At 69.2% G+C, this 56753-nt stretch carries 50 protein-coding genes and 3 pseudogenes (1 of these 53 running past the window's edge); 19 read left to right on the top strand and 34 right to left on the bottom strand.

The genetic code is table 11. The annotated features are described in order from the left end of the window. Nucleotides 1–527, top strand: partial view of a hypothetical protein gene (locus FJ091_16395; protein ID MBM4384932.1) — the 3' portion only. 406 nt of this gene lie to the left of the window's left edge; only the last 527 of its 933 coding nucleotides appear in the window; its start codon lies beyond the left edge, outside the window; its stop codon occupies nt 525–527. A gap of 116 nt (nt 528–643) precedes the next feature. Here FJ091_16395 and FJ091_16390 read toward each other — a convergent pair whose 3' ends face one another. Both FJ091_16390 and FJ091_16385 read right to left on the bottom strand, forming a co-directional pair. Continuing rightward, a complete protein-coding gene (locus FJ091_16390; protein MBM4384931.1) occupies nt 644–1471 on the bottom strand; it encodes a thioesterase family protein in 828 nt (275 codons plus the stop codon). Then, entirely contained in the window at nt 1468–2658 is a 1191-nt protein-coding gene (locus FJ091_16385) for a cytochrome P450 (GenBank protein MBM4384930.1), read from the bottom strand. The genes FJ091_16390 and FJ091_16385 overlap by 4 nt, the downstream gene beginning before the upstream one ends. Nucleotides 2659–2820: 162 nt before the next feature. On the opposite strand from FJ091_16385, the gene FJ091_16380 reads away from it, so the two are divergent. Then, nucleotides 2821–3723: an SDR family NAD(P)-dependent oxidoreductase gene (locus FJ091_16380; GenBank protein MBM4384929.1), complete on the top strand. Its 903-nt coding sequence runs from the start codon at nt 2821–2823 to the stop codon at nt 3721–3723. 6 nt (nt 3724–3729) lie between these two features. Here the strand turns inward: FJ091_16380 and FJ091_16375 are convergent, their stop codons facing one another. The 8 genes from FJ091_16375 to FJ091_16340 form a co-directional block, all read right to left on the bottom strand. Then, a complete protein-coding gene (locus FJ091_16375) occupies nt 3730–4905 on the bottom strand; it encodes an amidohydrolase (GenBank protein ID MBM4384928.1) in 1176 nt (391 codons plus the stop codon). Nucleotides 4906–4915: 10 nt separating this feature from the next. Then, a complete protein-coding gene (locus FJ091_16370; protein ID MBM4384927.1) occupies nt 4916–5698 on the bottom strand; it encodes an amidohydrolase in 783 nt (260 codons plus the stop codon). Nucleotides 5699–5789: 91 nt separating this feature from the next. After that, entirely contained in the window at nt 5790–6029 is a 240-nt protein-coding gene (locus tag FJ091_16365; protein MBM4384926.1) for a hypothetical protein, read from the bottom strand. Between the two features lie 183 nt (nt 6030–6212). After that, complete coding sequence (locus FJ091_16360; protein MBM4384925.1) at nt 6213–7388, bottom strand: acyl-CoA dehydrogenase family protein; 1176 nt, start codon at nt 7386–7388, stop codon at nt 6213–6215. Between the two features lie 4 nt (nt 7389–7392). After that, on the bottom strand, nt 7393–8139 hold the full coding sequence (locus FJ091_16355) for an enoyl-CoA hydratase/isomerase family protein (protein MBM4384924.1): 747 nt from the start codon (nt 8137–8139) through the stop codon (nt 7393–7395). After that, a complete protein-coding gene (locus tag FJ091_16350) occupies nt 8139–8942 on the bottom strand; it encodes an enoyl-CoA hydratase/isomerase family protein (protein ID MBM4384923.1) in 804 nt (267 codons plus the stop codon). Before FJ091_16350 ends, FJ091_16355 begins: the two co-directional genes overlap by 1 nt. Before the next feature lie 3 nt (nt 8943–8945). Next, nucleotides 8946–10103 carry an acetyl-CoA acetyltransferase gene (locus FJ091_16345; GenBank protein ID MBM4384922.1) on the bottom strand — a complete coding sequence of 386 codons (1158 nt, stop codon included), beginning with the start codon at nt 10101–10103 and terminating at the stop codon, nt 8946–8948. Nucleotide 10104: 1 nt separating this feature from the next. Next, entirely contained in the window at nt 10105–11520 is a 1416-nt protein-coding gene (locus FJ091_16340) for a hydroxymethylglutaryl-CoA synthase family protein (protein MBM4384921.1), read from the bottom strand. A gap of 171 nt (nt 11521–11691) precedes the next feature. Here FJ091_16340 and FJ091_16335 point away from each other — a divergent pair, with 171 nt between their 5' ends. Continuing rightward, a complete protein-coding gene (locus FJ091_16335) occupies nt 11692–12561 on the top strand; it encodes an SDR family oxidoreductase (protein ID MBM4384920.1) in 870 nt (289 codons plus the stop codon). A gap of 70 nt (nt 12562–12631) precedes the next feature. On the opposite strand, the gene FJ091_16330 is transcribed toward FJ091_16335, so the two are convergent. The 5 genes and pseudogenes from FJ091_16330 to FJ091_16310 all read right to left on the bottom strand — a co-directional run bounded on the left by FJ091_16330 (nt 12632) and on the right by FJ091_16310 (nt 17472). Then, nucleotides 12632–13885 carry a sulfotransferase gene (locus tag FJ091_16330; GenBank protein ID MBM4384919.1) on the bottom strand — a complete coding sequence of 418 codons (1254 nt, stop codon included), beginning with the start codon at nt 13883–13885 and terminating at the stop codon, nt 12632–12634. 522 nt (nt 13886–14407) lie between these two features. Continuing rightward, nucleotides 14408–14824, bottom strand: coding sequence for a GFA family protein (locus tag FJ091_16325; GenBank protein ID MBM4384918.1), 417 nt, complete (start codon nt 14822–14824; stop codon nt 14408–14410). Between the two features lie 128 nt (nt 14825–14952). Beyond that, nucleotides 14953–15279 (bottom strand): annotated as a pseudogene (locus FJ091_16320) (GFA family protein). Between the two features lie 15 nt (nt 15280–15294). Continuing rightward, nucleotides 15295–16269, bottom strand: coding sequence for an acyl-CoA/acyl-ACP dehydrogenase (locus tag FJ091_16315; GenBank protein MBM4384917.1), 975 nt, complete (start codon nt 16267–16269; stop codon nt 15295–15297). A gap of 12 nt (nt 16270–16281) precedes the next feature. Next, nucleotides 16282–17472, bottom strand: a complete 1191-nt coding sequence (locus FJ091_16310) for an acyl-CoA dehydrogenase family protein (GenBank protein MBM4384916.1) — start codon at nt 17470–17472, stop codon at nt 16282–16284. A gap of 179 nt (nt 17473–17651) precedes the next feature. On the opposite strand from FJ091_16310, the gene FJ091_16305 reads away from it, so the two are divergent. The 6 genes and pseudogenes from FJ091_16305 (at nt 17652) to FJ091_16280 (ending at nt 22079) form a co-directional block, all read left to right on the top strand. Continuing rightward, nucleotides 17652–18341 (top strand): hypothetical protein, encoded by a 690-nt coding sequence (locus FJ091_16305; protein ID MBM4384915.1) that lies wholly within the window; start codon nt 17652–17654, stop codon nt 18339–18341. A 61-nt stretch (nt 18342–18402) separates the two neighbouring features. Then, on the top strand, nt 18403–18774 hold the full coding sequence (locus tag FJ091_16300) for a hypothetical protein (GenBank protein MBM4384914.1): 372 nt from the start codon (nt 18403–18405) through the stop codon (nt 18772–18774). Next, a complete protein-coding gene (locus FJ091_16295; GenBank protein MBM4384913.1) occupies nt 18771–19322 on the top strand; it encodes a hypothetical protein in 552 nt (183 codons plus the stop codon). Before FJ091_16300 ends, FJ091_16295 begins: the two co-directional genes overlap by 4 nt. Further along, entirely contained in the window at nt 19319–19777 is a 459-nt protein-coding gene (locus FJ091_16290) for a prepilin-type N-terminal cleavage/methylation domain-containing protein (GenBank protein MBM4384912.1), read from the top strand. The genes FJ091_16295 and FJ091_16290 overlap by 4 nt, the downstream gene beginning before the upstream one ends. Nucleotides 19778–19852: 75 nt before the next feature. Next, a pseudogene (locus tag FJ091_16285) lies at nt 19853–20644 on the top strand (HAMP domain-containing protein). Beyond that, nucleotides 20624–22079, top strand: a pseudogene (locus FJ091_16280) (HD domain-containing protein). The pseudogenes FJ091_16285 and FJ091_16280 overlap by 21 nt, the downstream one beginning before the upstream one ends. Here FJ091_16280 and FJ091_16275 read toward each other — a convergent pair. Together FJ091_16275 and FJ091_16270 are read right to left on the bottom strand one after the other, a co-directional pair. Beyond that, nucleotides 22076–23767: an STAS domain-containing protein gene (locus tag FJ091_16275; GenBank protein MBM4384911.1), complete on the bottom strand. Its 1692-nt coding sequence runs from the start codon at nt 23765–23767 to the stop codon at nt 22076–22078. The pseudogene FJ091_16280 and the gene FJ091_16275 sit on opposite strands and share 4 nt — an antisense overlap. A 155-nt stretch (nt 23768–23922) precedes the next feature. Beyond that, nucleotides 23923–24756, bottom strand: coding sequence for an LLM class F420-dependent oxidoreductase (locus FJ091_16270; GenBank protein ID MBM4384910.1), 834 nt, complete (start codon nt 24754–24756; stop codon nt 23923–23925). Nucleotides 24757–24923: 167 nt separating this feature from the next. On the opposite strand from FJ091_16270, the gene FJ091_16265 reads away from it, so the two are divergent. The 7 genes from FJ091_16265 (at nt 24924) to FJ091_16235 (ending at nt 35758) form a co-directional block, all read left to right on the top strand. Continuing rightward, the gene (locus FJ091_16265; protein MBM4384909.1) at nt 24924–28397 is read left to right on the top strand and encodes an indolepyruvate ferredoxin oxidoreductase family protein; all 3474 of its coding nucleotides are present in this window, start codon (nt 24924–24926) and stop codon (nt 28395–28397) included. Nucleotides 28398–28416: 19 nt separating this feature from the next. Further along, nucleotides 28417–29658 (top strand): amidohydrolase family protein, encoded by a 1242-nt coding sequence (locus FJ091_16260; GenBank protein ID MBM4384908.1) that lies wholly within the window; start codon nt 28417–28419, stop codon nt 29656–29658. A 337-nt stretch (nt 29659–29995) separates the two neighbouring features. Next, nucleotides 29996–30541: a hypothetical protein gene (locus tag FJ091_16255; GenBank protein MBM4384907.1), complete on the top strand. Its 546-nt coding sequence runs from the start codon at nt 29996–29998 to the stop codon at nt 30539–30541. A 141-nt stretch (nt 30542–30682) separates the two neighbouring features. Then, nucleotides 30683–31348 carry a TetR/AcrR family transcriptional regulator gene (locus FJ091_16250; GenBank protein MBM4384906.1) on the top strand — a complete coding sequence of 222 codons (666 nt, stop codon included), beginning with the start codon at nt 30683–30685 and terminating at the stop codon, nt 31346–31348. Continuing rightward, nucleotides 31345–32418 (top strand): efflux RND transporter periplasmic adaptor subunit, encoded by a 1074-nt coding sequence (locus FJ091_16245; protein ID MBM4384905.1) that lies wholly within the window; start codon nt 31345–31347, stop codon nt 32416–32418. Before FJ091_16250 ends, FJ091_16245 begins: the two co-directional genes overlap by 4 nt. Continuing rightward, complete coding sequence (locus FJ091_16240; GenBank protein MBM4384904.1) at nt 32415–35516, top strand: efflux RND transporter permease subunit; 3102 nt, start codon at nt 32415–32417, stop codon at nt 35514–35516. The genes FJ091_16245 and FJ091_16240 overlap by 4 nt, the downstream gene beginning before the upstream one ends. Then, nucleotides 35513–35758 carry a hypothetical protein gene (locus FJ091_16235; protein MBM4384903.1) on the top strand — a complete coding sequence of 82 codons (246 nt, stop codon included), beginning with the start codon at nt 35513–35515 and terminating at the stop codon, nt 35756–35758. Before FJ091_16240 ends, FJ091_16235 begins: the two co-directional genes overlap by 4 nt. Before the next feature lie 64 nt (nt 35759–35822). On the opposite strand, the gene FJ091_16230 is transcribed toward FJ091_16235, so the two are convergent. The 4 genes from FJ091_16230 to FJ091_16215 form a co-directional block, all read right to left on the bottom strand. Beyond that, a complete protein-coding gene (locus FJ091_16230) occupies nt 35823–36593 on the bottom strand; it encodes a methyltransferase domain-containing protein (GenBank protein MBM4384902.1) in 771 nt (256 codons plus the stop codon). A 76-nt stretch (nt 36594–36669) separates the two neighbouring features. Beyond that, nucleotides 36670–37284, bottom strand: a complete 615-nt coding sequence (locus tag FJ091_16225; protein MBM4384901.1) for a cysteine hydrolase — start codon at nt 37282–37284, stop codon at nt 36670–36672. A 10-nt stretch (nt 37285–37294) separates the two neighbouring features. Continuing rightward, complete coding sequence (locus tag FJ091_16220; GenBank protein MBM4384900.1) at nt 37295–38023, bottom strand: SDR family oxidoreductase; 729 nt, start codon at nt 38021–38023, stop codon at nt 37295–37297. Further along, the gene (locus FJ091_16215) at nt 38020–39270 is read right to left on the bottom strand and encodes a CoA transferase (GenBank protein ID MBM4384899.1); all 1251 of its coding nucleotides are present in this window, start codon (nt 39268–39270) and stop codon (nt 38020–38022) included. Before FJ091_16215 ends, FJ091_16220 begins: the two co-directional genes overlap by 4 nt. A gap of 103 nt (nt 39271–39373) precedes the next feature. On the opposite strand from FJ091_16215, the gene FJ091_16210 reads away from it, so the two are divergent. Together FJ091_16210 and FJ091_16205 are read left to right on the top strand one after the other, a co-directional pair. Continuing rightward, nucleotides 39374–42064 (top strand): CehA/McbA family metallohydrolase, encoded by a 2691-nt coding sequence (locus FJ091_16210; GenBank protein ID MBM4384898.1) that lies wholly within the window; start codon nt 39374–39376, stop codon nt 42062–42064. 105 nt (nt 42065–42169) lie between these two features. Further along, a complete protein-coding gene (locus FJ091_16205; protein ID MBM4384897.1) occupies nt 42170–42718 on the top strand; it encodes an ATP-dependent Clp protease proteolytic subunit in 549 nt (182 codons plus the stop codon). Nucleotides 42719–43072: 354 nt separating this feature from the next. Here FJ091_16205 and FJ091_16200 read toward each other — a convergent pair whose 3' ends face one another. The 3 genes from FJ091_16200 to FJ091_16190 form a co-directional block, all read right to left on the bottom strand. Further along, nucleotides 43073–44179, bottom strand: coding sequence for an acyl-CoA/acyl-ACP dehydrogenase (locus FJ091_16200; protein ID MBM4384896.1), 1107 nt, complete (start codon nt 44177–44179; stop codon nt 43073–43075). A 96-nt stretch (nt 44180–44275) separates the two neighbouring features. After that, nucleotides 44276–45451, bottom strand: a complete 1176-nt coding sequence (locus tag FJ091_16195) for an acyl-CoA dehydrogenase family protein (protein MBM4384895.1) — start codon at nt 45449–45451, stop codon at nt 44276–44278. Nucleotides 45452–45573: 122 nt separating this feature from the next. After that, nucleotides 45574–46308, bottom strand: a complete 735-nt coding sequence (locus FJ091_16190) for a cistern family PEP-CTERM protein (GenBank protein MBM4384894.1) — start codon at nt 46306–46308, stop codon at nt 45574–45576. Nucleotides 46309–46594: 286 nt separating this feature from the next. Between FJ091_16190 and FJ091_16185 the strand changes: the two genes are divergently transcribed. After that, entirely contained in the window at nt 46595–47398 is an 804-nt protein-coding gene (locus FJ091_16185; protein MBM4384893.1) for a crotonase/enoyl-CoA hydratase family protein, read from the top strand. Between the two features lie 6 nt (nt 47399–47404). Here the strand turns inward: FJ091_16185 and FJ091_16180 are convergent, their stop codons facing one another. The 10 genes from FJ091_16180 to FJ091_16135 all read right to left on the bottom strand — a co-directional run bounded on the left by FJ091_16180 (nt 47405) and on the right by FJ091_16135 (nt 56559). Next, nucleotides 47405–47602 carry a cysteine-rich CWC family protein gene (locus tag FJ091_16180; GenBank protein ID MBM4384892.1) on the bottom strand — a complete coding sequence of 66 codons (198 nt, stop codon included), beginning with the start codon at nt 47600–47602 and terminating at the stop codon, nt 47405–47407. Nucleotides 47603–47616: 14 nt separating this feature from the next. After that, complete coding sequence (locus FJ091_16175; protein ID MBM4384891.1) at nt 47617–48294, bottom strand: NUDIX hydrolase; 678 nt, start codon at nt 48292–48294, stop codon at nt 47617–47619. Nucleotides 48295–48301: 7 nt separating this feature from the next. Further along, the gene (locus tag FJ091_16170) at nt 48302–49852 is read right to left on the bottom strand and encodes an acyl-CoA synthetase (GenBank protein MBM4384890.1); all 1551 of its coding nucleotides are present in this window, start codon (nt 49850–49852) and stop codon (nt 48302–48304) included. Nucleotides 49853–49955: 103 nt separating this feature from the next. Continuing rightward, nucleotides 49956–51113, bottom strand: a complete 1158-nt coding sequence (locus FJ091_16165; protein ID MBM4384889.1) for a thiolase domain-containing protein — start codon at nt 51111–51113, stop codon at nt 49956–49958. 1 nt (nt 51114) lies between these two features. Next, nucleotides 51115–52170: a thiolase domain-containing protein gene (locus tag FJ091_16160; GenBank protein MBM4384888.1), complete on the bottom strand. Its 1056-nt coding sequence runs from the start codon at nt 52168–52170 to the stop codon at nt 51115–51117. Beyond that, complete coding sequence (locus FJ091_16155) at nt 52170–52682, bottom strand: Zn-ribbon domain-containing OB-fold protein (GenBank protein MBM4384887.1); 513 nt, start codon at nt 52680–52682, stop codon at nt 52170–52172. The genes FJ091_16160 and FJ091_16155 overlap by 1 nt, the downstream gene beginning before the upstream one ends. Before the next feature lie 102 nt (nt 52683–52784). Continuing rightward, nucleotides 52785–53234: an OB-fold domain-containing protein gene (locus tag FJ091_16150; protein MBM4384886.1), complete on the bottom strand. Its 450-nt coding sequence runs from the start codon at nt 53232–53234 to the stop codon at nt 52785–52787. 110 nt (nt 53235–53344) lie between these two features. Next, nucleotides 53345–54376 carry a TIGR03617 family F420-dependent LLM class oxidoreductase gene (locus tag FJ091_16145; GenBank protein MBM4384885.1) on the bottom strand — a complete coding sequence of 344 codons (1032 nt, stop codon included), beginning with the start codon at nt 54374–54376 and terminating at the stop codon, nt 53345–53347. A gap of 9 nt (nt 54377–54385) precedes the next feature. After that, on the bottom strand, nt 54386–55300 hold the full coding sequence (locus FJ091_16140) for an SDR family NAD(P)-dependent oxidoreductase (GenBank protein MBM4384884.1): 915 nt from the start codon (nt 55298–55300) through the stop codon (nt 54386–54388). Nucleotides 55301–55377: 77 nt separating this feature from the next. Continuing rightward, nucleotides 55378–56559, bottom strand: coding sequence for a steroid 3-ketoacyl-CoA thiolase (locus tag FJ091_16135; GenBank protein ID MBM4384883.1), 1182 nt, complete (start codon nt 56557–56559; stop codon nt 55378–55380). Nucleotides 56560–56753 lie beyond the last annotated feature (194 nt).

Raw genomic sequence — 56753 nt, 5'->3', positions numbered from 1 at the left:
TGTGGCTCGACGACGCGCGCGTGCGCTCGCCGAACTGGTATCGCGAGGGGCTCGCGGAGCTCGTGTCTGCGTTCCAGATCGAGGGCAACACGATTCAGATCGGCGGCCTGCCACCGATCGAGCTCTCGCAGTACGCGGCGCTGATCGCGGACGAGAAGGAAGGCCGCCAGCCCGGCGCGCTGCTGAGCGAAGAGCCCGGCCGCTACGTGAAGGAAGACCGCGCGCGCGTGTGGCTCGCGGTGCATTACCTGATGGTCGCGAACCGCGAGCGGCAGGATGAGCTCGCGGCGTACTTCCGCGCCTGGTCGAAGGGCACCCCGAGCGCTGACGCGTTCGTCGCGGCGTTCGGGCAGGCGCCCGCCGACTTCTACCGCCTCGAAGTCGGCCGCTACGGCACGCGCGCGCTCGCGGCACGCCAGTACAGCCTCGAGGGCAAGTTCCCCGATCCGCGTGTACGCGAGGCGAACAACGAGGAGATCGAGAAGCTCGTCGCGGAAGTGGACCGCGCGGTGCAGCGGCTGCGCTAGGAGACGCTCGTCGACAGCCAACCCCGCGCCCGTGGAAGCAAGATCGCGGAATCGGCGTCTGACGCTGAATCCGCGATTCTTTCGCAACTTCGCCCGTAAGTCGCGCGGGCGCGCCTTCAGGTCATCGCGACGAGCGCCTGAATCGATCTTCCGATTCGCCCCGCGCGATCGAACTGCACCACCTCGGCGATACCGACGCCCGCTTGGTTGCTGATCAGCGCGGGTCGGTAGCCGAGCCACTCGCCCTCGGGCGCGCGCTCACGGTAGATCGTGATGTCGGCGTTGATGAAGCGCGTGCCGGTGTCGCGCGGCGTCTGGCCCGCGTGGCGCAGGAAGAGGTGGCCGCCGATCGCGAAGGTGAGGTCGCTCAGCATGCCGAAGCGCACCTGCGGCGAGGTGATCTCGCCAGCGACGAGCGTGAGCGGCGTCGTGATCCATGCCGCGAGCCCGAGCTCATCGCGGCCGATGCGCGCCTCGATCGAGAAGTGAAAGCCGGGCGGTACGTCGCGCGCGAACGCGCTCGGCATGAACTCGATCGCTTGCGCGCGCTCGGGCGGCAGCGGCGTGAGCGCGGGCTCCGAGGAGCTGCCGGCGAGCTCGGCGCGCGGCACGAGCAGCAGTGCCGAGGCGCGCGCGATCTCTTCATCTCCCCGTAACAACATGCCCTCGACGAGGCCGAGCTTGCGCCCGCGCCGCACCCAGCGCGTCGCGAGGCGCAGCGGCACGCGCGGCACGGGCTTGCACAGGTCGATCGTCAGGCGCGCGAGCTGGAGCCCGCTCTCGCGTTCCGCGAGCTCCGCCATGCGCGCGAACAAGCCCGCCGGCGGCGCGCCGTGCTGCGTGTCCGGCGACCACGGCCCGCCCGCCCACTTCGTCGGCACGAAGAGCTCGCCCGCGCGCTCGTAGATGCAGTCGGCTGTCGCGCTGACTTCGCTCGCGCTCAAACGCGCACCGGCACCGTCGCGAAGCCGCGAACGTGCGCTTGATAAGTGCGCGTGAGGCTCGCCTCGTCGACCGCGTACTCGGGCCAGCGCGCGCGGAGTTCTTCGAGCGCGATGCGCGCCTCGAGGCGCGCGAGCGACTTCCCGATGCACACGTGCTGCCCGTGGCCGAAGTAGATCTCGCGACCGCGCTGGCGGCGCACGTCGAGGCGATCGGGGTCGGGGTACTCGCGCGGATCTCGGCCCGCGCTGCCCGTCACGAGCGCGACGCGAGCGCCCGCCGGAATCGTGACGCCGTGCCAGGTCGTGTCCGTCTGCGCGACGCGGCCCTGGTACTGCGACGGCGCGTCGTAGCGCAGCACCTCCTCGATCGCGTCGGGAATGAGCGCCGGCTCGCGCCAGATCAGCGCGCGCTGATCCGGGTTGCGGAACAGGTACACGGTGAGGTTCCCGATCAGCTTCGTGGTCGTCTCGGCGCCCGCTCCCCCTAACAAGTTGCAGAACGCGCCGATCTCGTCGTCCGTCAGCGCGCGCGTCTCGCCGTCGACGTCGTCGTAGGTCGCCTCGGCCATCAGCGAGAGGAAGTCGTCCTGCGGATGCTTCCTGCGCTCGGCGAGCAGCTCGCGAATCATCGACTGCGAGCGCATGATCGCGTCGATGCCGGCCTGCGGCGGCATGTTCGTGCTCGGGTCGCGCTCGAGGCTGCGCTCGATGTTCGCTCGGAACTCGGCGCGGTACTCGACGGGGAAGCCGAGCAGCAGGCTGATCACGTCCATCGGGAACTTCACCGAGAACTCGGCCTGCATGTCGAACGCGCGGCGGCCTTCGAGCTTGCCGAGGTGCTCGCGCGCGATCGCGCGAATCTTCGGCTCGAGCGCGGCGATGCGGCGCGGCGTGAACCCGCGGCTGACGATGTTGCGCACGCGCGTGTGGCGCGGCGGGTCCATCCCGATGATCGAGAAGAACTCGCCCGGCATGCTGCGATTCTCGAGCGTGGGCCCGAGCCGCGAGCTGAACGTCTTCCAATCGAGCGTCGCGTTCCACACGTCTTCGAAGCGGAACAGCGCGTAGAAGTCCATGCGCGGGTTGTATGCGCACGGCGCGTGCTCGCGGAACCACGCGTAGGCGGGATAAGGATCCTGCTGCATCTCGTGCGTGTAGGGGTCGTAGATGCGCTCGGAGCTGGGCATCTGCGCACGATAGGCGCGGCGAGCGGGCGGTCGCCTCAGAGCGGTCATTCCGGCCGGGCCAAAATGATCGGGCGGTCATTTTGGCCCGGCCGGAATGAGCGGCGATCCGCATGCAGCGCCATCTCCGCGCGCGTAGATTGCGCGCCTTTCGCGGGAGGCGGCATGGGCAAGCTCGAAGGACGCGTGGCGGTGATCACGGGCGCGGGGCGCGGCATCGGCGCGGCGGTGGCGGAGACGATGGCGGCGGAAGGCGCGTGCGTCGTCGTGAACGACCTCGGTGTCGCGCTCGACGGCGGCAACGCGAGCGGCGGGCCAGCGCAGGAAGTCGTCGACAAGATCCTGAAGGCCGGCGGCAAGGCCGTCGCGAACACCGCGAACGTGACGAGCTTCAGCGAGACGAAGGAGCTCGTCGCGACGGCGATCCGCGAATTCGGGCGCCTCGACATTCTCGTGAACGTCGCGGGCATCATCCGCGACGGCCTCGTCTGGAAGCTCACCGAGGATCAATGGGACTCGGTGATCGCGGTGCATCTCAAGGGCACCTTCAACACGATCCGCCACGCGAGCGAGTGGTGGCGCGACAACCGCGGCGGCCAGTACCGCATCATCAACTTCGTGTCGGGCTCGGGCCTCTACGGCTCGCCCGTTCAGCCGAACTACGCCGCCGCGAAGATGGGCATCGTCGGCCTCACGTTCTCGTGCGCGAACTCATTAGGGCAATACGGCGTCACGGCGAACTGCATCGCGCCGGTCGCGTTCACGCGCATGACCGAGAGCCTTCAGGGCAAGAGCACGCTGATGAACTACAGCCCCGACAACCCGCGCATCAGCGTCGCGAACGTGGTGCCGCCCGTCGTCTACCTCGCGAGCGAGCGCAGCGCGTGGCTGAACGGGCGCGTCGTGCAGTGCGGCAACGGCCGCATCGGCCTGTTCGCGAACCCGGTGATCACGCGCGAGGTCGTAACGGACGGCGTGTGGGAGATGGACACGGCCTTCGCCGAGATGGAGAGCGCGTTTCAGGAAGCGATCCTGTACCCGAATCCGTTTGCGCGGCCGAAGGGGTGAGCGCGCTTACGCGGCGAGCAGGCCGCGCAGGTTCGCGCTCATGATGCGCTCCTGATCGCGCGCACTGAACTCCGCGATCTCGGGCAAGAAGTCCAGCGGCCGCGCGAGGCCCTCGGGATGCGGGAAGTCGCTGCCGAACAGCACGCGCTCGATGCCGATCGCGTCGGCGAGCCTGCGGATCGGCTCTTCGTAGAACGGCGCGATGTAGACGTGCGCGCGCAGCGTCTCGTGCGGATGGCGCGAGAACTCGCGCGGCATCTGGCCGTAGGCGTGCGCGAGCGCATCCATCAGGCCGAACACCCACTTCGAGCCGTTCTCGATGCTGGCGACGCGCACGCGCGGGTGACGGTCGAAGACGCCGTGGCAGATCAGCGCCGCGAGCGAATCGTGGATCGCGCGCGAGCTGAGCCCCATCACCTGGCGGAACGGGTCGGGCTTGAACGGGAGAAACTCGCTGCCGCCCTGCCACATTCGCGAGAAGCGGTCGTAGCCCGAGTCGCTCGCGTGCATCGAGACGAAGATCCCGGCCTCTGCGACGCGCGCCCAGAACGGATCGAACTCGGCAAAGCCGAACGAGCGGCTGCCGCGATAGCCCGGCACCGGCGCCGGACGCAGGCCGATGCTGCGCGCGCCGCGCGCGAGCGCCCACTCCAGCTCGCGCACCGCCATCTCGACATCCATCAGCGTCACGAACGGCACGGCGAAGATGCGCCCCTCGCGCGCGAAGCCCCACGTCTCGAACATCCACTCGTTCAGCGAGTGCAGCACCGCGTTCATCAGCGCGTGGTCGAAGCTCATGCGCTCTTCGACCGCGCTCGCGAGCGTGGGGAAGATCAGCGTCGCGTGGACGCCCTGCTCGTCCATCAGCTTCAGGCGATCGGCGCCGTTGCGGAACGCAGGCGGACACGCGATCGGCTTGCCTGACAACTCGCGCAGCGTGAGGCCCTCGCTGTTCTGCGCGCGATACCACTTCTCGTGCGCGCCGGGCGCGGCGAGCACGTCGAAGGTCGGGTTCGGGATGTAGTCGCTGATTTGGCCGCCGATCGCGAGCTTCTTGCGCCCGTTCACCGTGACGTACTGGAACTGGCTCGCGTACTTCTTGGGCAGATGCGCGAGGATCGCTTCCTCGGGTTCGTAGAGATGATTGTCGGCGTCGTAGACCGGATAGCCGAGCGTCTCCATCGAGATCTCCCTAATCACTCTCGCCGAAGAACAGGCGAGCGGCGTTGCGGTAGAGGTACTTGTCGAGCACGCCTTCGCGCAGCGGCAGCGCAGGCAGCTCGTCGAAGTGGCGCGCGAGCGGGACGCTCGGATGATTCGAGGCCCACAGAATCTTGTCCTGGCCGCGCGTGTTCATGAAGTGAATCAGCTCCGGCGGCAGCCGCTTCGGCGCCCACGCCGAGGTCTGCAAGTGCAGCCCGCGGTACTTCATCATCAGCCGGATCGCGACGTCCCACCACGGATCGGCGCCGTGACACATCACGAGCTTCAGCTCGGGAAAGTGGAAGCAGACGCGATCGAGATGCATCGGGTGCTGGCACTCGCCCGGCACCGGCGGCACGGGCAGGCCCGTGTAGACGCCGCACACGAGGCCGAGCTCGATGCACTTCGCGTAGATCGGGTAGTAGAGCGGAGCATCGGGCGCGAGATCGTGCTGGAACGGGACCACGCGTGCCTCGACGAGCTCGCGCGGGTACGCGCGCTTCACCGCTTCGAGCGCGCGAATGCCGCGCATCGCGTTGTTAGGGTCGAGGCTCGCAGCGAGGAAGAATCGGCCGGGGTGCTTCTCCAGGAACGCGAGCACGTGCGGATTCGGCGCGAGCGGATCGACGCCGAGCACCGCGCGCGCGATCCCGTGCGCGTCCATCTGCGCGGCGACTTCGTCCGTGGTCAGGTCTCGAAACAGCGCGTCGCCCTGCTTGAACGTCTCGCGCTCCGCAGCCTTCAGCCACTCGGGCATGCCGAGCCGGCTCATGTCGACGTTGATCGCGAGATCGATCGCTCGAAGCTTCGCCACGCGCGCCTCCGCGGGTGCGGAGCCGCATCATACGCCGCCGCTCGAGGCGCTAAGCAGGCTCCGGGTCGACGACGGCCGTGTAGACGAGGCTCGCCGTCGAGAGTAGGCCGACGAGGCCGGTCAGCGTCGTGACCGACACGAGCCAGCCCATCAGCTGAATCGGTGGTGCGCCGGCGATGAAGTGCGCGGTGAGCGGCGTCATTGCCAGCAGCACGAACGGCGCGACGCGCCAGCCGCGTCGCACCGCGAAGACGATGAGGAAGATGTGCACCATCAGCAGCGCGGTCATGGGGGCTCCAACACCTGTGTGTGGTGTTGAGTACCGCGTGCGCTCGCCGACGTGACGAACTGCGCATGCGATGCGCACCGAACGCGACGGAATTGCCGGGCACTCGCACCGCGCGGGCGCACGCGTGCAGACGCGCCTCGCGCAGGGAAGGCCGAGCAGCCGCCCTCGATTCCCGCGGCGCGCTCAAAAGTTCTTAGGCAGCCCCAGCCCTCGCCGCGCGATGATGTTCTTCTGGATCTCGCTCGCGCCGCCGCCGATCGTGTCGACGACCGTGTAGCGGTAGCTGCGCTCGAAGCGACCACCGAGCGGCGCGCTCGCTTCGCCGGGTCGTTGCGCGCCTTCCTCACCCATTAGGTCGAGCGCGGCGTTCGCGAGGCGCTGCCCGGTCTCGTTCATGAAGAGCTTGTACTGCGACGACTCGACCGTCGGAATTCGGTTCGACAGCGCGGCGCTGATCACGCGCCGCTGCAGCACGCGCGCCACCTCCACCTCGGTCGCGATGCGCGCAAGCCGGTGCCGCGCGTTCGCGTCGCTCGCGACGGGCGCGCCGTCGCGCTCGGCGCCGCGCACCCAGCCGACGAGCGCTTCGAGCTTCTTCTCGAGCGGGCCCACGGGCATCATCGCGAAGCGCTCGAGGTCGAGCGCCTCGCTGATGTAGGTGAATCCCTCGCCGACTTTGCCGACGACGTAGTCGTCGGGCACGAACACGTCGTCGAAGAACACTTCGTTCGTGCGCTCGTCGCCGATCGTCTCGATCGGACGGATCGTGAAGCCGGGGTGGTTCATCGGAATCAGGAACAGCGTGATGCCGTCGTGCTTCTTGGTGGCGTCGGTGCGCGCGCCCACCCAGTACCAGTCGGCGAAGTGCGCCGACGTGGTCCACGTCTTCTGCCCGTTCAGCTTCCAGCCCCCGCTCACTCTCTCGGCCTTGAGCTGCATGTTCGCGGCGTCGCTTCCCGCGTTCGGCTCGCTGTAGCCGATCGCGAACTCGATCTCGCCGCGCATGATCTGCGGCAAGAACTCGCGCTTCATCTTCTCGCTCGCGCGCCGAATCAGCGTCTTGCCGACGATGCCGACGCCCTTGCCCGGCTGCGGTGCGCCCCAGCGTGCGAGCGCTTCGGTCAGCACGAAGTCGTAGATGCCTGATGACTCGCGCCCGCCGTACTCCTTCGGCCACGACATGCCGAGCCAGCCGCGCTCCGCGAGCTTGCGCATGAACGCGCGCTTCGGGGGCGTGTCGACGGTCTGCGAGAGCTGCTCCGGGTTCGCATCCATCACGTCGGCGGAGTAGTTCTCGCGCAGGAACTGCTCGACCTCAGCCTCGAAAGCTCTCTCCTCTGGCGTCAACTCGAAGTCCACGGGCCTATCCCTTCCTTCCCATCCTCTCGCGCAGCTCTGCGCTCAGCCGCTCTTCGTTGCGCATCGCTTCCTGCATCGCGTGCTCGTGGCCGAAGTTGATGCCCGCCTTGGCCGCTTCGACCGCGGGCGCCGGATTCGCTGCGATCGATTTCGCGAGCTCGCGCACTTCGCTCATCAGCTTGTCCGCAGGCACGACGCGGTTCACGAGCCCGCACGCGAGCGCTTCGTCGGCCAGGATCGTGCGCGCGCTCATCAGCAGCTCCAGCGCCTTCGCGCGGCCGACGATGCGCGGGAGTAGGTGCGTGCTGCCGAGGCCCGCGAGGATGCCGAGCTTCGCGAACGCGAAGCCGATCTTCGCGCCCTCGGCCGCGATGCGGATGTCGCACGGCAGGATCATCGTGACACCGACGCCGATCGCGGCGCCGTTCACCGCCGCGATGAGTGGCTTCGGATACGAGGCCATCTCGAGCGGCAGCTTCTTGAGAAAGTCCTCTTCGCCGAGCCGCGGGCCCTTCGAGGCGTTCGCGCCCGCCTGATGCGCCTTCAAGTGCTCGAGGTCGACGCCTGCGCAGAAGCCGCGGCCCGCTCCCGTAATCACCACCGCGCGCACCGCGGCATCGTCGCGCCACGCGCGGATCGCGGAGGTCACCTCGTCGCCCATCTCGGTGGTGTAGGCGTTCAGCTTCTCGGGGCGATTCAGCGTGATCGTGCCGACGCCGTCGGCGACCTCGGTGAGGATGAAACTCGGCATCAGCCCTCACCCGTGTACGGCGCCCACTTCGGCTTCCTCTTCTCGAGGAACGCCTTCGTGCCCTCGACCATGTCGGGGTGCGCGCTGTGTGCGTCGAGGATGTCGTGCGCGGCGTCGAGGCCCTCTTCGATGCCGTGCTCGAGGCTCGTCCAGATCGCGCGCTTGGTGCGCGCCAGCGCGGTGGGCGAGTAGCGCGCGATCGTGTCCGCGAGCTCGCGCGCGCGAGTCATCAGGTTCGCCGCGGGCACCACCTCGCCCACGAGGCCGATCTCCCGCGCTCGCGCGGCGCTCATGCGCTCCGCGCTCCCGAGCAGCGCCATGCGCATCACCGCGTCGAGCGGAATCTTGCGCGCGAGGCTCGCGGGCTCGAGCGCGGAGACGAGACCGACCTCGCAGTGCGTGTCGAAGAACGTCGCGCCCTCCGCCGCGATCACGAGGTCGCTGTCCGCGACGAAGTGCAGCCCGCCGCCGACGCACATGCCGTTCACGGCGGTGATCACGGGCTTCCAGCAGCGGTTCTGCAGCGCGGTGATCTGCGAGTACGGCGCGTCGAGGCGCCTCCCCGTCGCGTAGTGCTGCGAGTCGCCGCTCGCAGTCGAGGTGATGTCCCAGCCGGTGCAGAAGGCCTTCTCGCCCGCGCCCGTAACGACTGCGCACACCACCTCGGGATCGCGCGAGATCTCGCCCCAGTAGCGCCGCAGCTGTTGCGTCATCTCGTAGTCGAAGGCGTTGCGCGCCTTCGGGTTGTCGAGCGTGAGCGTGGCGACGCCGCCGGACTTTTCGAAATGCACCGTTCCGGGCATCACCTACTCCTTGGCGATGATCGCGATCCCGCACGCGGTCGGGTGACCGCCGATGTTGTGGCTGAGCGCGACGCGCGCGTCCTTCACCTGGCGCTTGCCCGCTTTGCCGCGCAGCTGCTGCACGTTCTCGTAGATCATGCGCACGCCTGTCGCGCCGGTCGGGTGACCGAAGGCCTTGAGGCCGCCATCGGTGTTCACGGGCAGCTCGCCTGACAACTCGAACGTGCCGCTCGCGATGTGCTCCTTGGCGGAGCCCTTCTCGATGAAGCCGAGATCCTCGTACGTGAGCAGCTCGGTGAGCGTGAAGCAGTCGTGCACCTGGGCGACGTCGATCTCGTCGAACGGCCTGGTGATGCCGGCCTGCGCGTAGACCTCCGCGGCGGCCCAGCCCGTCGGCTTCCACGACAGAAAGTCGTTGCCCGGATCTTTCTGAGGATTCGGGCCCGACATGATGCTCACGCCCTTCACGAGAATGCGATCCGGCCCGTAGCTCTTCGCAAGGTCCGCGCGCGTCACGATCGCGGCGGCGGCGCCATCCGTTTGCGCCGCGCAGTCGTACAGCCCGAAGGGCCACGAGATCATGCGCCCGTTCAGCGCTTCCTCGACCGTGATCTCGCGCTTCAGAAAGCTGTTGGGCGCGAGGCAGCCGTTCTTGTGGTTCTTCACCGCGATCTTCGCGAGCTCCTCGCGGCCCGCGCCGTACTTCGCGAAGTAGGTCGACGCGCACAGCGAGAACCAGCCCGCGGGCGTCTGCGGCAGATCGCGCACGCGATCCATCATCACGCTCGGGCCGGAGACGCCGCGGTCCTTGGGCTTGTCGTATCCGACCACGAGCACCGTGTCGTACACGCCCGCCGCGATAGTCATCACCGCCATGCGGAACGCGTCGGTGCCCGTCGCGCAGTAATTGCTGACCATCGTCACGGGCTTGCCGAACAGCTTCAGCGCGTCGCTGCACTCGAGCGGGCCCTTGTTCGAGTAAATCGAGCCGGTGAACACCGCGTCGATCTGGCGCTGCGGGTTCTCGATGCCGGCGTCGGCGTAGGCCTCGTACGCCGCGTCGACGATCATGTCGCTCGGCGCCTTGTCCCAGTTCTCGCCAAACTGGCAGCAGCCGACGCCGACGACGGCGGCTTTGTCGCGAAGCGCGTCGATGCGCATCTCAGTTTCCCTCCGGAAGGGGCACGCCCTTCCAGTAGTAATTAGGTCTGCCGCCGCCTTGGTGGACGCGGCGGAACTCGAACTCGACGGGCAGGCCGAGACGCACCTGCTCCGGCTTGACGTTCACGAGCTGGAGGTGCACGCGCGCACCGTCGATCTCCGTCACGGTCACGACCGTCGGCGGATCCGGCGTGGGGAAGAAGAAGTCGAACGTGTACGTCAGCACCGTGCCGATGCGATCCGAGAGGCGCACCAGCTCGAAGTCGTCCTTCGCGAAGCAGCGCTCGCAGATGCGCTGGATCGGGAACTGCACGCCGCCGCAGCGGTTGCACTTCTGGCCCTTGAACGCGACGTCTTCCTCTCGTTCCCGGAAGTGGATCGTGGCGCTGAGGCCTTGATCGCGGCCCGCGGCGTACTCCTTGGTGTCGAGGCCACGCGCCGCGCGATAGCGGTCGTAGCTCGCGACGGCGCGGCGGCGCGCGAGGTGCCAGGCGACGCCGCGGCGCGGCTCGAGCTTGCCGATGTGATCCGTCACCGCGAACGCCAGCGCTTCGCCGCCGTCGCCGTACGCGGCGAGCAGCACGCGCTCGCCCTGCTTCGCGCTCTCGAGCGCCGCGCATAACAACAGCGGCGCAAACGCGACGCCGGCATTGCCGAGCTTTCCGAACAGCGGGTCGACGAGCTTCGCCGCGTCGAGCTTCAGCGCGCGCGCGGCGCCCTGATGACTGCGCGCATCGGGGCCGAACAGCGCGACCTTCGAGAAGTCGCCGGCCCTTGCGCCGAGCTTCGCGCACAGGCCGCGCACCACTTCCGTGACGCCGGGCGTGTAGCCCTCCTGCACGACGAAGCGCTCTTCCCACGAGTGCACGAAGGGGTCGCCCTCGCTGCGCCACGTGTCGACGATCTCGTCCGAGATTGCGTACGCGCCCTCGAACGTGGCGATCGCATCCGCGCCGCCGATCAGGAACGCGGCCGCACCGTCGCCAAAATTCTGTTCGAGCCCCGAGCCCGGCGCACCGAGCCGCGCATCGCTCGCGATCACGAGCACGCGGCGCGCGCTGCCGGCGGCGACCGCGTCGAAGGCAGCGTGCAGCGCGTCGGTGCCCGCGCGCAGGGAGCCCGAGACATCGGTGGTGCGCACGTCGCGGCGCAGGTCGAGCGCCTTCGCGACGAGCGCCGCAGCCTGTTTCTCCTTGAACGCGTAGGTGGTCGACGCGAAGAGCAGCGCATCCACGCTCGCGCGATCGAAGCCGCGCAGGCAGTTCACGCCCGCGGTGACGCCCATCGTGACGGCGTCCTCGTCGTTCCACGCGACGGAGCGTTCGGGGCCCCCATCCTTCGGAGCGCGGCCCGCCATCACCGAAAAACCGAGGCGCGTCGGTGGGATGTAGGCGCCGAACGAGACGATGCCGGGCATGCGCAGCCTCCGGGGCCGCTGGGCGCGCCGAGTCGGGTCGCCCGCGGGGTGAATTTCGAGCCGGGGCGTATCGTAACCAGGCGAGATCGGCGCGGTCAAAGGCGGATTCGCGCGCGCTCCACGTTGACGCACCCGCGGAACGTCCCCGCGCCGCGCGCAATCTTCTCGAGCATGACCAACACCTCCGGCTCTTCGCCCCGCGTCGCCATCGTCACCGGCGCTTCCTCCGGCATCGGCGCCGCAGCAGCGCGGGCGCTCGCGCGCGCCGGCTTTCGTGTGGCGCTCGCCGCGCGCAGGCTCGAGCGGCTCGAGGCGCTCGCGAAGGAGATCGCCGCGGAGGGCGGCAACGCACTGCCGGTCGCGGCCGATCTTTCGCGCGAGGCCGACTGCACCGAGCTCGTGGCGCGCACACTGCGCGAGTGGGGCCGCGTCGACGTGCTCGTGAACAACGCGGGCGCGAGCCCCGGTGCGCCGGTCGAGCTGCTCCCGCGCGCCGATATGACGCGTACGTTCGAGGTGAACCTGATCGCCGCGATTCACCTCACGGGCCTCGTCACACCCGCGATGCGCGCGCAGGGCGGCGGCCGCGTGATCAACATCGGCTCGCTCGCGGGCAACGTGCCGGCGCCGATCGCGGTCACGTACGCGGCGACGAAGGCGGGCATGGAGATGGCGACGCGCAGCTTGCGCCTCGAGCTCGCGCCGTTCGGGATCGCGCTCTCGCACGTGGTGTGCGGCTTCGTCGACACCGAGACGTTCGCGAACACGAAGGCGTCGGTGGAGCACCTGCGCCAAAGCGACGACCACCCTTACCGCAAGCTGCTGCTCGACCTCGAGGTGTTCGCCGAGAAGCAGGTCGCGGGCGCGCTGCCGCCAGACGCAGTCGCCGATGTCGTGGTGCGCGCCGCGACCGCGCGCCGTCCGCGCGAGACCTACTTCGTGCCCGCGGCGTCACGCCTCCAGCGTGCGCTGCTGAATGCGCTGCCCGAGCGTGCGCTCCAGGCGCTGCTGCGGCGCATGTACGGAATCGAGGCGAAGTAGCCCAGCGCCAACGAGGCCTGCGGCGCCGCGCTCGCGCCGCCGTGCTCGCGCGATGACGTCGGCCGCAGCGCTACGCCTCTTCGCGCTGCACCTCGAAGCGCGCGCAGTAGTCGGCAAACGCGGCGTCGACTTCGCCCGCGTGCAGACCGAATCCTTCGAGCGTGTAGCGGTGCGCGCCGTGCTCTTCGCGCGGGTGCGCAGCGACGTACTCGCTCATGCGCTGCTCGAACGCGGGCGTGTACGTGAACCCGAAGCGCTCGTAGATGCGCCGCACGCACGCGATCGGATCGCGCGCGATCTCGCGGAAGTGCAGGTCCGCGAACTGGCCCTCGCGCGCCGCGTTCCGCGCCCGCGCCTCCATGCCAGCGCGCAGCGTGCGCGACCAAGCGCGCAGCTGCTGCCGGCCGAGCGCGCGCGGATCCTGCGCGTCGCTCGCGACGCCGCGCAGCGTCCACTCCAGCGACGACACCGAGGGCACGACGCGCCGCGGATCGCGGTGCGTCTGCACGATGCGCGCGTCGGGGTAGGCGGCGAGCAGCGCGTCGATCGCGCCGAGGTGGCCGGGCGACTTCAGCACCCAACGCTCCTTCGCGTAGCGCGACTGGAGGTGCTGCAGGAAGCGCTTGTGCCAGGCATAACAACCCGTCATGTCGGCTTCGAGCAGCCAGTCCTGATAACTCGCCACGTCGAAGGTCATCTCGAAGCGGATCGACATGAACTCCGACGCCGTGATGACGATGCACTCCTGCGGCAGCGACGCGCCCACGGGATGGATCGCCTGGATGCCCGGAGCGAGCTGCTCCAGCTGCCTGAAGCGCCATGCGCTCTGGTCGATGCGAGGATCACTCTCGTAGCTCGCGCCCTCGGGTGGGGGACACGGATCGTCCACCTCCCACGAGAGCGGCGAGCGATGCGCGGGATCGAGCGCGAGGAGGCTGTAGAGCAGAGTCGTGCCGGTGCGCGGGAGCCCGAGCACGAACAGCGGGCGGACGATCTCTTGCTTCTCGACTTCCGGGTTGCACGTGCGCCAGTGAACGAGGCGCAGCCGCGTCACCAACAGCTCGACGAGCTGGCGCCTGGCGAAGTACCGGCCGAACGCGTTCAGCTTGGCGTCGCGCTCGAGCGACGCGATCAGCGTACGAAGCCCGGGGAGAAAGCTGGCGGGCCCGAAGTCGTCGAGCTTCGCCTGCGCGCGCGCGGCCGACAGCACCACGTCTTCGTCGAACGCGAAGCCGCGCACGCCGAGGCGTGCCGCGAAGCGGCCGGCGGCATTGAACGCGCGGATCGGCGGCGGACGAAACGGCGGCGGCGGCGCGTGCGACATGCGCGCGCAGTTTGCCTACCCGCGCGCGCGTCACAAGCCGAGTCGGCCCGCTCCGAAGAGGCTGCTCGCCTCGCTCGCTACCGACGGCTGCGGCCGCGGGTGCTCGAACCGCGAAGCGAAGAACCGCGCGAAATGCCGGAGGTCTTGTCCCCCGACGACTTCACCGTGGCCGGCGCCTTGCTCGAAGAGCTCGACGACAGTGCCCCCTGAATCCACTGGCGCTGACTCGTGTACTCGAGCTCGGGGCTCACCGCCGTGCTCGTCGTCGCGCTTCCACTCTGAAGAGCGCCGTAGCCAGACTCCCCCGTGATGCGCGGGCGCTCCTCGCTGCGAAACTCCTGGTGTCGACTCCGCATGTGCGAGTCGTCCCATTCCGGACCCTTGTCACCTTCGGCCCATGCCGAGCTCGCGAAGAGTAGGCTCGCCCCTAACAAGGATGATGTGAGGTGTCGCATGTTGAGGCCTCCTGCTTTGCCATATCGGTGGCACCCAGCGCGAGCGAGGTGACGCAGGTACGGGTGTTCAGGTGACCTTTGCCACGGATGCCAGCGGCCACGGCGGCGGCGGATAGGCCTCGTACTGCGGCAAGTCGTCGGCAATCTCGAACCAAGCTGCGCGGAACGGCGCGAAGATGTGGCGCGCCTCGCGCAGGCCTGGGTCGTCCTCGAACGCGCCACACGGAATCACCACGCGGCCGAGCGTGCGATTCACGCCCGGCTGCGGGCTGCCGCAATCGGCGCAGAAGAACTGCGTAAAGCGCTCCGCCTCCGGAACCTTGTAGGAGCGCAGACGCTCCTCGCCGCGCAGCCAGCGGAAGTTCTCGAGCGAGACGAACGCGTTCGACGCATGCGCGGCGCCGCGCGCCTTGCAGCGCGAGCAGTGACAGCACGTGTTGCACCTGTGAGGGGTGTGTCGATCTCGAACCCGACGGCGCCGCACAGGCACGCGCCGCGCGAGACTCCCGGCGCGGGCTCGCTGTGGCGACGCGTGGGAAACTCCGGATCGCTCGACCCCGAACCAGCGTGCTGCGGAAGCGCGTCGCGGATCTCGTGCCACGGCGCCTTCGACGCGACGAAGATGTGCTTGCTCGGCTTCGCGCCGAGAGCTCCGTCGAGCGAAGCCGCGGGCATCTGCACTTCGTCCTGCCAGCGCACGGGCAACTTCGAGCCGCAGCGCGGGCAGAAGGTGCGCTCGAGCGCCGAGGACGACGCGAACCCACGCACACTCGCCTCGCCGCGCGTGAAGCGAAACGCGCTCGCCGGCACGCCGACGAACGTGCTGAACGCCGTGCCGTGCGCCTTGCGGCACAGCGAGCAGTGGCAGTGCGTCATCCACGCCGGCTGCTGAGCGACCTCCCACGCGATGTCGCCGCACAAGCAGCTGCCGGTGATCATCCTCGCCTCCAGTCGTCAGGAGACTGCGCTCTCCGCCACGATCGCGCTGTGATCGTCCACCGTGCCGAACGCGTGCTCGAGCACGAGCGCGCGCTTCAGGAAGTAGTGCGGCGGCATCTCCCACGTGAAGCCCATGCCGCCGTAGATCTGGATGCACATGCGCGCGTTCTTGAGCGCGGCCTCGCCGGCCACGACGCGCGCGGCCGAGGCGGCGCGCTGCGGGTCGCCGATCGCGGCGTCGTCGCACGTTGCGCCGGCGGCGTACACCGCGGCGCGGGCCAGCTCGACGCGCACGTGCATGTCGGCGGCGAAGTGCTTGATCGCCTGAAAGCCGGCGATCGGGCGATCGAACTGCTCGCGCTTCTTCGCATACTCGACCGCGAGCTCGAGCGAGGTCTCCGCGATGCCGAGCTGAAACGCGGCCGTGAGCAGCGCGCCGTCGCGGCGCCAGCGCGCAGCGGCCGCGGCGTCGCCGCACGCTGCGCCCGCTGGCAGCTGCGCGACGTGGCGCATCGGCGTCAGCGGATCGAGCGGCGTCTCGAAGTCGCGGCCTGCGAGCGCGCTGCTGGCCGCGCGCGAGAGCCCGCTCCTCCGTAACAACACGAACGCGTCGAGCGCGCCCGCATGCTCGACGAGCTGCGGGCGATTCGTCGGATGCGTGTCGTCGAGACCACCCACGATCGCGTCGCCGCTCGCGGCGCCGTCGATCGCGCCCGCGGCGAGATGAGTCCACACGAGCGGCCCCGGCACGAGGCGCCGCCCGAGCTCGGCGAACACGAGCACGGCCTCCGCCATGCCGAGGCCCACGCCGCCTTGCGCTTCCGGCAGGCGCAGCGAGAACACGCCCATCTCCGCGAGCTGCTTCCAGCGCTCGCGCGTCACCGGCTCCTTCTCGAGCGCCGCGAGCTTGTCGACGGGGAACTCCTGGTCGCAGAAATCCCGAATGCCTTGCTGGAGCGCGAGCTGGTCTTCGTTGAGCGAGAAGTTCATGAATGCACCTGGTTACCTGGGCTCGCGCGGCATGCCGAGGATGCGCTCCGACACGATGTTGCGCTGAATCTGGCTCGAGCCCGCGGCGATCGTGAGCGAGAGCGAGTTCAGGAACGTGTCGTTCACTTCGACGACGGGCAGCGCGGCGTAGTCGTCGCGCACGAGGCCCGCGCGCGAGAGCAGACGGTGGCCGAACTCGTATGCGCGCTGATTCAGCTCGGTGTAGGCGAGCTTCAACGCCGAGCCGCCGAGGCCCGGCACGCCAGTCTTCTGTACCTCGCCGATCTGCCACTTCATCAGCGCCCAGAGCGCGTCGGCCTCCGCGGCGAGATGCCCGAGCTCGCGGCGCAGCGCGCGGTCCTCCCATGCGGCCGCGCCGTCGCTCGTGAGGCGCTTCGCGAGCTGCGCCATGTCGCGCAGGTACTGAGTGAGCTCGATGATGTCCGCGGCCCACGCCGTGCCGCGCTCGAAGCGCAGCGTCACGTTCGTGATGCGCCAGCCATCGTTCTCGGCACCGACGATGTTCTCCGCCGGAATGCGCACGCTCTCGAGGAACATCTCGCTGAAGTCGCTCTCACCTCGCAGCGTCGGCAGGGGCCGAATCTCGATGCCGGGCAGGTTCATCGGGAGGATCATCCAGCTGATGCCCTTGTGCTTGGGCGCCGCCGGATTCGTGCGCACTAACAACTCGCAGAAGTCGGCGCGCTGAGCGAACGAGGTCCAGATCTTGTGGCCCGTGACGACGTAGTGGTCGCCGTCGCGCACGGCCGCCGTCTTCAGCGCCGCGAGGTCGGAGCCCGCGGTCGGCTCCGAGAAGCCCTGACACCACACTTCCTCGCCGCGCAGGATGCGCGGCAGGTGGCGCTTCTTCTGCAGCTCCGTGCCTTCGGCGATCAGCGTCGGCCCACCGTGGCGCAGGCCGACGAAGCCCATCCCGACGTACGGCGCCTTCGCGCGCGCCGTCTCTTCGTAGTAGACGAGCTCCTCGGTCAGCGTCGCGCCGCGTCCGCCGTACTCCTTGGGCCAGTTCACGCCCGCGTAGCCCGCCTCGAAGAGCTTTCGCTGCCAGCCCATGTCCCAGGTGCGGCGCGCGTCCCAGTCGTGGCGCGGCGGCGGCGGCCCGTGCTTCGGGACCGCGTCCGCGAGCCAACCGCGCAGCTCAGCGCGGAACTTCTCGTCGGCCTCGGAGTAACGCAGGTCCATCGCAGCCCTTTCGCGCGGGAAGAAGCGGAGCTTTGCGCAGTGAGGGCGCGAGGAACAAGGCACGGACGCGAATGCCAAAGGCGCTTGCGCTGCTCGCGTTTCGGCGAATTCCGGCGGAAAGGCGGCGCGAGTCGCGACCGCGTCGTAGTAGGATCGCCCCGCTCTACCCAGGAGGGGCCATGGGTGCCGCCATGCGTTCGCTGTTGAGTGCCGCCGCTGCTGTGCTGGCGCTGGGGGCGACGAGTGCGTCGGCGACGACCGTGACGCTGCTCGTTGCCGGCTCGATCACGGTCTCCGATGACTCGAACTCGGTGACAAACGGCTCGATCACAGTTGGCGTGCCGTACACGGCAACGATCGTCTACGACCTCACCGCGGCATTCGACCGAGAGCCCGACCCGACCTATGGCGACTGGGTTGTTCCCGCAGCCTCGTCGAGCGTGATGGTGTCGGTGGGCAACTACATCTTCGATGCGGCCAATCCTCTCGTGTTGGGCATCGAGAACGGATTCACCCTCCCAAATCTCGACACGGCGGGATGGCTCGTGCTCGGCCTATCGGGTGTTGGGAGCCTCGATCCCGGCGTCAGTTGGGGAACGGGCTACACGGCCGGGTCTCTCTTCGACTACACCGGCAAGGCCGCGATATCCGACCTGCTCGCCGACGCGAATTGGAACCGCGCTGACTACGGACCTGACGACCAGGCCTTTGAGCTCGTCATCGAGGTCTTCGACCCGCGAACTGCCGGTCGAGACCACCTCTCCCTTCGTGGCACGATCGACATGATCACCGTGATCGTCCCCGAGCCCGCGACTCTGATCCTGCTTGCAGTGGGCGTACTGCCCGTCCTGCGCAGGGGGAGTCGCTAGCCGCGGCTCTCCTTCAAGAAGCCCGCCTCTCGTACCGAAGAGTGCGCGTGGGGGGCCGCTCATGCGGATTTGTACGCGCACGCTTTGGCTTGCGGCCGGGTTTGCGCTCGCGTGCAAGGCACAGGCTTACCTCCCGAGCGAGCTCGCAGGGCGCTGGATCTCGGACGATCCCCGCTACGCAGGTCATTCCCTGTCGATCTCCCCGAGCCTCCTGACGTTCGAAGGTGTGAGCGACGAGAGCTTCCGTGTGCGGGACGTCGACACTCTCGCGAACTCAGATGGCTCCACGACCTACAGCGTGACCTACGGCGCCGACGGCGAGGGCGACATGGAGTTGCGCCTCCGGCTGGAGAGCGGCGCAGCCGCAAGGCTTCAGCTCGGCGATCGCCCCGAGCGCTGGACGCGCGCTCCGCGCGACTGGGGCATGCGATGAGCAAGACCTTGTTCGCGAACCCTTCCCTGCGCGCGCACTTGTTCTGGGTGCCGACGTGTTTCACGGGCGGACTGCTGCTGACGCTCGCCGTCGCGCTCTTCGTGCCGCTGTTTCAGCGCTTCGACGCGAGCATCCAGTCGCTCGAGGCGATGGGCGCGCTGACGCAGCACATTCTCGATCTCCACGCAGCGTTCTGGCCCGTCGTGTTCGTCGCACTCTGCTCGACCGCGATCTGCTGCTGGGCTCTTTACGCGCGGATGCGGGGGCCGCTGTTCCGGTTCGTCGCCGCGTTCCGGGCAATTCGCGAGGGGCGCGTTCCAGAGGCGGTCACGATTCGCGCCACCGACTACGTCCAGGAAGAGACCGCCGAGCTGAACGAGATGCTGGATGCGCTGCGCGAACGAGAGGTTCGCCTCGGCGAGCTCGAAGAGTGCGTAGCGGCGCTCTCGGAGTGGGCGAGCGATCGCGGCGAGTCGGGCGCACTCGCCCTTGCCGGCGAGGTCGAAGCGGCGTGCAAGGCGCTGCGGCTTCGACCCGGGACCCAGTGAGGCGCCAGGCCATCCGGCGTACGGCGGGCTTCACGCTCGTCGAGCTGTCGATCGCGATCGCGATCGTCGGCGTGATGGCCGCGCTCGGGATCACGAACTACCGCGGCTACATCGAGCGCGTGCGCGTGGCGAAGGCGATCGTCGATCTGAAGGGAATCGGCGTTCACCTCGACGTCAAGAAGATCAACGACGAGGCGCTGCCAGCGTCCCTCGCTGCTGCGGGGCTCTCGAAGAACGATCCTTGGGGACGACCCTACGTGTATCTGAGGTTGAGCGCTCCACCGCCAATCGCCGCTCGTCGAGATCAGTTCAATGTTCCGATCAACGCCGACTTCGACCTGTACAGCATTGGCAAGGACGGCCTCACGCATCGCCAAGTGAGCCATCCCAACGCGCACGACGACGTCGTGCGCGGCGCGAACGGCGGCTATTACGGCCTCGGCCGGAATTATTAGGCCGTGCGGCTACCGGGCTTCATCCGCGGGCGCTTCCTCGACAGCCGAATCGCGCGCCGCGTCTTCCTCGTCGTGATGACGAGCGCGCTGCTGCCGATCACGCTCTTCGCAGCGCTGACCTGGGTCTCGACTTCGCGGCGGCGGGAAGACGCCGCGCACGCACGCCTCTCACGCGAGGCGAAGCAGCTCGGGATGGGAGTCCTGGAGCGGCTGATGCTGGTCGACGCCGCGATCGCCGCGCCGAGCGCGCGCGCCAGCGATCCCTTCTTCGCGGACAAGCTGCGCAGCCTCGCCTCGGTCGAGGCCTCCACCCTGAGCGAGGCCGAGCGCTCGCACCTCGACGGCGGCGCGCCGCTCCTGCGCACGCGCGGCGCACGCATCGAGCTATTGCGCCGCAGCGACGACGGCGCGCATCGCCTCGCCGAAATCGTGCCGGAGTACGTGCTCGCGCCCGAGACGTGGCGCGCAAACGTCGCGGTGACGATCGCGAGCGCGAGTGGCGAGCTGTATGCGCAGCGCATCGACTCCGACGAGGAGCAGATCGCGGAGAGCTGGGAGATCTTTCTGAACGCGCAGTACGGCAGCGACGCGTGGCGCGTAACGCTCGCCGAGCCGCGGCCCGCCGTTCTCGCTCCGCTTGCGCTGTTCCGCATCACGTTCGGGCTGGTCGCGCTCGCGTCGCTGCTGTTGGTCGGGCTGCTCGGCTCGATTCTGGTGCGCCGCAGCCTCGATCCGATCGCGAAGCTGCACGCCACGACGCAGCGGCTCGCACAGCGCGACTACTCGGTGCGCGCGAACCTCGTGGGCAACGACGAGCTCGCCGCACTCGGCGCGAGCTTCGACGCCATGGCGGCGCGCATCGAGCGCCACGTGGGCGTGATGCAGCGCCTGAACGGCGTCGGCATCGCGCTCTCGACCGAGCGCGAGATCGACCACTTGTTACGGTCGATCGTCGAGGGCGAGCGCTACGTCACGAACGCGCAGGTCGGCGCGCTCTACTTGCTCGATGACGCGGATCGCTTGGAGCGCCGCATCCTCAGCGGCGCAGCGTCCGCGAACGAGATCACGCTGCACGAGCGCGCCGAGCGTTGCCTCGTGGCGAACGCCGAGCAGCACGAGCGCGCGCTCGAGACGCTCTCGATGCCGATGCGCAATCACGAGGGCGTCGTGATCGGCGTGCTCCAGCTCGCCGGCGCTGCGTTCCCCGAGGCCGACCGCACGATCGCCGAGTCGCTCGCTTCGCAGACCGCGATCGCACTCACCAAGGAACGCCTTGCCAGCGAGTTCCGCGCGCTGTTCGAGGGCTTGATCCAGCTGATCGTGCGCGCGATCGACGAGAAGTCGCCGTACACGGGCCAGCACTGCCGCCGCGTGCCGATTCTCACCGACCTGATCGCCGACGCCGCCTGCACCACGAACGAGGGTCCGCTCGCGGACTTCACGCTGAGCGAGGCCGAGCGCTACGAGCTGCGCATCGCCGCGCTGCTGCACGACTGCGGCAAGGTCACGACGCCGGTGCACGTGCAGGACAAGGCGACCAAGCTCGAGGGCATCGCCGACCGCATCGAGCTCGTCGACGCGCGCTTCGAGATCGTGAAGCGCGACTTGTTGTTGCGGGCGGGCGCCGCACCGAGCCCCGCGCCGCTCGCGGTGGGCGACGTAGCCGCCCAGCTGGCTGCGCTGGAAGAGGACCGCGCCTTCCTGCGCCGCGCGAACATCGGGGGGGGAGTACATGGATCCCGCGGCGCAGCGGCGCGTGCGCGAGATCGCCGAGCGCTACGCGTTCCGCGACACGGCGGGCGCCGAGCGCGCGCTGCTCGGCGACGAGGAGATCGAGAACCTCACGATCTCGCGCGGCACGCTGAACGCGCGCGAACGCGAGATCATCAACCACCACGTCGTCGCCTCGATCGAGATGCTCGAGCAGTTGCCCTACCCGCGTTCGCTGCGCGGCGTGCCCGCGATCGCCGGGGCGCACCACGAGCGCATGGACGGCACGGGCTATCCGCAGGGCCTCATGAAGAACCAGATCTCGATGCAGGGCCGCATCCTCGGGCTCGCCGACGTGTTCGAGGCGCTCACCGCGAAGGACCGCCCCTACAAGCCCGGCATGCCGCTGCGTCAGGTGCTGTCGATCCTCGAGAAGATGGCGGGCGAGGGGCACATCGACGCGGAGCTGTTCCAGACGTTCGTGCGCGAGAAGGTGCACCTGCGTTACGCGGCGGAGTACCTCGATCCGGAGCAGCTCGACGACGAGATGATCGAGGAAGCGGCAAGGCTAGGGTTCGTCGCGCGCGCCTAGATCTCACGCGCGCGAGCCAACGCGCTGCGAATGTCCGGCAGCGCATTGTGCTCGCCGAGGCGATCGAGAAAGCCGCTGCGTTCGATCGCGACGAGGGGCTGGGCATGCACGCCCGAGAGCAGAAGCGTGGTGCCGTCGCGTCGAGTCTGCGCGAGCAGATCTTCGAGCGCTCGGATCACCGACGCGTCGATCACCACGACGTCTCGTATGCGCAAGATCATCACGCGAGGGCGCCGCTCCATCTGGCGCACCGCGTCCTTGAACTTCGCGACGGCGCCGAAGAAGAGTGTCCCGTACAGCTCGAACATCTCGACGCCGTCGGGAACGTCGAGCTGCGCGCTCGCCTCCGGGTCGTCGGAGCGCGGCTCCTCGCTCGCCATGCGACGCACGTAACCGGCCTCGCTGATCTCGGCCATGCGGCGCATGAACAGGAAGGCCGCGAGCACCATGCCGACTTGGATCGCGACGGTGAGGTCGATTGCGATCGTGAGCACGAAGGTCGACGCCATCACGAGCACGTCGCTGCGCGGCGCCTTGAGCAGACTGCGCACGACGTGCAGCTCGCTCATGTTCCACGCGACGACGAGCAGAATTCCGCCGAGCGTCGCGAGCGGAATCAACCCGGCCCAATTTCCGGCGAGGTAGAGGATCGCGAGCAACGTGAGGGAGTGGACGATGCCGGCGATCGGCGTGCGCCCGCCGTTCTTCACGTTGGTGGCGGTGCGCGCGATCGCGCCGGTCGCCGGAATGCCGCCGAATAGCGGCGACGCGAGGTTCGCGACGCCCTGCGCGACGAGCTCCATGTTCGAGCGATGTCGAGTGCCGGCCATGCCGTCGGCGACGACCGCGGAGAGCAGCGATTCGATCGCGCCGAGCAGCGCGATCGAGACGGCGTCGGGAAACACGGCGCGCACCTGCTCGAGCGTGAAGCTCGGGATGTGCGGTGTGGGCAGGCTCGAAGGAACCGCGCCGAAGCGGTCGGCGATCGTCTCGACGGGCAGACCCAACAGCTGCACCGCCGCAGTCCCGAGCACGATCGCCACGAGTGAGCCCGGCACGCGCGGGAGAATGCGCGGCCACAGCGCGACGAGCAGCGTCGTGCCGCCGCCGATCGCGAGCGCCCACAGGCTCACTTCGCCCGCGTGCTGCCAGTAGGCCGCGATCTGATCGAGGAAGCCTGCCGGAAGCGTCGCGATCTCGAGGCCGAGCACGTCGCGCAGCTGCGAGGTCGCGATGATCAGCGCGATGCCGGCGGTGAAGCCGACCGTCACCGGGAACGGCACGAACTGGATCACGGTGCCGAGCCGCGCGAAGCCCATCAGTAACAACATCGCGCCGGCGAGCAGCGTCGCGAGCGTGAGGCCGTCCACGCCGTGGCGCTGCACCACGCCGTACACGATCACCACGAAGGCGCCGGTCGGCCCGCCGATCTGCACGCGGCTGCCGCCGAGCGCGGAGATGAGGAAGCCCGCCACGATCGCGGTCGCGAGGCCTTGCGCGGTGGACACACCGGACGCGATCGCGAACGCGATCGCGAGCGGCAGCGCGACGATGCCGACGATCACCCCCGCAGTGGCGTCTCTCGCGACGTCGCGCGCAGTGAGCCCTTCGCGCAGCACGGTGACCAGCTTCGGCTCGAGTCTCCCGCTGAGGTCGCTTCCGCTTGGCGCTGTCGGAGCGTTCGCCATCGATGCGAACTGTTAACGCGCCGCGCCTGCTCCGTCCCGAGGAATCCGGCCTCCCCGCGCAGCTGTCCGAGGCCGCCACAGCTCGCGCGTGCTTTCGGATCGCTCGATGTGCGCGAGCGCGACTCGATCGCGCTCTACGCGCGGGCGGCGTGTGCTCACAGGAGCCGCGCGAAAGCCTCTAGAGCAGGCATCACCTCGCTGCGCGGCGCGCTCGGGAGGCGAAGCACGCATTCCGTCACGCCCACCTCGCGGTAGTAGGCGAGCTTCGCCGCATCCGGGAGAACGCCCATCGGTACGACGTGGAGCGAGCTCGGGTCGCGACCGCGCTGCTCGAAGAGGCGGCGTAGCTCAGGCAGGGCCTGCTTGATGCCGGCGCCGCCGATCGGCATCCAGCCATCTCCGAACTCGGCGATGTGCGCGAACAGCTGCGGCCCCGGCGCGCCGCCGATCAGCACGCGCGGGCGCGGTTGCTGCACCGGCTTCGGCCATTGATAACTCGGCGTGAAGCGCACGAACTCCCCCTGATAACCCGCGACCTCGTTCGACCAGAGCGCCTGCATCGCGAGCATCGCCTCGCGCGTGTGCGCGCGGCGCCGGCGCGGGTCGACGCCGTGGTTCTCCATCTCGTCCTCGTTCCAGCCGTAGCCGATGCCGAATACGAAGCGGCCGCGCGCGATGCGATCGAGCGTCGCGATCTGCTTCGCGTACGAGATCGGGTCGTGCTGCGCAGGCAGCGCGATGCCCGTGCCTAACAAGATGCGCTGCGTGACGGCGGCGGCGGCGGCGAGCGCCACGATCGGATCGGGGCTGCGGTAGTACTGCGCCTCGAGCTCCGCCGTACCCGTGGGCGGCTGCGTGCGACGGCTCGCCGGGATGTGCGTGTGCTCGGGGATGTAGAGCGAGTGAAAGCCGCGCGCCTCGGCCTCGCGCGCGAGCTCCGCCACGTCCATGGCGAGATCGGTCGCGTGCATCGTGATGCCGAGCTTCATCGCAGCTCCCCGTGCGCATCGCGAGGGATGCACATGCGTCTCCGTTGCACGTGCATCGGGGACGTACGTGCATAGCGCGGGAGAGTTGCACGTACGTCCCTGGTGCACGTCCCCAGGCGCGCCGCGCGAGCGAAGTCCATTCGTCAGCGCTAACGCCCGCGCTTCGCATGGCGACGCCCCTCGACACGACCTACGAGCTCGACCACCGCTACACGCGTGCGTCGGGCCGTGTGTTCCTCACGGGCGTGCAGGCGCTCGTGCGGCTCCCGCTGCTGCAGGCCGAGCGCGACCGCGCGGCGGGGCTGAACACCGCGGGCTTCATCTCGGGCTACCGCGGCTCGCCGCTCGGCACCTACGACCTCGCGCTCTGGGAGGCGCGCACCCACCTCGAGCGCGCGGGGGTGCTCTTCCAGCCCGGCGTGAACGAGGACCTCGCCGCGACGGCAGTCTGGGGCACGCAGCAGGCGATGGTGCAGCCGGGCCCGAAGAAGGATGGGGTGTTCGCGATCTGGTACGGCAAGGGGCCGGGCGTCGACCGCTCGCTCGATCCCATCAAGCACGGCAACTACATGGGCACGGCGAAGCACGGCGGCGTGCTCGCGCTGTGCGGCGACGACCCCGGCGCGAAGTCGAGCTCGATCGCGCATCAGAGCGAGCAGGCGATGATTCACGCCGGCATCCCCGTGCTGAATCCGTCGAGCGTGCAGGAGTACCTCGACTTCGGCCTGCTCGGCTTCGCGATGTCGCGCTTCTCGGGCTGCTGGGTCGCGCTGAAGTGCCTCACCGACACGGTCGACAGCGGCGCCTCGGTCGAGGTCGGCCCGGAGCGCGTACGAGTCGTTACGCCCGAGTTCGCGTTCCCCGCGCGCGATCACCACGTCACGATGAACAATGTCCCGCTCGAGATCGAGCGCGCGCTGTATCAGGTGAAGCTGCCCGCGGCGCAGGCGTTCGCGCGTGCGAACGGGCTCGATCGCATCGCGCTCGATTCGCCGAAGCGTCGCTTCGGAATCATCACGGCCGGGAAGCCCTATCTCGACGTGCGGCAAGCGCTCGAAGAGCTCGGGCTCGACGAAGCGAAGTGCGCCGAGATCGGCCTGTGCATCTACAAGGTGGGGATGACCTGGCCGCTCGAGCCCGAGGGCGCGCGCGAGTTCTGCCGCGGCCTCGAAGACGTCCTCGTGGTGGAGGAGAAGCGCGCGATCGTGGAGGAGCAGCTCGCGCGCGTGCTCTTCAACGAGGCGCAGCGGCCGCGCTTGTTAGGGAAGAGTGACGAGCACGGCGCGCCGCTCGTGCCGAACGAGGGCGAGCTCACGCCGAGCGCGATCGCGGGCGTGATTCGCAGCTGGCTCGCGCGCCGCGCGCCCGAGCACGCGGCGCTGCTGCGCGCCGCGGAAGCTGCAATGCCCGCGGCGCCGGCGAGCGCGCTGATGCGCCTCCCGAGCTTCTGCTCGGGCTGCCCGCACAACACCTCCACCGTGGTGCCCGAAGGCTCGATCGCGCTCGGCGGCATCGGCTGCCACGGCATGGCGGTGTGGCTTCCCGAGCGCCGCACGTTCGGCGCCACGCACATGGGCGGCGAAGGCGCGAACTGGATCGGCACCGCGCCGTTCACGTCGCTGCCGCACGTCTTCCAGAACCTCGGCGACGGCACCTACTTCCACAGCGGCCTGCTCGCGATCCGCGCTTGCGTCGCAGCGGGTGTGAACATCACGTACAAGGTGCTCGTGAACGGCGCCGTCGCGATGACGGGCGGCCAGCCGATCGAGGGCGAGCCGCTCGAAGGCGAAGTGACGTGCCCGGAGATCGCACGCCAGCTCGTTGCCGAGGGCGTGAAGCGCGTCGTGGTCGTCACGGACGACATCACGAAGTTCGACGAAGGCGTGTTCCCCACCGGCGTCGCCGTGCACGACCGCAGCGAGCTGCTCACGGTGCAGAAGCAGCTGCGCGAGACGCCGGGGGTCACCGCGATCGTCTACGACCAAACCTGTGCGGCGGAGGCTCGGCGACTCCGCAAGCAGGACAAGTTTCACGACCCCGATCGCCGCATCGTGATCAACGAGCTGGTGTGCGAGGGCTGCGGCGACTGCTCGGTGCAGAGCAACTGCATCTCGATCGAGCCGCTCGAAACCGAGCTCGGCCGCAAGCGCAAGATCAACCAGTCGAGCTGCAACAAAGACTTCTCGTGCGTGAAGGGCTACTGCCCGAGCTTCGTGTCGGTGACGGGCGGGAAGCTGCGCAAGGCGGAGACGAAGGGCGCTGGCATCGACCAGGCTGCGCTGTTCGCGGCGCTGCCCGAGCCCGCGCTGCCCGCGCTCGACCGCCCGTACAACGTGCTGCTCACGGGCATCGGCGGCACCGGCGTCGTGACCGTGGGCGCAATCGTCGCGATGGCGGGGCATCTCGAAGGCCGCGGCGCGAGCGAGCTCGACGTGACGGGCCTCGCGCAGAAGAACGGCGCCGTCGCGAGCCACGTGCGGATCGCGAAGACGCCCGCGGAGATTCACGCGACGCGCATCGGAAGCGCCGGCGCGGATCTCGCGATCGGCTGCGACGCGGTGGTGATGACGAGCTTCGAGAACCTCCCGAAGCTCGCGCCGCGCACGTTCGCGCTCGTGAACTCGCACGTGCAGCCCACCGTCGCCTTCGCGACGAATGCGAACCTCGACCTCTCGGCCGACGCGATGGTCGGCGCCGTGCGCAGCGTGTGCGGCGACGCGAACACCGAGGTCGTGAACGCGAGCGAGCTCGCCGTCGCGCTGCTCGGCGACGCGCTCGCCACGAACATGTTGTTGCTGGGTCTCGCGTGGCAACGCGGCAAGCTGCCGCTCGGCTTCGCCTCGCTCGATCGCGCGATGGTGCTGAACGGACGCGGACTCGAGATGAACCGCCGCGCGTTCGCGTGGGGGCGCCTGCTCGCCGTGAACCCCGATGCGGTGCGTTCCGCCGCGAGGCCGCTGCTGCGCGAGCCCGCGTCGCCTGCGAGCGAGTCTCTCGACGCGCTCGTCGCCAAGCGCGCGGAGTTCCTCACCGCGTACCAGAACGCGGCGTACGCCGAGCGCTACCGGCGCTTCGTCGCGCGCGTCGCCGAGCGCGAGCAAGAGATCGTGCGCGGCCACGACGCGCTCGCGAAGGCGGCGGCGCGGTACTACTTCAAGCTGCTCGCCTACAAGGACGAGTACGAAGTCGCGCGGCTCTACAGCGACGGCTCCTTCGTGGCGCAGGTCGCGCGCGAGTTCGAGGGCGACTACGCGCTAGCGCTTCACCTCTCGCCGCAGTTCCTGCCCGCGTTCCTGGCGCCGCGCGATCCCGAGACGGGGCGCGTGAAGAAGTGGTCGATCCCGATGCGCGTGATGGCGCCCGCGTTCAAGGCGATGGCGGCGCTGAAGTTCTTGCGCGGCAGCGCGTTCGACCCGTTCGGCTGGACTGCGCACCGCCGCGACGAGCGCGCCGAGATCGCGCGCTACGAGCGCACGCTCGGCGAGGTGACGGACGCGCTGACGCGCGAGAACCTCCCGATCGCGGTCGAGGTCGCGTCGCTGCCCGAGATGGTGCGCGGCTTCGACAGCGTGAAGGAACGTCACCTCGAAGCGGCGCGCGAGAAGGAAGCAGAGCTGCTCGCGGCGTTCCGCCGGGCCTAGCTGTTAGGGAGGATTTGCGATGTCCCGCCTGATCTTGAAGAACGCCAACGTGCTCGATGGCGACACCAAGGCGCAGCCCGGCCTGAACGTCGTCGTCGAAGGCGATCGCATCGCGAGCGTCGGAAGCGCGCCGGTCGCGACCAAGCCAGACGATCGCGTCGTCGATCTGGCGGGGAAGACCGTGATGCCGGGCATCGTCTCCGGCCACTTCCACGCCTCGTACAACAACATCACGATTCAGCCCGAGCCGCTCGGCGTCGAGCGCCCTGAGAACTACCTCGCGCTCGTGGCGGCGAAGAACCTGAAGCTCGCACTCGATTGCGGCGTCACGAGCGTGATCTCGAGCGGCGCGAACGCGGGCACGATCGACGCGGACGTTTGCCTCGCGATCAACGAGGGCCTGATCCCGGGCCCGCGCCTGCTGCCGGCGAGCCGCGGTCTCGACGCGATCGGCGGCTACACGGACCAAGAGAAGTGGTGGTGGAATCTCGGCAACAAGGGCGCGCAGCTGCTGTGCTCCGGCCCCGACGAGTTCGAGCGCGCGGTGCGCACCGAGATCAAGCGCGGCGCGCGCATGATCAAGCTCTTCCTCTCGGGCGGTCACGCCGTCGCCGAGCACGAGGGCGAGTCGAGCCTCTCGAAGGAGGAACTGCTCACCTGCATCCGCACCGCGCATTCGCGCCACGCGAAGGTGCGCGCTCACATCGCCTGGAAGAACGTGATGCTCGAAGCGATCGCCGCCGGCATCGACGTGATCGACCACGGCGATCAGATGGACGACGAATGTTCGGACGCGATGCTCGAGCGCGGCGTGTTCTGGGTGCCGAGCGCGTTCTTCACCGCGCAGATGCTCTCGCCGACGGCGGCGCTCTCGATGGCGACCGAGGAGCAGATGGCGGGGCTGCGCAGCGAGTTCGACAACGTGCTGAGGCGCGTGCAGCGCGCGCGTGAGAACGGGATGAAGGTCGTGCTCGGGGACGACTACGGGATCATCGTGCTGCCGCACGGGCGCTACATGGAGGAGCTGGAGTTCTACGTGAAGCAGGTCGGCATTCCGGCGCTAGACGTGATTCGCTGGAGCACGAAGAACGGCGGGGAGTTGTTTGGCGGGGCCGTGAAGACGGGCATGATTCGCGCGGGGTACTACGCGGATCTGCTCGTGGTGGATGGCGACCCATCGGTGGACATCGCGCTGCTGCAGAGTCGCGAGAAGGTGCGGGCGGTTGTTAAGGGTGGAGTGGTGATGCGGGGCGAGATCTAGCTCGCTTCGGGGTCGCACGGCGTCGAAGACTCGCCGTGCTTGTGGTGGCGCGTGACCCGGTCGTTCGGGGCAGCGCAGCCGGCGCGGGCCTCCGCGGGGGCTCGCCTCCGCTCGGCCGCGCGGGCGCGTCAGTTGGTTGCTGTGCGCCGGTCGTGCTGCTTCGCGATGCATCCGAGCGTGAGCGCGCCTCGCGCCTGGGCACTCGCTCCGCGACCCCCGCTGCGGCCCGCGCCGGCTGCTCTTGCTGTGCGGCTTCACGTAGAACGGGGTGGACGCGTGCGCGGGTCGGCGCGCCGTTGAGGCCCGCCGACCCGCGCAGCTCAGCGGAGGTGTCGTCGTGCGTGCTCGTCACATCGTGTTGATGGGGTTTGCGGTGCTCGTGGCTTGTGCCTCGTCGCTGCCGGTGGAGCGGCGGGACTATGTGCTCGCGCATCCGCATGGGTGGGTGGAGTTGAAGATCGACGATCGGGGCGTGCCCCTGATCCCGGACGTGAGTTACGACCACGCCGACAAAGCCTCGGTGAAGGGATGGGTCAAGCCGGCGGCTTGCTGGCTGGCGGTGTCGATCGCGGGGGAGGCGTACGTCAGCGGGGTTCAGGTGATTCCGCAGGGAGAGCGGCCACCGTTTCGGGCCGATTCGGGGATTCGTTTTCCTGTGCCGGTGGGGACGACGGTGCTGAAGCTCGCATGGGGCGGCTGCCGCGTGGAAGGCGAGAAGATCGTTCAGGTCGAGCACGAGATCTTCATCCCAGTCGAGCTTGATCGCGTCACCGAGGTCTTGTTCGACGGTGCCGCGCTGTCGACTTCGGCGCCTCGCGAAGACAGGATCGTCACGCTCGACGACGTGTACGAGGCGGTGACGGGGAAGCGGAAGGGCGAGTAGCCCGCGGGGCGTCCGGCGAGTACGAGCGGCGGAGCGAGTTGCCCGTGCTTCGGGGCCAGACTAAACTCCGTTCAGCGCTCTGAACGGTGTTCAATGCCCTCCCCCCAACAGCGAATGCGGCCCCCGCCTTCTCGGCGGGATGTGCGCACGGAACGCGCGCGCGAAGTGGTGCGCGAGCAGATCACGCGCGCGGCGCTGCAGCTGTTTCTCGACGAGGGATTCGAGCGCGTCTCGATGCGGCGCATCGCGGAGGCGGTGGGGTACACGCCCGGCGCGCTGTACGCGTATTTCCGCGACAAGGACGAGATCCTGTTCGCGCTGCACGCGCTCGGCTTTGCGCAACTGCGCACGGCGGTGCGCTCGCTCGACGGCGTGGCGGTGCCGCCCGGTGAGCGACTCTTCAAGCTCGGCGAGCGCTACCTGCGCTTCGCGTTCGAGAACCCGCAGCTCTATCAGCTGATGTTCATCACGAACCGCATTGGCCAGCGCATTCGCGAGGACAAGCGCTGGGAAGTCGGGCTCGACAACTACGAGCACCTGCGCAGCGTCGTGCGCGCCTGCATGGCCGCCGGCGTGCTGCCGCGCGCCGACATCGAGGCCGCCACGTTCGCGGTATGGAGCGAGGTGCACGGCATCGCGAGCGCGGTGATTCGCGGGCGCACGCACAGCGTAATTCCGGCCCGCGATCTGCCGCGCGTTGTGCGCGACGCGTATCGATTCGCCTTCGGCGGGCTGCTCGCGAAGCCCGCAAAGTCTGCGCGCCCGAGGCCCGCCGCTACCGAGCGGCGGCAGAGGCGCAAGACATGACGTCGTCCCTGACAGCCCGTGCGCTCGCAATCGCGCTCTCCTGCGCCGCAATCACTGCGTGTCGCGATGTGTCGGCGCCGCCTCCCGCAGTCGCGGAGGAAGCGCAGCCGGTACGCGTCGCGCCCGTTCGTCGCGGCGCAGCGGCGGCGCCCGTTCGGGCGACGGGCTCGCTCGCGGGGAAGGAAGAAGCGCGGCTCGCGTTCAAGATTCCGGGCTTCGTCGAGCGCATGCACGTCGACGCAGGCGCGAGCGTCGCGCGCGGGCAGCTGCTCGCGACGCTGAAGCCCGACGAGGCGAGCTCCAGGGTGACGCAGGCGCGCATGGCGCACGAGAAGGCGGAGCGCGACCGCGCGCGTGCGGAGCAGCTGTACCGCGAGGGCGTCGCGGCGCTTTCGCTCGTGCAGGATGCGCGCTCGCAGGAAGAGGCGGCGCGCGCGGGGCTGCGCATGGCGAGCTTCGATGCGCAGCACGCCGAGATTCGCGCGCCGGCGGATGGCGTCGTGCTCGCGCGCTTCGCGGAAGAGAGCGAGATGGTGGCCGCGGGCGCGCCGATGTTCGCGTTCAAGTCCGCGGCGCCGGGCTGGATCGTGCGCGTGGGAGTCGCGGACCGCGACGTGGTGCGGCTGCGACTAGGCGACGCCGCGAAGATCGAAACGAACGCTCACCCCGCGCAGCCGCTCGCGGGTCGCGTGACGCAGATCGCGGCGGCAGCTTCGCCCGCCACCGGCACGTTCGACATCGAGGTCGCGCTCGATCCGAGCGAGTTGTTGCTTCTTTCGGGTATCGCGGCGCGCGTCGAGATCGTGCCGAGCGGCGGCGAGAGCCTCTCGTTCGTGCCGCTCACCGCGCTCGCCGCGGGCGACGGCGACACGGGCACGGTGTTCGCGCTCGACTCGGAGCGCACGCGCGCGCGGCGCCTCGACGTGCGCTTCGCGTTCCTCAGCGGCGACGAGGCGGCGCTCAGCGCGGGCGTGGAAGGCGTGAGCGAGGTCGTGACCGATGGCGTGACGTGGTTGCGCGACGGCTCGCTCGTTCGGGTGATGGCAAGCGACGTCGCGGCCGCGCAATGAAAATCGCGAAGTTCGCGGTCGAACGGCCGCAGCTCACGCTCGTGGTGTTCGCGATGCTCGTCGCGATCGGCGTCTCCGCGCTGCGCACGATTCCGCGCTCGGAAGATCCGAGCTTCCCGATGCCGATCTACTTCGTGACGGCGGTCCATCCGGGCGCGACCCCGCGCGATCTCGAAGAGCTCGTGGTCGATCCGATCGAGGACCGCGTGCGCGAGCTCGACGATCTGCGGGACGTCGAGAGCATGATGCAGGACGGCTTCGCGGTGACTGTGATCGAGTTCACCTGGGACGCCGACCCGGAGCGCAAGTACGAAGAGGTCGTGCGCGAGGTGAACGCCGTGCGCGGCGAGCTGCCCGCGGACCTCGCGCGGCTCGAAGTCGAGCGGATGCGCACCACCGAGGTCGCGATCCTGCAGATCGCGCTGCTCTCGGAGACCGCCCCTTGGCGCGTGCTCGAGCGCGAAGCTGAGCGGCTCGAGGATCGCCTCGAAGTGCTCCCCGGCGTGAAGGAAGTGGAGACCTGGGCGTATCCCGACTCGCAGGTTCGCGTGCGGCTCGATCCCGCGAAGCTCGAGCAGCTCGGCGTTCCACTCACGCGCGTGTTAGGCGCGCTCGAAGCGGGCGCGGCGAACATTCCCGGCGGCGCCGTCGAGCAGGGCGGCCGTCGCTTCAACGTCGAGACGGGCACGCACTTCGAGTCGCTCGACGAGGTGCGCGACACGGTGGTCGCCGCCGACGGCGCGCGGCTGGTGAAGCTCGACGACGTGGCGAGCGTGGACTGGGGCTACGAAGAGCTCACGCACGTCGCCCGCGTCGACGGCCGGCGGGCGGTGTTCGTGACGGTCGAGCTGCGCGAGAACGAGCACATCTTCAACGTGCGCGATCGCGCGATCGCTGCGCTCGAAGAATTTCGCGGGACTGTGCCTGCGGAGGTCGCCGCCGAGGTCATCTTCGATCAGTCGCTGAACGTCGCGCATCGACTCGACGGTCTGTACCGCGACTTCGGACTCGCGATCGCGCTCGTGCTTCTCACGCTGCTGCCGCTCGGGCTGCGCGCAGCGCTGATCGTGATGCTCTCGATTCCTCTCTCTCTCGCGATCGGCGTCGCGCTGCTCGAAGCCGTGGGGCTCTCGCTGAACCAACTCTCGATCGTCGGCTTCGTGATCGCGCTCGGCTTGCTCGTCGACGACTCGATCGTCGTCACCGAGAACGTGACGCGCTTCCTGCGCGCCGGTGCGACGCGGCGCGAGGCCGCGGTTCGCGCGACGCAGCAGATCGGCGTCGCGGTGATCGGCTGCACCGCGACGCTGATGCTCGCGTTCCTGCCGCTGCTCACGCTGCCCGGCGGCGCGGGCCTCTACATCCGCGGCATGCCGCTCGCCGTGATCTTCACGGTGGGCGCGTCGCTGTTCGTCTCGCTGACGATCATCCCGTTCCTCGCGAGCATTTGGCTGCCGCAAACCGGAGCGCACGGGAATCGCGCGCTCCAGCTCTTCGAACGCGGCATCGAGGCGAGCTACCGCCCGCTGCTCCACTTCTCCCTAACACGTCCCGTCGTGAGCTGCTCGGCATCGATCGCCTTCGTCGCCGCCGCGTTCGCGCTGGTGCCCACCATGGGCATCTCGTTCTTCCCCAAAGCCGGCATCCCGCAGTTCCGCATCCGCATCGAGAGCGCAGAGGGAGCGACGCTCGCTGCCACCGAGCAGGCTGCGCGTTTCACCGAGCGCGTGCTCGCAGGGCACCCCGAAGTCGAGCGAGTGATTACGAACGTCGGCCACGGCAACCCGCAGATCTTCTACAACGTGCGGCCGATCGGAGAGAACACGCGCATCGCCGAGCTGTTCGTGCACCTCGACGAGTGGGAACCCTTCGCGTCTCCGCAGCTGCTCGACGAGATTCGCGCGGAGCTCGCGGATTACCCCAACGCGAAGATTCGCGTGTTCGAGTTCCAGAATGGGCCGCCGCTCGACAACCCGATCGAGATTCGAGTCTTCGCGGAAGAGCTGGAGCAGCTGCCGCACCTCGCGAGCGAGGTGGAGGCGCTGCTGCTCGCGACGCCGGGCACGCGCTACGTGGACAATCCCCTCGCGCAGCCGAAGCTCGATCTCGCGGTGCGCGTCGACGACGAGCAGGCGGGGCGCCTCGGCGTCCCCGAGCTCGAGCTCAAGCGCGCGGTGCGGCTCGCGATCGCGGGGCTCGAAGCCGGCGTGCTGCGTGACGCCGCCGGTGAAGAGCACGTCGTGCGCGTGACGCTCGATCAAGCCGGGCGGCCCGACCTCAGCGCGCTCGATCGTCTCTCCGTAACGAGTGTGAGCGGTGCGCAGGTGCCACTGCGCCAGCTCGCGAGCGTCGAGCTCGAGAGCTCGCTCGCGCGCATCGACCACCGCGACGGCATTCGCAGCGCGAGCGTCACGGCCGACGTGCGCGGCGGCTTCAACACGAACAAGGTCACGAGCGCGGCGGTCGCTCGGCTCGAAGCGAAGAAGTGGCCCGCTGGCACGGGCTTCTCAGTGGCGGGCGAGATGGAGGAAGCCGCCGAGAGCTTCGGCGGCCTCGGCACCGCGATGCTCGTCGCGGCGTTCGGTGTGCTCGCGGTGCTCGTGCTCGAGTTCCGCACCTTCAAGAGCACGCTGATCGTTGCGAGCGTGATCCCGCTCGGCGTTGCGGGCGGGCTCTTCGCGCTGTTCCTCGTCGGGGAGACGATCTCGTTCACGGCGATGATCGGCTTCATCGCGCTGGTCGGCATCGAGGTGAAGAACTCGATCCTGCTGGTCGATTTCACCAATCAGCTGCGCGCGCAGGGCGTGGCGCTCGACGAAGCGATCGAGCGCGCGGGGCGTATCCGCTTCCTGCCCATCTTGCTCACGACTCTCACCGCGCTCGGCGGCCTGCTGCCGCTCGCACTCGAAGGCGCCCCGCTCTACTCGCCGCTCGCGATCGTGATCATGGGCGGCCTCGTCAGCTCCACCCTACTCGCGCGACTCGTTACACCCGTCCTCTACAAGCTGCTGAGGCCCGAGGTGCGGCCCGAGGATGCAGGCGAGCCGGTGAACGAGATGCGTGCCGAGGCGGCGCCCGCAGAGCCGCTCGCGACGTGAGGCGCGACTACGCGGAACAGGCTGCGCGGCGCGCGGCAAGGAACGGCGGCGCCCTCACGCCCGAGGATGCGCTGCTGCAAGCGCTGCTCGCGCGCGGCGCGAGAGCGATCGAGGAAGCCGCGCGCATTCGCGCGGGCGCGGCGCTGATCGACCACGACTACTTGGCGTACTGGGTGGACGAGCTGGGGCTTCAAGCGCTGTGGCGAGCGGTCCATGGGGTAGGCCGAATCGGCCCGGCCTGATCGGCCCCACCGCCGAGGGTGAGTCATTTCGGCCGGGCCGAAATGACTCAGCGCATCGCGCTTGTCACACGCGCTTGCGCACCTTCCACACTTCCTCGCACGGCCACTTCCTCGCCCATTCGAGCGTCACGAAGTCCCAGCTCGAGGTGGCGTGCGCCGGCGGCTTCACTTCGAGCAGCGCCTCGATCTCGAAGCCCGCGCTGCGCAGCACGCGAATCCACTCCGCGTGCGTGAGATGGAACTCGACGCTCGCGTCGTGCGGCCACTCGAGGCGATGCAAGCCGAACGCGGGACGCAGCAGCGCGTTGGTTGCGGCTTCGCCCTCGCGCTCGGGCGTCGTGAGCGACATCAGCATCGAGTTCACGATAAACACGAGCCGCCCGCCCGACCGTAACAAGCGCGCCGCCTCGGGCAACCACGCGTGCGGGTCGCACCAGAGGCACGCGCCGTACTCGCTGATCGCGAAGTCGAAGCTCGCGTCCGGCAGCGGCACCGTTTCGGCGTTGCCGTGAAGCAGCGGGAAGTCGAGACCGTGCTCGCGCTGAAGCGCGCGCGCCGTCTCGAGCTGCTTCGCGCTGTTGTCGACGCCGACGACGCGCGCGCCGCGCCGCGCCATCCACGCCGAGACGTAGGCGGTGCCGCAGCCGAGCTCGATCGCATCGAGGCCGCGCATGTCCGCGGGCAGCAGCTGCAGCTCGCGCTCCGCGACGCCCCAGATGCCCCAGCTCGGCTCGCTGCGCGCCCACGCGCCCGCGACGCGGCCGCCATACGCGGGCGCCCAAGCGTCCCAGTGCTCGCGGTTGCGGCGCGCGTGATCGGGGAGATCGTCGGTCATCGAGGCCTCGCGGGGGGCCGGACGTTTCGGCCGGGCCAAAATGACCGGGCGATCAGATTGCCCCGGCCGGAATGTCTCACGCCCACGCCTTCAGCACGTCGTGCGTGCTCACGAGCGTCGCCACGTTGCGCAGCGTGTGCTCGAACACCTGCTCGGCGTACGCGCGCGGCGTGCCGGCAACCGCGTCGACCGGGAGTACGACCTGATAGCCCGCGTTCACCGCGTCGAACGTGAGATTTTGGATCGCGATGTTCACCGACACGCCCACGCCGACGATCGTGGCGACGCCCTCGTTGCGCAGCACCGAGTCGAGCTCGGTGCCCTGAAACGGCGAGAGGCCGTGGATGCGCGGCAGCACGAGATCGCTCTCGGCGACGGCGACCTCGCGCACGATCTCTTGCTGCGGCGAGCCCGGGGTCATCTTGTTCGCGCTCTTCGCCATGTACGAGAAGAGGCGCGCGTTCTTGTTGCCGCCGAGGCCGTCCGCGCGGTGAAACGCGGTGCAGTGGATCACGCGCACGCCCGCCGCGCGCGCGGCCGTAACAAGTCGCGCGATGTTCGGCACGATGCGCTGCCCCTCCTTCGCGAGCTCGGGCAACGCCGAGAGATCGCCGAGCACGCCGCGCTGAATCTCGGACGTGACGAGCGCGGTGCGCGCGGGCGTCACGAGCGCAGCAAGGTCGAGGGGCATCGGGGCTCCTTCAGCTCACCATCAGCGCGCCGCCGTTCGGGTGCAGCACTTGCCCCGTCGTGTAGCGGCTGGCGTCGCTCGCGAGATAGAGCACGGCTTCGGCGATGTCGCGCGGCTCGCCGGGGATGCCGAGGGGACTGCGCTCCTTCATCTCGGCGAGCATCGCGGCACGTTGTGCCTCGCTCTGCGTGCCGTCGGCGTTGCGGTAGCGGCGGCCCGCCATCTGCGTGTCGACCATGCCGGGCGCGATCGCGTTCACGCGAATGCTCGGCGCGAGCTCCTTCGCGAGCACGCGCGTGAGCGCGACGACGCCGGCCTTGGTCGCGCCGTAGATGCCGTAGTGCGGGTAGGCGTGATAGGCGGCGCTCGAGGCGATGTTCACGATCGCGCCGCCGCCCGACTTCGACATCGCGCGCGCGGCGGAGCGGCAGCCGTTGAGCACGCCCTTCAGGTTCACGCCTAACAACAAGTCGATGTCGTCCTCGGACATCTCGAGCGTCGGCGCGACGCGCAGCACGCCTGCGACGTTGGCGAGCACGTCGAGGCGGCCGAAGCGCGCGACGGCCGAGTCCACGAGCGCGTCGAAGTCCGCGCGCCTCGAGACGTCGACCCGCGCGGCGACGACGCGTGCGCCGGCCTGCGCGAGCAGCTCGGCGACGCCGAGGCCGATGCCGCGCGCGGCGCCCGTGACGACAGCGACTTTGCCTGCGACGCCGAAACCGCGGAGCGCCTCGCTCACGGAATCGCTCCTTCGCCGCGCAGGCGCGCGATCTCGGCGTCGTCCATGCCCAGCAGGCTGCGCAGCACGTCCTCGGTGTGCGCGCCGAGGCGCGGCGCGGGGCCGAGCGGACCTTCTGCGAGGCGCGACATCTTCACGGGGTTGCCGCTCACGAGATACGGCTTCGGCGAATCCGGCCGCGGCACCTCGATCAGCATGCCGCGCAGCTCGACGTGCGGATCGGCCGCGATGTCGGCGGCGACGTTGCTCGGCCCCGCGGTGATGCCGAGCTCCGCGAGTGCACGCGCGGCCTCGAGCTTGGTCTTCGTCGCCGCCCACGCCTCGAGCACGGGGCGAATCACCGTCTCGGTGTGCTTCGCCCAGCCCACGCGCGTCGCGAAGCGCGGATCGCTGAGCCACTCCTCGCGCCCTAACAAGCGGCACAGCTTCTCGAACATGTGCTCGCGCAGCACGGCGATCACGAAGTAGCCGTCGCTCGCCTTGAACGCGGCGACGAGCGCGGTCGAGCCGGGGCCCGCCATCGATGCGGGCGCGTCCATCGACCAGAGCTGCGGGACCATGTCGGCCATCGCGATCATCGAGTCGTACATCGCGATGTCGACGTGCTGGCCGAGGCCCGTGCGCTCGCGGTGTTGGAGCGCCGCGAGCGCGCCGATCACGGCGTAGAGCGCGGTCGCGTTGTCGCCGAGCGCACCCGCGACGACGACGCGCGGCGGCTCGCCCGCCTTCCGCGTGGGCTCGTAGATGCCGCCCATCGCCTCGCCGATCGGCGCGTAGGCGGGCCAATCGCGATAGGGCGAGCGCTCGAGATTGCCGAAGCCCGAGAGCGACAAGTAGATGAGGCGCGGGTTCTCCGCGGCGAGCGCCGTGTAGCCGAGGCCCATGCGCTCCATCGAGCCCGCGCGGAAGTTCTCGGCGACGATGTCGAAGTGCGGCACGAGCCGGCGGAAGAGCGCGCGGCCGGCGTCGGTCTTCAGGTCCAGCGCGATGCTGCGCTTCGCGAGGTTGTTACGGAGGTACGTGGCGCCGACTTTGCGGCCGTCCTCGTCGACGAGGAACGGGTTCGACGCACGGCCCGTCTCGCCGCGGCCCGGCGGCTCGACCTTCACCACGTCCGCGCCGAGGTGCGCAAGCAGCTGGGTCGCATAGGGCAGCGCCTGCATCTGCTCCGCGGCGAGCACCGAGATGCCCGCGAGCGGTTTCCCCTGTGCGCCGCGTTCGGGGTGCCGCACTTCTCCGACGCGCATCGAGCCTCCGAGAGCGCGCCACGGTAGTGCACGCTCGTGGCCATCGGTGCCTGGCACCGATGGCCGACGTGCACCCGCGATCACGCCGCTACCGTGCGCGCCCGTGTTGCGCACAAGCTTGCTGCTCTTGGTTGCCGCGCTCTCGGCGTTTCCCTCGCACTCGTTCGCCGATGCCGGCGCGCTCGTCGCGGAGCGCATCACCGCGCCCCGCTTCGACGCGCTCGCGGTCGGCGGCCCCGACGCCGACGCCGGTGTGGGCGACTACGCGCTCTCGAACGGCACGCTTTGCGCGGCGATCGCAGCGCCCGAGCACGAGACGTTCCTCTCGCCGCGCGGCGGCACGCTGATCGACCTCGGGCACTGCGGGCGCGCGAACGACCAGTGGTCGAGCCTGCATGCGCTGCCGAACTTCGATCGCGCGCTCGCGCTGCCGATCGAGCGCGTGCGCGTGGAACTCGCGAACTGGGAGGCGCGCGCGATCTCAGAGGGCGAAGGCCGCGGCCTGCGGGTGCGCATCATTCACGCGCTCTCGAGGGCGCGCCCACACGAGCTGCGCGTGACGACGGAGCTGACGCGCCTCACGAATGGCGACCGCGTGCTCGGCTTCGCGGAGCTCGCAATGCACGCGAGCGCGCAGATGCGCTCGTTCCATCTCGTGCGCAGCGACCTCGCGCAGTCGCACGGCTTCGCGCACCCGGGCGGGGAGGATCTGCTCGACGCGCTCGACATGATCTCGCCGAGCGATGTGCACGTGCTGGTCGGCGGCGCGGGCCTGCCGGAGGTCGCGTACGGGCTCGAGCTGCGTTCGGCGCGCGCGCGCGACGCCGCAGGCAACGAGCGCGCGCTGCCCGCGTTCTCGGTGACGGCCGAGGACTTCACGCTGACCGCGGTTGCGCCGCGGCCGTTCTGGTTCGGCGAAGGCACGCCCGGCGTCGGCCAGCTCTTGCAGGTGCCGTTCATGTCGCTCGACGAAGGCGAGACGCTGATCCTCGAGCGCGCGATTCACGTCGGTGCGCGCTCCGACGTCGCGTCCGTGACGGATCGCCTGCTGCCGAACGCCGTACTTGTTGCGGGTCGCGTCGACGATCCGCGCGCGCGCATCCACCTTGCGACCGCGGCCGGCGCGCCCGTGAGCCAGGTGCGCCCGGACGCGGACGGCCGCTTCGCCCTGCGCCTTCCGCCCGGGACCTATCAGGCGCGCGCCGTCGCACCGGGCGCCCGCGAGGTCGTCCGTGAATTCAGCGTCGGTGCGGAGGGCGCGAAGCTCGAGCCCATCGCGGTCGGCGCGGTCGGCGCGCCCGCCGCGCTCGCGCTGCCACGCGGGCAGACGATGCGGCTCGTGTTCGTGGGCGTCGACGGCACGCCCACGCCGCACTTCGAGGACGATCTCCTCGGCTTCGGCGTGGGCTACGGAAAGCTGCGCAAGGGCGACGCGGACAACGTGATCTCGCTCGCGTCCGCAGCCACCGACCCGGCGGAAGTCGCGCTCGCGCCCGGCCGCTACCGCGTGATCGCCACGCGCGGCCTCGAGTACGACGTGCGCAGCGCGACCGTGACGCTGAGCGCCGGCCAGAAGCGCGCGCTCGAGATCGAAGCGCCGCCGCGCGCGCTCGAAAGCGCGAGCTGGATCGGCGCGGACCTGCACGTGCACAGCGCCGAGAGCATGGACGCGGCGCTGCCGCTGCCCGAGCAGCTCGCGAGCTTCGCGGCGCACGGCGGCGAGATCGTGGTGATGAGCGAGCACGACCGCGTGATCGACGCGCGCCCCGTGATCGCGCGCCTCGGGCTCGCGGACCGCATCGCGAGCGTGGTGGGCGCGGAAGTCACGAGCACTTTCCACGGCGGCGAGGCGCCGTTCACGATCGGGCACCTGAACGCGTTCCCACTGCGCTACGAGCGCACGGCCTACCGCGGCGGAGCGCCGCGCGGCGAAGGCGTGCGCGTGCGCAGCGTCATCCGCGAAGTGCGCGCGAGCAGCGGCGAAGGCGTGTTCGTGCAGATCAATCACCCGCGCGAGAGCGGGCCCGACGAGGTCGGCGACGGCTCCTTCTTCTCGCACCTCGGCGTGAAGGGAAAGCCGCTCCGCCCTAACAAGCCGCTGGCGGCGAAGCGCAACTTCTCGCTCGTCGAGCCGGGGCCGGGTGGCGTTCGCGACGTGGACTTTGCCGGCATCGAGATCTTCAACGGCAAACGCCTCGACCGGTACCGCCTCGCTCGCGCAGACTGGATGTCGCTGCTGCTCCAGGGGGAGCGCCGCACCGCGACGGCGAACAGCGACTCGCACAGCCGAGGCGAGATCGTCGGGGTGCCGCGCAACTACGTCGCGATCGCGGACGACACGATCGCTGGCTGCGACGAGGCCGCGCTGATGGCGTCGCTGCGCGCGGGCAAGAGCTTCGGCACGAGCGGACCGCTGGTGTTCGCGCGCATCGGGAACGCGGGGCCGGGCGAACGCTTCGCAGGCGACTCGGGAGAGCTCGAGGTCGAGGTGCGCGCGGCGCCGTGGGTCGCGCTCGCGGAAGTGCGCGTGTTCGTCAACGCCGAGCTCGTCGCGACGAAGCCTCTCGCGAAGCCCGGCAGCGTGCGCGTGCCTCTGCGTTTTGCGCGGGACTCGGCGGTGTTCGTGGAAGTGGAGGGCCCCGCGAGCGAGCTCTACGCGCAGGTGTTGCCGGGCCATCGGCCGTTCGCGTTCACCAACGCGATTCTCGTCGACGCCGATCGCAGCGGGAGCTGGAGCGCGCCAGGGCTCCCGAAGACGATCCCGCCCCTGATCGCAGATCCACTCGCGAATTGACGGAGCGCGCGCGCGCCGTCCGTTAACGTGCGCGATCTCCGAAGTGAGGCTCCCGTGAACGACGACAACGACGACGACAAGCCCGAAGCGCCGCCGCTGCCCGCGATGATTCCGTCGAAGATCACCGAGCGGCTGTTCGAGTCGCGCACGATCCTGCTGCACGGCGAGATCACCTCGAAGCTCGCGCAGGAGATCACCGCGCAACTGCTCGCGCTCTCGGCTACGAGCGACGAGCCGATCACGATCTTCCTGCACTCCGAAGGCGGCCACGTCGAGGCCGGCGACTCGATCCACGACATGATCAAGTTCGTGAAGCCGCGCGTACGCATCGTCGGCACCGGCTGGGTCGCGAGCGCCGGCACGCACATCTACCTCGCCGTGCCGAAGACCGACCGCTTCTGCCTCCCCAACACGCGCTTCATGATCCACCAGCCACTCGGTGGCGTGGGCGGCCGCGCGAGTGACATCCGCATCGAGGCCGAAGAAATCATGAAGGCGCGCGGGCGCCTCAACCAAACGATCGCCGACGCTACCGGCCAGCCGCTCGCCAAGGTCGAGCAAGACACCGAGCGCAACTACTGGATGTCGCCCGAGGAAGCGGTGGCGTATGGGATCGTCGGTCGCGTGGTGAGGAGTGCGGGGGACTTGAGCTGAACCTGCGATCGGGGTTCACGCTTTTCCTTGTTTACTTCGCTTTCCGCTCCGAAGACTCCGCGGAAAGCTGCGCGCTTCGCTTGCGGCCTCGGCCGACCCGCAGCGAGTAGCGTTCGTCATCGAGCACGTTCCTCCGCTTCCTCAACGCGGCAATGCATCGAGGTGGCGACAACGCGCGCAGCCGCCTCGGCGCATTGCCGCGTTCGCGATGACGTCGGAGCAACCTCGCAGTCGAACGCTCCTGCCAAGCGTGTCGGCCGAGGCCGCAAGCGAAGCGCGCAGCAAACGCCGGAGTCTTCGGAGGCGTTTGCGAAGTAAACAAGGAGAAGGCGCGGCAACGATGCAGCGCGAGCGTCAGCGAGCGCGGGCGAACCGCTCCCCCAATAACTCCACCTGCTCCGCGCCACTCCCAAGATGAAGCCCAATCTGCCGCGCCCACAGGTAGTAGCGATGGATGGGGTAGTCGACGTCGACGCCGATGCCGCCGTGGAGGTGCTGCGCGGCGTAGGCGACGCGGCCCCCGCCGTCGGCGGCCCAGTACTTCGCGATGATGAGGTTCTCGGTCGCGTCCTCACGCTGCTCGAGCAGGTGAAGCGCGCGCAGCATCGTGAGCTTCATCGCCTGCACGTCGACGAAGGCGTCGCCGGCGCGCGTGTGTACGGCCTGGAAGCTGCCGATCGGGCGATCGAACTGCTGGCGCTCGGTCGCATAGCGAGCGGTGATCTGCAGCGCGCGCTCGGCGACGCCGACCTGCATCGCGCACAGCGCGAGCGTCGCGCGCTGCTGCGTCCACGCCGCGATCGCATCCCCGTGTCCGATCGCGCCCACCACGTCCGCGGCGCTGACGCGCACGTCGTTGGCGTGAAAGTGCGGGCGCAGGTGCTCGTCGGTGGTCTCGACGCGCTCGAGGTGCACGCCTTTCACCTTCGCGTCGACCACGAACAGTGCGGGGCCCGCGTCGGTGCGGGCGGGCACGAAGATCGCGTCGGCCACGTGCGCGGCCTGCACGAGAGAGCGCGTGCCGTTCAGCACGTAGGCATCGCCGTCGCGGCGCGCGGTGACGACGTCGATCGGGCGATCGTCGACGATCGCGTGCGCGAGGATCGCGTCGCCTGAGGCGATGCGCGGCAGCCATTTCGCCTTCAACGCGTCGCTGCCGAACTCGGCGAGCGGCAGAGCGCCGAGCACGAGCGTCGGGTACACGGGCACCGGCGCCACCGCGCGGCCGACCTCCTCCATCAGCAGCGCGAGCTCTGTGAGCCAACCGCCATTGCCGCCGTGCTGCTCTGCGATCGCGACGCCCAGCAAGTTCGCCTTGGCGAGCTCGCGCCAAAGCGTGCGGTCGACGCGCTCCGGCGTCGCCTTCACTTCCTTGAGGCGCTCGTGGGTCGCCATCTCCTCGAGCATCTTGCGAGCGAGCTCGCGGATCGCCTTCTGGTCGTCGTTGTACGAGAAGTCCATCTCATCTCCCGAAACTCTGCGAAGTCACCTGGACGAATCAGCTGCGGCGCAGCCGCCAGCTGCATCCGCACCTCGATCTACCGCGCTCGCCCGGACCTAGGCCTTGTAATGCGGCATGCCGAGGCCAGCCATCGCGATGATGTCGCGCTGCACCTCGTTCGTTCCGCCGCCGAAGGTGAGGATCAGGACCGAGCGGTACGTGCGCTCGATCTTCCCGCGCAGGATCGCGCCGGGCGAGCCGTCTCGAATCGCGCCGGCTTCCCCTAACACCTCGCCGAGCAGGTGGTAGCCCTCGACGTTGAACTCGCTGGCGAACACCTTCACCGTCGAAGCCTGCGCGGGATGGAGCCCGCCCTGCGTGATGTCCCAGGCCTGCTTCCAGTTGAGCACCTTCAGCACTTCGAGCTTGGCCTTGAACTTCGCGAGGTTGCCGCGCACCCAGGAGCGGTCGATTACCTTTCCGCCCTTGGGGTGGTCCGTCTCGCGCGCCCAGCGCACGACCTCGTCGAAGTTCTGCGACATGGGGCCGTAGTTGAAGAGCGAGACGCGCTCGTGGTTCAACTGGTTGGTGATCAGCGTCCAGCCGTTGTTCTCGCCGCCGATCAGGTGGTTCGCCGGCACGCGCACATCGTCGTAATAAGTGGCGTTGGTGCGCACGCCGCCCACGGTCCAGATCGGCGTGATCTTGATGCCGGGCGAATTCAGCGGAACGAGGATCATCGAGATGCCGCGGTGCTTCGCCGCCGTCGGACTCGTGCGCACGGCGAGCCACACATAGTCCGAGTGGTCCGCGAGGCTCGTGAAGACCTTCTGCCCGTTGATCACGTACTCGTCGCCGTCGCGCACCGCGGTCGTCTTGAGTGAGGCGAGGTCCGTGCCGGCTCCGGGCTCGGAGTAGCCGACCGCGATCAGCAGCTCTCCCGCGAGGATCTTCGGCAGGAAGAGCTTCTTCTGCTCGTCGGTGCCGAACTTCATGATCGTGGGGCCGACGGTGCCGATCGTTAGGAACGGCAGCGGGTAGCCCGTGCGCTGAATCTCCTCGGCAAAGATGTACTGCTCGAGCGCGCTCATCGCGCGGCCGCCGTACTCCTTGGGCCAGCCGATGCCGAGCCAGCCGTCCCTGCCGAGCTCGCGCAACACGCGGCGGAACTGCGGCCCACCGCCTTCACCGCCGCGAATCTCGTCGAGCACCGCGGGGGTGATCAGCTTCTCGAAGTACGCGCGCAGATCCGCGGCGAGCTTCTTCTGTTCGGGCGTGAAGTCGACGTACATGCGGCTCCTCCGAGAAGACGTGTGGGTGTACCACGGGCGCTCGCGAATTCCGCGCGCCCAAATGCGAAGCGCCGGGCTCGATCGCTCGAGCCCGGCGCTTCAGTACGAAGTGCGCGGTGCGCCTAGTTCGCGCGCATCCGGCGGCGCAGCGAAGCGCCCGTCAGCAGAGCGCCGAGGCCGAAGGCCGCGATCGACGCCGGCTCCGGAATCGGGGCCACCGGCACACCGAGGCCGAGACCGGCCTGAACGCCGTGGAACGCCGACTGCAGGTCCGCGTAGCGGATGCCGAAGTTGTCGAGCGTCACTCCAGTGCCAGTGACGTCGCCTTGGAACGCGAGGAACACAACCGCGGACTGCACGACGTTCGTGCCCACCTGATTCCCGGCCGCCCACGGCCCGGTGCAGCTCGACCTCTTTGTACTGAGGCAGATCTCGACCTGAAACCCGGCGCCAGTCGGGAGCGTCGTGTTGAACGCGAGCCGGTTGTAGTACCCGCTCACCGAACTCCAGCTCCGAATCACGTTCGGGTCCGTGTCGAACCCGATGCCCGACACCGCACCGCGTTGCCAGATGGTCGGATCCGTCGTGTTGTAGACATCGAGGGCGATGACGAGCCCCGAGGCGTCCGACGACGCGTCGTAGAAGAAATCGACCACTTGGAAGTCGATCGTCGCCGTCAAACCCGAGAGGACGGTCGGCACACCGTTCACGTCCATGATGCCGTTGTAGTCGAGCGACCAGGACTGACCGATATGGTCGACCTGCACCGAAACCGGCGCGGCGAGCGCCGGCGCCGCGAACAGCGCAAGCGACAACACCAAAAGCCTCAATTGCGTCATCTGTTCCTCTCCCAGCATCGTCAGCGTTAGGTCGGGAAAATCCCCGACGGGGCGCACAATAAACCGTTCCCGCGAGTAAGTGCCCCCAAAACCACTCATCGGGGACTCGCATTCTCTGTGTTCTGGCTCACCAAGAGCGGGAGCTGCGCCTCCCCTGCACCCCCTCGGGGCGAATCTTCGCAGAAAACGCCGCATACCCAGCCATTCTGGGCAGCGCGCAAGCCCGTCGCGTGCGAAGACCGGGCGCTGCCTTGACGGGGCTCGCCCTCCGTCATTCCCTCCGCGTTCCCCGAAGGAGCGCCTGATGCCGGATCCCGTCGTCCTCGTCGACCGCGAAGAGCACGTCCTCGTGGTCACTCTGAATCGGCCCGAGAAGAAGAACGCCGTCAACTGCGAGGTGATGTGCCGGCTCTACGACGCGTGGGTGCAGCTCGACAGCGATCCGGAGCTGCGCGTCGCGATCCTCACCGGCCGCGGCGACACGTTCTGCGCGGGCATGGATCTCGCCGAGATCGGGAAGATGCGCGGCGGCGTCAGCGACAACCCGTACATGGAGCGCGTGAAGAAGGAGCCGCACGTGATCTACGGCGCGTGGCTGAAGACGTATCGCCCTAACAAGCCGGTGATCCTCGCCGCCGAAGGTTTCGCGCGCGCGGGCGGCACCGAGATTCTGCAGGGCACGGACATTCGCGTCGCGGGCGAGAGCGCGAAGTTCGGCGTGACCGAAGTGCAGCGCGGCCTCTTCCCGATGGCGGGCTCCGCCGTGCGCCTGCGCCGGCAGATCGGCTACGCGGTCGCGGCGGAGATGTTGCTCGCGGGCGAGGACCTGCCCGCGCGGCGCGCCTACGAGCTCGGTCTCGTGAACCACGTCGTCGCCGACGGCCAGGCGCTCGCGAAGGCGAAGCAGATCGCGCAGCGCATCGCCGAGAACGGTCCCCTCGCCGTGAAGGGCATTCTCGCCACGCTGCGCGAAACGGAAGCGATGCGCGAAGAGGATGCGTTCGCGATCGAGCAGAAGTACGGGATGCAGGTGATGGCGTCGCAGGACGCCGCCGAAGGACCGCGCGCGTTCTTGGAGAAGAGGAAGCCGGTGTTTCGCGGCGTGTGAGCTTGCTCAGCGCGCCGGCTCTGCCTTCCCACACTTCACGCAGATGCACACGACTCCGAGCGCGCGCTCGGGGATGCGCGCGAGCGCTTCGGGCGCGAGCTGCGCGCTGAAGCACCAGCACTCCTCGCGCCCCGCTGCGGCGCCGCACGCGTTCGCTTCGCCGCACAGCGGGCAGCGCGTCGGATCGAGCGGCGCCTCGCTCATCTCCGTAACAACTGTCAGCCGCGCTCGTAGCGCGTGCCGCTGCTCAGCACCGAGATGCGGTGACGCGGGCCGGGCGCGAACGCGTCGCGCGTCGCGTAGCCCGCGTCGCCGTCGTAGAGCATGCACATCCCGTCCTCGAGCTTCAGCGGCAGCGGGCGGAACGTGACGAGGGGCCGCGCGGGCAGCTCGCGCAGCGCGCGCTCGGCGCGCTCGAAGTCGGCGAGCCACGAGAGCGTCACGAACTGCGGCGGCGCGAGCGCGAACTCCTTCGCGTGATGCAGATCGAGCGCGGCGCCGGGCGTGAGCCAGCGGTGCTCGGTCATCTCGGAGTTGCATACGACGACCGCGCGGTCCGCCTCGAGCGCACCCAGGAAGAACCACGTGTCGAAGCGCTTCGGGCGAATCTCGGGCGTGATCCAACGCGCGATCGTGGGCAACGCGACGCCCGCGAGATCGACTCCCGCTTCTTCCTGCGTCTCGCGAATCGCGGCGCGCAGCGCCGACCCCACCGAGCCCGCGTCGCCGCTCACGATGTCGCCGGGCTCCACCTTGCCGCCGGGGAACACCCAGTCGCCGTGCGCGCTCTTGTCGGCGCGATGCAACAACAACACCTCGAGCCCGGCGGCGCCGTCGCGGATCAGGACGGCGGTGCCGGAGGGCCTCGGGGTCGCGGGCGCTGCGGGCTTCTCCACGAACACCTCAGATGTTGCGCGTGCGGCCGGCCCAGTACGGGTCGCGCAGCTTGCGCTTGTAGAGCTTGCCGTTCGGATCGCGCGGCATCTCCGTCACGTAGTCGATGCTCTTCGGCGTCTTGTACTTCGCGAGCCTGTCGCGCAGGAAGTCGAAAATCTCGCGCGAGAGCGCATCGCCGGGGACCACGCCGTGCGCGGGCTCGACGACCGCCTTCACCTCCTCGCCCCACTCCTCGTGCGGAATGCCGAACACCGCGACGTCGCCGACGCTCGGGTGCGTGAGGAACACGGACTCGATCTCGGCGGGATAGATGTTCACGCCGCCCGAGATGATCATGTCGTTCTTGCGGTCGCACAGGAACAGGTAGCCGTCGCCGTCGAGGTAGCCGATGTCGCCCACGGTGAAGTAGCGGCCGCGCCGCGCCTTCTCCGTCTTGTCCTTGTCCTTGAAGTACTCGAAGTCGGCTTGACCGCGCAGCATGTAGACCGTGCCGGTCGCGCCCGTCGCGCACTCGTTCCCGTCGTCGTCGAAGATCTTCACTTCGGCGTTCGCCCACGCCTTGCCGACGGTGCCCGGCTTTCGCCGCCACTCCTGCGGCGAGACGATCGTGCCGCCGCCTTCCGTCGCGGCGTAGTACTCCCAGATCGAGTCGCCCCACCACGCGAGCATCTTCTGCTTCACGTCGGGCGGGCACGGCGCCGCCGCGTGCACCATCGCGCGCGTCGAGGAGCAGTCGTACTTCGCGCGCACGTCGGCGGGCAGCTGCAGCATGCGGTGGAACTGCGTCGGCACCATGTGGCTCGTGGTGACGCGGTACTTCGCGATGAGCCGCAGCATCTCCTCGGGCGTCCACTTGTCCATGAGCACGACGCTGTGGCCGAGATGCATCGCCGCCGATGCGAACATCAGCACCGCGGTGTGATAGAGCGGCGAGCCGGTGATGTGGACGTTTCCGTCCTCGGGCTTCACGCCGAACATCTGCTGGAAGCCGGTGAAGAGCGCGCCGATCAGGTCGGGGTCCATCCCTGTCAGGGGACGCCGCACGCCCTTCGGCCGGCCCGTCGTGCCCGACGTGTAGTTCATGATCGCGCCTGCGGTGCGCTTCTCCGGCAGCGCGGCCGACTGCCCCGCGCTGAGCTCTTCGTACGGGCGGAAGCCTTCGAGCCGGCCGAGCGCGAAGCGATTCGCGGCGGGCAACGCGAACTCGGTCGCCGCCTTCGAGATCGCGTCCGCGAAGCGCGCGCTGCCGACGAACGCCTTCGCCTCGGAGTTCTCCACGATGTACGCGATCTCGGGCCCTGATAAGTGATGGTTGATGGGCACCAAGTAGAGCCCGGTCTGGAAGCACGCGAGATACAGCTCGATGAAGGCCGCGCCGTTCTCGACGACGACCGCCACCACGTCGCCCGTGCCGAGCCCGAGCGCCGCGAGCCCGCGCGCCACCTGATTGCCGCGCGCCGCCAGCTCGCCGCGCGTGAGCAGCTGCTCCGACGGCGTGACGAGCGCGAGCGCGTTCGGATCGCTCGCCGCGAACTTCCAGAATCCGAGGTCTGCCATTTCTTCCCCTCTGATGCGCGCTCAGCCGCGCTCGAGCGGCCGTAAGCCGCGCCGTTCCTCGGTGCGGCGCGCAGCGAGCCGCAGACGAGCGAAGGTCGACACGCTACGGCTTCGCGCTGCCCACGATCCAGGTGCTGAAGTACTGCGAGCCGCCGCCGTAGGCGTGTCCGAGCGCCTTCTTCGCCCCGTCGACTTGGTGCGCGCCCGCCATGCCGCGCACTTGCAGAGCGGCTTCGGCGAAGCGGATCAGGCCCGAGGCGCCGATCGGGTTCGAGCTGAGCACGCCGCCGCTCATGTTCACGGGGAAGTCGCCCGAGAGCGCCGTCGCGCCGTCGTAGGTCATGCGCCAGCCCTGATTCGGCTCGGCGATCAGCATGCCCTCCATCCACATCGGCTCGAACCACGAGAACGGCACGTAGATCTCCGCGCAGTCGATCTCTTTGCGCGGGTTCGTGATGCGCGCCTTCTTGTAGAGCGACTTCGCGTTGTCGAGCGTCGCGCGCGGCATCACTTGGTCGCGGCCGCTGAAGGAGGTGGGCTCGCTGCGCATCTCGGTCGCGTGCACCCACGCCACTCTCTTCGAGCTGCGCTCGGCGAGCTTCTCGCGCGCCATCACCATCGCGCACGCGCCGTCGGAGCTCGGACACGTCTCGAGGTAGCGGATCGGGTCCCACAGCATCGGCGAGCTCGCCACCTTCTCGAAGCTGATGTCCTCGATCTGAAGATGCGCGTACGGGTTCTTCAGCGCGTTCTCGCGATCCTTCACCGCGACGCGAATGCCCGTGTCCTCGGGCGCGCCGCTGCGGCGCATGTAGCCGCGGACGAGCGGCGCGAAGTAGCCACCGGCGCCTGCGACCGTCGCCACGCTGAACGGCAGCCCGATCGAGAGCGCCCAGGTGGCGTTCGACTCGCTCTGCTTCTCGTACGCCACGGTGAGCACGCGATCGTGTACGCCGCTCTGCACGAGGCTCGCGGCCACGATGCCCGTCGAGCCGCCCACGCTGCCGGCGGTGTGCACGCGCAGCATCGGCTTGTAGGCGCCGCCGATCGCTTCGGCGAGGAACAGCTCGGGCATCATCACGCCCTCGAACATGTCGGGCGCCTTCCCGATCACGACGGCGTCGATGTCCTTCCAGGTGAGCTCCGCGTCTTCGAGCGCGCGCTCCGCCGCTTCCCGTAACAACCCCGGCATCGAGAGGTCTTTGCGCGAGGGCGCGTACTTCGTCTGCCCGATGCCGATGACTCCGCACAGCTCGGCCATCTCAGTTGCCCTCCAGCACGCACACGAGGTTCTGCTGCAGGCACGGCCCCGAGGTCGCGTGCGCGACGCTGCGGTCCGCGCTGCCGCGCCAGATCTGCTGCGCCGCCTCGCCGATGCGCGCGAGGCCGACGGCCATCATCGGATTGCCCGCGAGCGCACCGCCCGACGGATTGATGTTCGTCTTCGCGGTGAGCCCGAGCGCACGCTCCACCAAGATCTCTTGGTGCGTGAACGGCGCCGATAGCTCGGCGGTGTCCAGCTTGTCGCGCCACACGCCGGCCTTCTGCGCGGCGATCTCGGTGGAACGCGACCTGGTCAGGTCGCGCACGCCCAGCTCCATCGGCTCGAGGATGTGCGAGATGCCCTTGATCCACGCGGGCCGCTTGCAGAGCGCGCGCGCCTTGTCGCCGGCCGCGAGGATGACCCCCGCGGCGCCGTCGCTGATCGGCGCGCAGTCGTGCTTGCGCAGCGGCGCGACGTGATGCGGCGCCGCGAGCAGCTTCTCCACCTCGAAGTCGCCCTTCACCTGCGCGAACGGATTCGCCTTCGCGTTCTTGCGATCGCGCACCGCGCGCTCCGCCATCTCGCGCTCGGAGACGTGCCCGCCTTCGAGCAGCACGCGCGCCTGCAGCGCGGCGAGCGAAACGGCGTCGGGCCAGAGCGGCATCAGCGAGTAGGGGTCGAGCTGCAGCGCCATCGTCAGCGGCAGGTCGCCCATCGAGGGCTTGCCGAAGCCGTACACCATCGCGATGTCGGCGTAGCCCATCTGCATCTTCACCCACGCCTCGTACAGCGCCCACGCGCCGTCCATCTCGACGTGCGATTCGGAGACGGGCGGCCACGCGCCGACGGCGTCGAGGCCCGCGATGAACGCGAACGACTGGCCCGCCAAGTAATCACTCGAGCCCGAGCACACGAAGTCGAGCTGATCGTTCGTGATGCCGACGCTCTTCTTCAGCTCGGCCATCACCGGGATCAGGATCTCGACCTCGTTGCGATCGGGCTCGCGCCGCATCGACGGCGACTGCACGAACCCGACGACCGCCACGTCGCGCATCAGATGTGCTCCTTGTACGAGTCGTAGGGTGCGTCGGGCTCACCGTTTGGCTCGAAGTAGAGGATGTTGCCGACGGACGTCGTCCACTCCTCGCGCGGCTTCCACACCGCGCGCACGCGCATGCCCATGTGCACGTCCTCGAGCTTGCAGTTCACGAGGTGCATGAGGACGGTGTTCGCACCGTCGAGCTGGATCTGCGCGCTGATGTACGGCAGCTGCAGCGGGATGTTCTGGCTCGGGACGCGCACGATCGAGTACGTGACGAGCGTGCCGGCGTCCTTCAGCTCGACCGGCTCTCCGTCGATCACGACGCCGTGCTGCGGGCACGAGCCGCGCGTCGGAAAGTAGACGCGCCCGTCGACCGGGCAGCGCTGCCCTAACAGCTTGCCCTGCGCGATCGCGCGCAGGAAGCGCGACGCGCTCTGGCCCGCGGAGTACGTGTAGTCGAGCTCGACCGGCGCCAGCATCACCTCGACGGGCGCGTTCGGATCGGTTGCTTTCGTGTCCGCCATGTCTTGTCTCGCACCTCGTCCGTTCATGGATGGCCCCGGCGTCAGGCAACGCGGAGGCCACTGTTCGATCTTCGCTCGGCTTCGCCTCGCTGCGCGGCTTGCTCAGGCCTCCGGCACGAACGCTGCGATGTCGGTGATCGCACCGACGCGGTTCTCGGCCCAGCGCGCGCGCACGCGCATGCCGGTCTTCATCGCGCTCGCGCTGCCGGCGTCGACCACGTGCACGAGCGGCGTCGAGGCGCCGTCGAGTTGGATCAGCGCGTAGGCGAAGGGGCGCTGCAGCGGCTGCTGCCTGCGCGGCGTCTGCACCCACGCCCAGCTCTTCACGACGCCCGTCTCCTTCACGGGCACGAGCTCCGTCAGCGCCTCCGCGCTCTCGGGGTCGTACTCCTTCGGCGGCACCAGCACCGAGCCGTCCGCGCGCCGCACGCCGAGGATCTGCCGATCGCGCAGCGCCGTGAAGAACCTCCCGAGCACCGGACCGAGCGAGCGCTTGTACGTGTACGAGAGCTTGTGCGGCGCCGTCAGCGCCGGCTCGATGGGACGCGCCATTCCTCGCCTCCGAGCGAAAGCGCCCGCGTCACGCGAGGCATTCGCGCGCGGGGGCGAAGGCGCGCGAGTGAAACACGTTGCAATTCGGCGGACAAGGTGTGCGGCGCGAATCAGGCGCCCCGCAGAGCCTCCACGACTCGAGCGAACGCGGCATCGTGCGCCGGGTCCGCCGGCATGCGCAGGCTGATGCCCTCCGCGATGCCCGCGTAGCGCGCGCGGATCAGCGCGGCGATCTCGCCGTAACCAGCGCTCGGAACGAGCACGTCGAGCATCTCGTCCGAGATGAGCGCGCGCAGCGCACCCCATTCGTTCGCGCGCGTCCTTTCGAGCAGCGCGCGGCCGACGCCGCCCCAGCCGTGGTGCTCGAGCGTTCCCCAATAAGCGGGCGTCGAGAACGTGAAGGCGAGCACCTCGCGCGCGGCCTCGCGCTCCTTCGCGACGGAAGCCGTGTCGGCCCCGGTCGCCACCATCGGATTCGCGATCACCGCGATCTCCCGCGCCTCTCGCCCCGCGCGCCCCGCGCCCTCCGCGAGCTTCGGTCGCATCGCGTCGCGCAGATACGCGGGCGACGAATTCGTGGGATGCGCGATCACGCAGTCCGCGACTTCGCCTGCGACGCGAGTCATGAGGGGCCCGATCGCGCCGAGCCAGATCGGGATGCGCGCGTGCTCGGGAGGCAGCGCGTCGGGCTTGAAGAACGGCTGCATGCGCGCGAGTGAGTACGAAGCGCTCGCGTACGCGAGCGGCCTCCCGGTTTGGAATGCCTCGAAGCACGCGCGCAGCGCGCCGACGTAGTCGCGCATGCGCGCAGCCGGCGCGCTCCACGGCATGCCGAAGCGCCCCTCGACGTTGCCCTTCACCTGCGGACCGAGCCCGAGCGAGAAGCGGCCGCCCGATAACTGAGCGAGCGCCCAGGCATCCTGCGCCACGAGCATCGGGCTGCGCGCGAACGCGACGATCACGCCCGTCGCGACGCGCAGCCGCTTGGTGCTCGCGAGGGCGAGGGTCGCGGCGGGAATCGCGTCGTACACCGCCTCGGGAACGATCAGCCCGTCGAACCATAATCGCTCCGCGCGCTGCGCGTGTGCCGGCATCGCCGCGAGCGGCATGCGCACGTCGTCGACGGCGGCGAAGACTTGCAACGCGTCAGCTCATGCCAACGGGAGCGCGAACGAATCGTCCACCGGCTTCCTCGTCGCGAAGAACGGCCCCAACACCTTTTGCAGCTCGTCCACCGTCCACGGCACGTCGTGCTCGTGGTCGAGCGAGGGCTTCGGCGCGGCGTAGATGCGCACGTGCTTGCCCCACATCTGGATCAGGTTGCCGCTCACGTTCGCGGCGTGCGGCGACGCGATCCACGCGATCACGGGGCCGATGTTCTCGGGCGCGTAGGTGTCGAAGCCGCTGGCGGGCTTCTCGTACATCGCGGCCCAGGTCGAAGCCATCGTCATGCGCGTGCGCGCGCGCGGCAGGATCACGTTCGCCGTCGCGCCCATGCGCTGACACTCGCGCGCGGCGGAGAGTGTCAGGTGCGTGATCGCGGCCTTCGCCGCCGCGTAATTCGGCTGCCCGAGCTGCCCCATCATGAACGAATCGGACGCGGTGCTGATGATGCGGCCGTACACCGCCTGACCCGCTCTCTGGCGATCGCGCCAGTACGACATCGTGTGGCGAATCATGCAGAAGTGGCCCTTCGCATGAACGCGCATCACCGAGTCCCACTGCTCCTCGCTCATCTTCTGGATCATGCCGTCGCGCGTGAAGCCGGCATTGTTGACGAGGATGTTGAGATCGCCGAACGCGTCGACGGCGGCACGCACGAGGCGCTCGCTCTGCGCGAAGTCCGCGACGTCGCCGAACGCCGCGATCGCCTTCCCGCCCGCGGCCTCGATCTCGCGCACCACTTCGCGCGCCGGCGCGTCGCTCGTGCCCTGGCCGTCGAGCGTGGTGCCGAGGTCGTTCACCACGACCGCGGCGCCTTGGCGCGCGAGCTCGAGCGCTTCGACGCGCCCGAGGCCGGAGCCCGCGCCCGTAACAAGTGCGACCTTGCCGGCTAGGACGGACATGTCTGTCGTCTCCCGTGCTTCAGTTGGCGTTCTTTGCAAGCGGAGCGCGCAGCGAGCCGAAGGCGAGCGAACGTCAGTCAGGCTCTCTCGATGATCGTGGCGGTGCCGACCGCGGCTCCGCAGCACATCGTGACGAGCGCCGTGCGCTTGCCCGTGCGCTCGAGCTCGTGCAGCGCACTCACGATGAGGCGCGAGCCCGTCGCGCCGACGGGGTGGCCGAGCGCGATCGCGCCGCCGTTCACGTTGACGCGCGCGGGGTCGATCTCCGGGAACGCGCGCTGCCACGCGAGCACGACCGCGGCGAAGGCCTCGTTGCACTCGAACAGATCGATGTCGCGCAGCGACAGCTTGCTCTTCGCGAGGATGCGGCGCGTCGCGTCGATCGGGCCTTCGAGGATCGTCGCGGGATCGGCGCCGACGACGACGTCGTGCTTGATGCGCGCGCGCGGGCGCAGGCCGTGAGCGCGCGCCTTCTCGGCGCTCATGTAGAGCAGCGCGGCGGCGCCGTCGGAAACCTGCGACGAGTTGCCCGGCGTGTGGATGCCGTCGGGTTGCACGGGCTTCAGCGCCGCGAGTCCCTCGCGCGTCGTCGGGCGAATGCCCTGGTCGGCGGTTACCCGCTGCGTCGCGCCGGTCGCCTTGCCGTCGTCACCGACCACGGGCGCATCGATTGGCATGATCTCGCGCGCGAAGTGACCCGCGGCGGCGGCCTTCGCGGCGAGCTCTTGCGAGCGCAGCGCGAACGCATCCGCCTCGTCGCGCGTGATGCCCCACTTCTTGGCGATGCGCTCCACGGCGATGAACTGCGAGAGCGGCTCGTCCCATGTGAAGCCCGGCGGAATGAAGAAGCCGGGGCCGTTCATCACGTTGGCGCCGAGGCCGACGTGGCTCATCAGCTCGATGCCGCACGCGATGCCGCAGTCGATCGAGCCGCCCTTGATGAGCGCATTGACGAGATTGTTCGCCTGCTGCCCCGAGCCGCACTGCACGTCGATCGTGGTGCCCGCAGTCGAGTAGTCGTCGCGCACGGCGCCGAGCCACGCGTGGCGCGTGATGTTGTTGCTCTGCTCGCCGGCCTGCGTGACGCAGCCGCCGAAGATCTGCTCGACCTCGCGCGGCGCGATGCCCGCCTTGTCGACGACCGCGCGCTGCACGAGTCCGAGCAGCTGCGCCGCGTGAAAACCCGAGAGATCGCCCTTGCCGATCTTCCCGCGCGCGATTGGCGTGCGCAGCGCTTCGACGATGACTGCTTCTGCCATCTCTAGAGAGCCTCCGAACGCGGGGCGACGCTTGCGCCGCCCCGGAGGGGGGACGTTCCGCAAGTAAGAGCCTATCCGAAAACCGCCCAGGGTGTTAATGATTGACAAGCCGTGACCCTCCGACTGGCGACCGGGGGTGAAGTGTCTGCACGAGGGAAGGCTCACCGGGGCTGGCGGATTCCCGACGAGCTGTG

The organism is Deltaproteobacteria bacterium, from assembly GCA_016875395.1.
Classification (GTDB): domain Bacteria; phylum Myxococcota_A; class UBA9160; order UBA9160; family UBA6930; genus VGRF01.
The sequence above is the reverse complement of the archived record's forward strand: the minus strand, read 5'-3'. Positions and strand labels throughout refer to the sequence as shown.

Coding starts and splice junctions, on each gene's coding strand:
- FJ091_16195 (MBM4384895.1), bottom strand. CDS start 45,451: ATGTACGTCGACTTCACGCCCGAACAGAAGAAGCTCGCCGCGGATCTG.
- FJ091_16185 (MBM4384893.1), top strand. CDS start 46,595: ATGCCGGATCCCGTCGTCCTCGTCGACCGCGAAGAGCACGTCCTCGTG.
- FJ091_16300 (MBM4384914.1), top strand. CDS start 18,403: ATGCGGATTTGTACGCGCACGCTTTGGCTTGCGGCCGGGTTTGCGCTC.
- FJ091_16180 (MBM4384892.1), bottom strand. CDS start 47,602: ATGAGCGAGGCGCCGCTCGATCCGACGCGCTGCCCGCTGTGCGGCGAA.
- FJ091_16260 (MBM4384908.1), top strand. CDS start 28,417: ATGTCCCGCCTGATCTTGAAGAACGCCAACGTGCTCGATGGCGACACC.
- FJ091_16140 (MBM4384884.1), bottom strand. CDS start 55,300: ATGTCCGTCCTAGCCGGCAAGGTCGCACTTGTTACGGGCGCGGGCTCC.
- FJ091_16205 (MBM4384897.1), top strand. CDS start 42,170: ATGATTCCGTCGAAGATCACCGAGCGGCTGTTCGAGTCGCGCACGATC.
- FJ091_16310 (MBM4384916.1), bottom strand. CDS start 17,472: ATGGACCTGCGTTACTCCGAGGCCGACGAGAAGTTCCGCGCTGAGCTG.
- FJ091_16385 (MBM4384930.1), bottom strand. CDS start 2,658: ATGCCCAGCTCCGAGCGCATCTACGACCCCTACACGCACGAGATGCAG.
- FJ091_16215 (MBM4384899.1), bottom strand. CDS start 39,270: ATGCGCGTCGGAGAAGTGCGGCACCCCGAACGCGGCGCACAGGGGAAA.
- FJ091_16335 (MBM4384920.1), top strand. CDS start 11,692: ATGACCAACACCTCCGGCTCTTCGCCCCGCGTCGCCATCGTCACCGGC.
- FJ091_16365 (MBM4384926.1), bottom strand. CDS start 6,029: ATGACCGCGCTGCTGATGGTGCACATCTTCCTCATCGTCTTCGCGGTG.
- FJ091_16265 (MBM4384909.1), top strand. CDS start 24,924: ATGGCGACGCCCCTCGACACGACCTACGAGCTCGACCACCGCTACACG.
- FJ091_16315 (MBM4384917.1), bottom strand. CDS start 16,269: ATGAACTTCTCGCTCAACGAAGACCAGCTCGCGCTCCAGCAAGGCATT.
- FJ091_16135 (MBM4384883.1), bottom strand. CDS start 56,559: ATGGCAGAAGCAGTCATCGTCGAAGCGCTGCGCACGCCAATCGCGCGC.
- FJ091_16345 (MBM4384922.1), bottom strand. CDS start 10,103: ATGCGCATCGACGCGCTTCGCGACAAAGCCGCCGTCGTCGGCGTCGGC.
- FJ091_16155 (MBM4384887.1), bottom strand. CDS start 52,682: ATGGCGGACACGAAAGCAACCGATCCGAACGCGCCCGTCGAGGTGATG.
- FJ091_16375 (MBM4384928.1), bottom strand. CDS start 4,905: ATGGAGACGCTCGGCTATCCGGTCTACGACGCCGACAATCATCTCTAC.
- FJ091_16330 (MBM4384919.1), bottom strand. CDS start 13,885: ATGTCGCACGCGCCGCCGCCGCCGTTTCGTCCGCCGCCGATCCGCGCG.
- FJ091_16230 (MBM4384902.1), bottom strand. CDS start 36,593: ATGACCGACGATCTCCCCGATCACGCGCGCCGCAACCGCGAGCACTGG.
- FJ091_16160 (MBM4384888.1), bottom strand. CDS start 52,170: ATGCGCGACGTGGCGGTCGTCGGGTTCGTGCAGTCGCCGTCGATGCGG.
- FJ091_16225 (MBM4384901.1), bottom strand. CDS start 37,284: ATGCCCCTCGACCTTGCTGCGCTCGTGACGCCCGCGCGCACCGCGCTC.
- FJ091_16295 (MBM4384913.1), top strand. CDS start 18,771: ATGAGCAAGACCTTGTTCGCGAACCCTTCCCTGCGCGCGCACTTGTTC.
- FJ091_16275 (MBM4384911.1), bottom strand. CDS start 23,767: ATGGCGAACGCTCCGACAGCGCCAAGCGGAAGCGACCTCAGCGGGAGA.
- FJ091_16190 (MBM4384894.1), bottom strand. CDS start 46,308: ATGCTGGGAGAGGAACAGATGACGCAATTGAGGCTTTTGGTGTTGTCG.
- FJ091_16355 (MBM4384924.1), bottom strand. CDS start 8,139: ATGCCGAGTTTCATCCTCACCGAGGTCGCCGACGGCGTCGGCACGATC.
- FJ091_16270 (MBM4384910.1), bottom strand. CDS start 24,756: ATGAAGCTCGGCATCACGATGCACGCGACCGATCTCGCCATGGACGTG.
- FJ091_16200 (MBM4384896.1), bottom strand. CDS start 44,179: ATGGACTTCTCGTACAACGACGACCAGAAGGCGATCCGCGAGCTCGCT.
- FJ091_16380 (MBM4384929.1), top strand. CDS start 2,821: ATGGGCAAGCTCGAAGGACGCGTGGCGGTGATCACGGGCGCGGGGCGC.
- FJ091_16245 (MBM4384905.1), top strand. CDS start 31,345: ATGACGTCGTCCCTGACAGCCCGTGCGCTCGCAATCGCGCTCTCCTGC.
- FJ091_16170 (MBM4384890.1), bottom strand. CDS start 49,852: ATGGCAGACCTCGGATTCTGGAAGTTCGCGGCGAGCGATCCGAACGCG.
- FJ091_16340 (MBM4384921.1), bottom strand. CDS start 11,520: ATGCCCGGCATCGTCTCGTTCGGCGCCTACATCCCACCGACGCGCCTC.
- FJ091_16305 (MBM4384915.1), top strand. CDS start 17,652: ATGGGTGCCGCCATGCGTTCGCTGTTGAGTGCCGCCGCTGCTGTGCTG.
- FJ091_16150 (MBM4384886.1), bottom strand. CDS start 53,234: ATGGCGCGTCCCATCGAGCCGGCGCTGACGGCGCCGCACAAGCTCTCG.
- FJ091_16350 (MBM4384923.1), bottom strand. CDS start 8,942: ATGCCCGGAACGGTGCATTTCGAAAAGTCCGGCGGCGTCGCCACGCTC.
- FJ091_16240 (MBM4384904.1), top strand. CDS start 32,415: ATGAAAATCGCGAAGTTCGCGGTCGAACGGCCGCAGCTCACGCTCGTG.
- FJ091_16370 (MBM4384927.1), bottom strand. CDS start 5,698: ATGAGCCGGCTCGGCATGCCCGAGTGGCTGAAGGCTGCGGAGCGCGAG.
- FJ091_16165 (MBM4384889.1), bottom strand. CDS start 51,113: ATGGCCGAGCTGTGCGGAGTCATCGGCATCGGGCAGACGAAGTACGCG.